We start from the raw sequence: 54474 nt of genomic DNA, 5'->3' as shown, positions 1-54474 counted from the left end.
ACAACCCATGAGTGACAAGACCCTTCAGCAGAAGCTGGATTCGGCCGGCAACGTCGTCGATTTCCTGCGCAACCAGCAGACCGGCCCCAACGCCTATCCCGGCGTCCCCGCCGAATACACCAACTGGCGCAACGAGCAGCGCGCCTGGTCCGAGACCGCGGTGCTGTTCAACCAGAGCTACCACATGGTCGAGCTCTACGTGCGCGGGCCCGACGCCATGGCGCTCCTCGAGTACACCGCCATCAACAGCTTCAAGAACTTCGCGGTCAACAAGGCCAAGCAGTACGTGCCGGTGACCCCGGAAGGCTACGTGATCGGCGATGTGATCCTGTTCTACCTCGCCGAGAACGAGTTCAGCCTGGTCGGCCGTGCACCGGCGATCGAGTGGGTCGAATTCCACGCACAGTATCCGAAGCCGGACGGCAGCAAGTGGAACGTGACCGTCGAGCGTGACGAGCGCACCGCGTTGCGCAGCGACGGCAAGCGCAAGAACTATCGCTTCCAGCTGCAGGGCCCGAATGCGATGAAGATCCTCGGGATCGCGATGGGGCAGACCCCGCCGGACCTCAAGTTCTTCAGCATGGCCCACATCGACATCGCCGGCAAGGACGTGATCGCGCTGCGCCACGGCATGGCCGGTCAGCCGGGCTACGAGCTGTTCGGGCCATGGGAAGACTATGCCGCCGTGCACGGCGCACTGGTTGAAGCCGGCAAGAACGATGGGCTCGCCCTCGTCGGCGGCCGCGCCTATTCGTCGAACACGCTCGAATCCGGCTGGCTGCCTTCGCCGCTGCCGGCGTTCTACACCGGCGACAGCCAGATGATGAAGGACTTCCGCCAGTGGGCCGGCGAGAACTCCTACGCCGGAAAGGCCTCGATCGGCGGCAGCTACGTGCCCGACAGCGTCGAGGGCTACTACCTCACGCCGTGGGACATCGGTTACGGCCACATCGTCAAGTTCGACCACGAGTTCGTTGGCCGTGAGGCGCTCGAGCGGATGGCGACCGAGACGCACAAGACCAAGGTCACCCTGGCGCTCGATCCCGAGGATGTCCTTCGCGTGACCAGCTCGCTCTACACCAAGGGCGATCGCGCCAAGTACATGGAGTTCCCGAGCGCGGTGTATTCGATGCACCCGTTCGATGAAGTCCGTGCCGACGGCAAGGTGATCGGCGTTTCGACCTGGATCGGCTACTCGTCCAACGAAGGCGCGATGCTGTCCCTGGCGATGATCGACCCGGCCTACGTCGAGTTCGGCAAGGAAGTGACGCTCGTCTGGGGCGAGCCCAACGGCGGTACCTCGAAGCCCACGGTCGAGCCCCACGTGCAGACCGAGATCAAGGCGATTGTCTCGCCGGTGCCGTACTCGTCGGTGGCCCGCAACGCCTACGCCGACAGCTGGCGCCAGACCGGCAAGGGCGTGTCCGAGCTGGTCAGCTAAGTTTTCGCGAGAGCGAAAGGAGCGAGGGCGGTCCCTTCGGGGGCCGCCCTTTTCTTTCGCGAGCGGGATTTTTGGAGTAGGTCCGGCGAATGGTCGCTCGACTGCTCCTCCTGCTCGCCCTGCTGCTGCCGGCCCCCGCCGCGGCGGATACTCTCGAAGGATCATGGGCGCTGCAAATGGGCGGAGCGGCGATCTTCCGCTTCGATCTCGCCAAGGATGCCGACGGCAAGTGGCACGGCACTTGGAGCAAGCCGAGCTCGTTCGCCAGCAACGGCAACAGCTTCTCTCACCTAAAGGGGCCGCCCAAGAAGGTCCCGTCGATGACCGCACTCGAAACGCCCGACGGGATCGAGCTGAGCTTCAACGATCCCCGTCCCGGAGCGGTGCCCGATATCTTCGATTTCAAGCCGATCGATTCCGATGCGGTCGAACTGGTCTACGTCGGCACCGACCTGGCGCCCTATACGCTCGACCGGGTCAAGGCCGAGGCGCCGCTGGGACCGTGGGATGCGGCCGCGACCTACTCGCGCGAGGCTCCGCCGAAGGAACCTGCCGTCGCGCCCGACAGGCCCGCCGAAGACCCGCCGGCGATCGAGCCCGGAACGTTCAGATTGAAGCCGGGCGCTCCGGTCGGGCGCTAGCGCGGGCTCAGAAGGTCTTCTTGAATCCGACGCGCAGCTGACGGGGTTCGACGATCCGGCTGTTGATCCCCTCGACGCCCCCGGACGGTTCGCCTGGCAGACGGGTGGCGTAATAGTAATCGATGTCGTCGGCGTGCGAGTTGAACACGTTGAGCAGGTCGGCGTAGACTTGGATCCCGTGGAAATGCGTGGGCGTCCACGCGGCGCGCAGATTGACCAGCTTGGTCGGCGTGCCGCGTTGCGAGTTGTCCCCGACCAGAGGGTGGGGCCCGAGGTAGCGCAGGCGCGCGGCCACGTTCCATTCGGGGAAGATCGCCGAGACGCCGAGTTCGCCGGAGCTTTCGAGCGCGCCCGGGATGAAGTTCTGCCCCGCCGGCACGCCGATGTAGCGCGAATGCGCACCGGTCCACACCGCGTCGATCGCCAGCCAGTCGTGCCATTTCCAGAAGCCGGTCAGCTCGTAACCGTGGCGGCGGCCAGGGTCGCTCGGCTCGACCGCGCCCGAATCCCCGACGTAGATCAGCTCGCTGCCGATAGTGCTCCACCAGTAGACGCCGGTCAGGATGAAGCCGCCGCGCTCTAAGCGGCCGCCCAGTTCCTTGAAGGTGCCGCGGACGAGTCCGGGCGCGGGGCTGATCGGGTTGGTCACCCCCCGCGCATCGTTCGAATGGAAGCCCTGACCCCAGTTCGCATAGAGGGCAATGCCGGGGACGAGCTCGTAGTTCACGCCGAGCTTGGGAGTGACGAGGTGGTCGTTGACGCTGCCGCCCCAGCTGGCGGGGGCGAGCGGCCGAGTTTTGAAGCCGTACCAGTCGCCGCGCAGCCCGCCGATCACCATCAGGCCCTGGAGCGGTTTCCAGACTGCTTCCGAATAGAGGCCGATGCTCCCTTCGTTGACCTTGAAGTTGTAGTCCGTTGAGCGGACGACGGCGTTCGTGCTGTGATCGAAGCCGACCGGATCGATATCGTCCTTGCGCATTTCGGTGCCGAAACGCCAGGTCAGCCTATCCGAGAGCGTAAATGTGTGCTCGATCCGCCCGCCGTAGGACCACAGCTTGTCGAACTGGCGGATCTCGTCGCCGTTGACCGGGTCGTCCAGGAAGAAAGTGAAGTTGGAGTACAGGTACCAGTTATAGTGCTGCGCCCAGGCGGTGACTCTCCAGCTGTCGGAATTGTAATTGACCGTGGCGATCTCGCGCTCGGTGCGTCCATGGAGGAACGGGTCGAGCGTGCCGTACCGATCCTTGAGCAGGGTGCCGACCGCGCGCTCGGGGATCTGCTCGGTCGGCTGCCAGCTATCGTAAAAGACGTTGAGCGAGGCCTGCAGCATGCCGTCACCAATCCCGACGGAATATTTCCCAAAGCCCGAATAGCCGCGGAACTTCTCCGGCAGCTGCCACGGCCCGTCGTTGAACTTGGCTTGCCCGGCGAGGACGAGGCTGCCTCCGCCCAGAGGCACGGAGCCGCCGGCGACGAAGCGCTGGTAGTTGTACATGCCCACCTCGGCGAGCGCGAACGGCTCCAGCTTGTCCTTGGTGGTGATCTGCGATGAACCGACGAAACCGAAATCGCCGACGTCGGCGCGGTACGGGCCCTTCTTGTAGTCCACTCGCTGGACGATCTCGGGAATCAGGCCGTTGACGTCGAGGTAGCCTTGGCCGTGGCCGTGGGTGCGGAAATTGATCGGCATGTCGTCGATGTAGAGCGCGAAGTCGGTCCCGTGGTCGAGGTTGAAGCCGCGGAGGAAATACTGGTTGGCCTTGCCGCCGCCTGAGTGCTGGGTGGCGATCAGGCCCGGAGTCGCTTCGAGCAGTTCGCCGGGCCGGAGCAACGGACGAACCTCGATGTCGGCGCCGGCTACACCGCCTTCGCTTGCTGCCCCCGCCGAGCCGATACGTTTCTCGCCCCGGCCGTAGACAACGATCTGCTGTCCGGTTGTCGATACATTGGTCGTCTTGTCGGCACTCTCGCCATCGTCGGCGACTGTTTCTGGCGCGCTTCCCTCGTCGGTGGCGGCCTCGTTCGTGGCCGGCTCCGCGGCTGCTTTGACCTCGGTCGCAAAAGCGCTCGCCGGATGGATGGCGCATAGCGCCACGCCGAGGAGATAGGAGGCACGACTATTCGTGCGCAAAAGCACATTGGGTTGCATTCAATTGGTCCTGAAAATTCGGCGAAATCGATTACTTCAGCGTCGGGTCGCCTCCGGCCTTGCGGATTTGGTCCACGAGCTTCTTCTGCGACGGATACCAGAATTCGAGATGACAGCTCTCGCAAACGCCATCGAGCTGGTTGATGATCGGCCCGGCCGCGGCGGCATCGTGCTTGTTGGCGGCCTTGGCGAGATCGGCCATGTCCTGCGCCAGCGAATTGGCGTAGTTGCGCAGGCCCTCAGGATCCTTGTCGACATTCGCTTGCACTGAAGCCGCGCTGTCGCCGCCGGGCACGCCCTCGTCGGCGATCTTCACGCCCGGCTTCACCACCACGATCGGGTCCTTGAGCGAGGCAAGGTCGAGCGCCGCCTGCTGCAGATCGACCGCCGCCGAGGCGAGCTTCTTCCAATCGTCGTCGCTCATGGTCGAGGAATCGAGTCCGGCGTCGCCCCCGACATGCGGATTGGTCAGATCCCAAAGAAAATCGCCGCGCTTGTCGACTTCGTCCTTCATGATCTCGTGCAGGGTCTTCTGCTGCGGCGGCGCCTCATGCTTCTTGCAGCCGGACGTCAGCAATAGCGCCGGCACCACGATCCAAAGCAATCTCATCTTACAATCTCCGGGCGAGGACCGCTCCTCGTTGCGTACCGCCCCTCAACCGGGCGGCGGGCATCTTGGCTTCCGGCGTCCCTCAGGTCGACGGGTCGACGCCGCTGTTCTTCTTGATGGAATTGATCAGCCCGCGCTGCGACGGATACCAGTACTTGACGTGGCAGCTCTCGCAGATGCCGTCGAGATCGTTGATCAACTGACCGGCGGTCGCCGCATCGTGCTTGTTCGCCGCCGCGGCGAGATCGGCCATGTGCTGGGCGAGCGCGTTGGCGAGGTCGCGCACGCCTTGCGGATCCTGGTCGACGTTGTGCTGCACCGATTTCGCGCTGTCGCCCCAATCGGCGTCTTCGAAGGCGATCTTCGTGCCGGGCTTCACGACGACTATCGGGTCGGGCAGCCCGGCGAGCTCGAGCGCAGCCTGCTGGAGATTGGTCGCGGCGCCGGCGAGCTGCTTCCAGTCCGCGTCGGTCATGCTGCCGCCGTTGAGGCCGGCATCCTCGGTCATATGCTTGTTGCCGACTGCCCACACGTCATCGCCGCGGGGGTCGACCTCGTCCTTCATGACCTCGTGAAGCGTTGCCTTCTTCGAGGGCTGCTCGGACTTCTTCGAACAGCCGGCGAGCAGCAGCGCCGGAACCGCTAGCCAGCAGAGGGCGGAACGCCAGCGCCGCGTCGGCGCCGCGTTGTTACGCGCTGTTGCGCATCGAAAAATCGCGCGATCCAAGGCACTCTCCCCATCCGGTCACCGACCGTTTCGTCCGCTGTCGGCCACTGCTCTCGCCAAGCCAAGTTAATTACGGTAATCCCTCGTAACAGCACGTTACAGGGTAAGCGCCGAGCATGGACGAGGGATCGCGGGCCAACTTTGCCGACGAAGTCGTTCGCGTTCGCGACAGCGGCCTCCTTGGGCATTCCGGGCGCTTGCGCGACTTGTTCGATTTTCTTGCCGAACGCGGGCCCGAAGGAGAGCCGGCGACCCAGGCGGATATTGCCGAAACGGTGTTCGGCCAGCGCCAGGCCGAGGCCGACGACGCCACCGCGCGGGTTTACATCCACCGGCTGCGCAAGCGGCTCGAGCAGTTCTACGCCGACCGCGACGACGGGAATGGACGGCTGGTCATCCCGGCCGGCGCCTATGCGCTGCGGTTCGAACGCGGCGACGCGAGCCTGCCGGTTCCGCTACCGCGCCGTCCCTCGCGCCGCTGGCTGGTTCCGGCGGCGGCGCTGCTCGCGCTGGTGGTGACGTTCTTCATCGGCCGCGACCTCGCGGGCGATGCCGGCGCGCCCGAGGTCAACGCCATCTGGCGTCCGTTTGTCGAGTCGAACCGGCCGATCCTCGTTGTCGTCGGCGACTACTACATCTTCGGGGAGATCGATCCGACCCATCCCGAGCGGAACCGGCTGATCCGCGATTTCGAAATCAATTCGCCGACCGATCTCGCGCGGGCGCAGGAGGCGAACCCCGCACGGTACGGTGCCAGCGAGGACATGGGCTTGAACTACCTTCCGGTGTCGAGCGCCAATGCCCTGCGCGCGCTCGCCCCCGTGCTCGCCCAGGCAAAGAAGCCGGCGAGCGTGATCGCGGCTTCGCAGTTGAGCAGCGATGCATTCCGCACCCACAACGTGATCTACGTCGGGCTGTTCAGCGGGATGGGCCTGCTGCAGGACGTCAACTTCGCCGATTCCCATTTCGCCATCGGCGAGACCTTCGACGAGCTGGTCGATATGGAATCCGGCCGCCGCTACACCAGCGGAGAGGCGCTCTCGCTGGCGACGCGGCGCTATTACCAGGACTACGGCTACGTCGCCCGCTTCCACCAACCCGGCGGCGCGCTGGTGGCGGTGCTGGCCGGGGAGCGCGACACCGGCCTGCGCGGAGTGGCGCCGCTGGCGGTGACCGGCAAGCTGCCCGACAAGCTGGCCGCGCTCGCCGCCGACGGCAAATCGTTCGAGGCGGTTTACCAGATCACCGGCCAGCAGGGCGCCGACCTCGGCGAGAAGCTGGTCGATGCGCGCGGCCGGCCGTAAGGCTATCAGGCGGTCTCGAGCAGCGCCGCGGTGCGTTCGAGCAGATCCATGATCCGCCGCCGCGTGGCCTCGTCGCAGCGCACCTTGGGGATCGCCACCGACAGCGCGCCGGCCGTCTCGCCGCCCATCGTCACCGCGCGGCCGATGCCGATGATGCCCAGGCTGAACTCCTCGTCGGTGAACGAGAAGCCGGACTGGCGAATGTGGGCGATTTCCTTGCGCAGGGCCTTCTCCGCGGTGACCGTCGAGGGCGTGAAACGGATGCGCTCGGTCTCGGCAAAATAGCGATCGAGCTCGGCGTCGGAAAGCTTGGCCAGCAGCGCCTTGCCGCTGGCGAGCGCGTGCATCGGCAGGCGATTGCCGGTCGGCACGGCGTAACGCAGCGCCTGCTCGCTCGATTCGGTCACCAGCGCCTCGACGTCCCAGCCCTCGCGAACGAAGAAGCTCGAGGTCTCGTTGAGCTGGACGCGCAGCGTGCGCACGAGCGGCGCGGCGCGGTCGGCAAGGGTGTAGGCCTCGGCGTGCAGCTGCAGCTTCTCGAGCCCGGGACCTGGCGAGTAGCGACGCCCTTCGCGCACGAGGTAATTGCGGTCGACCAGCGTCGCGAGGAGGTACGACAGGCTCGAAACCGGGATGCCGAGCGCAGTGGCGATCTCCTGCGCCACCAGGGGGCGCGGATGAGCGACGACATACTCGATGATGTCGAGCGTCCGCGTGGCCGACTTGACTTGACTCGATTGTGCCGGGTTGCTCGCCATGTCTCCCTATCCGATCCGCGCGTCGGCTATATCCGCCCCGGCACGCAAGGCGGCAAGCTTCTTCCAAGCCACCGCCGGGTCGATCTTGCCGTAGCCGGCGAAGGTGCCGAAGCCGCAGTCGCTGCTGGCGATCACGCGGTCCTTGCCGACAATGGCGGCAAAGCGCTCGATCCGCTGGGCGACCAGTTCGGGCGTTTCGAGATAGTTCGAGCAGGAATCCACCAGCCCCGGCGCGAGGATCTTGCCGGCCAGGTCGGCCGCTTTCCAGACGATCCATTCGTGCTCGTGGCGCGGGTTCGCCGCCTCGAACAGGATCGTCGCGGGCCGTGCCGCAAGGACGATGTCGATGATCTTCTCGAGCGCGATGTCGAAGTCGTGCGGGCCTTCGTAGTTGCCCCAGCAGACGTGCATGCGCAGCTTTTCGGGCGGAATGTTCGCGGTGGCCGCGTTGAGCGCCTCGACGTTGGCGCGGGCGACATGCAGGAACTCTTCGTCGCTGAGGTCCTGGTAGCCGGTGTGGCGGCTCATCGCGAGGTCGGGGCAATCGAGCTGGAGCTGGAAGCCGGCGTCGACGATCGCCTCGTACTCGGGCCGCATCGCCCCGACCAGATCGGCGAGATAGGCTTCATGGCTCGGGTAGAACTGGTTGGGCTGGAACGCGGTGATCAGGCCGGGGCTCGCCGAGTTCATGAACGCCTCGACGCCCTCGCCATGCTTCTCCAGCGCAGCCTTGAAGCGGCGGATGTCGTCGTGCAGCGGCTGGAGATTGACCAGCTCGACCTTGGCGATCGCGCTGGCGCGGGTGAACTCCTGCGCGCCCATGATGTGGCTGAGCTTCTTGGCCAGCTCGGGCACTTGCGCCAGGTCCTTCGCCGGCTTCCTCGGCGAGTGCCCGCCGAACCCCGAAAGGCGCTCGATCACATAGGTCGAATAGCCGACCTTGCCGAGCTCGCCGTCGCTGACGATCGAGACGCCGGCTTCGACCTGGCGCCGCACCGCCTCGTCGACGGCGGCCTGCACGACGCGGTCGAACTCCGCTGCGTCGTAAGCCTCACCCTTGTCGCGCGCGAGGAGGAGCGGGACCAGTTCCGGGCCGCGCGGCAGGCTGCCGACATGGGTGGTCTTGATCATCGGCGCGATATTTCAGATATGCGAAAATTACGCAAGAGCGAAAAGATGGACCCGCCCGCCCCGGGTGACACTTTACGGACCCTGTCACCCTGGTGTCGCCCTGGAAACCACGCATTTCCGCGCGACTGACAAGGTGACACTTTTCCATCCGAACGCGCGCCTGTTGCGCCGGCGAGATGTGTCTCGTGGTTCGCCGCGCGCAGGCGAGGATGTTGGATTCGGCCATCCCCAGCATAAGCCACAACCGGGGGCTTGTAGGACAGCACTTTTTTCACCCGGGTCAGACCAGCGCGCAGCCGACGCTTTCGATCTTGCCGTCCTTCAGGTGGTAATGAATGTACTGGCGCATCTCCTGCACCTCGCCTTTCGCGATCGGGAAGAATTGCTGCATTCCGCGCGCGTCGAGAATTTCCCGCGTCAGGTGGTCGATGGCCTCGATGCGCACCATGGCCTCCACGGCGGCCAGCTCGTCGCTGCCCGCGAAGCGTTCGACCGTGACCGTTTCCTTTACGTAGCGATGCATGAAGCCGTAGAACTCCTTGAGCTGGTCGCGGGTGGTGATCTCTATGCCGAAGAACGCCATCCGCGGGTTCTCGGCGTAGAAATCGAATACCGCGTTGTACTCGCGGGCGTTGAAGGCGGCGACGTAGCGGCCGTAATCGTCTCGGGTCATGCGAGCCCCTCCTTGCGCGCAATAGTAACGAGCGTTAGCAAGGCTGCAAGCGCCCGCTTGAGGGCTGAGGGAGAGCGGACTTGGCCGAGAGCGGCGACACTTTCGATTACATCGTCGTCGGCGCGGGCAGCGCCGGGTGCCCGGTCGCCGCGCGGCTGAGCGAGGACCCGGGCACCAGCGTGCTGCTGCTCGAGGCCGGCGGGAGCGACAACCACCCGTTCATCCGCATGCCTCTGGGCTTCCTGCGGGCGATGACCAAGCCGCAGTTCAACTGGACCTACATGACCGAACCCGAGCCCAATCTGGGCGGCCGGCGCATGCCGCTGCCGCGCGGGCGGGTGATGGGCGGGTCGGGCTCGATCAACGGCATGTTCGCGATGCGCGGGCATCCGGGCGACTACGACCAGTGGTCGCAGATGGGCGCGCGCGGCTGGTCGTTTGCCGACGTCCTGCCGTACTTCCGCCGGCTCGAGGATTCGTGGCGCGGCGACGGCACTTATCATGGGCAAGGCGGCCCTGTGCGGGTCAAGCCGATCGACCTGCCGGCGCTGCATCACGAACGCATGATGGAAACCGGCCGCAGGCTCGGCTTTCCGATCAGCGAAGACCTCGGCGGGGAGCAGGCCGAGGGGTTCGCCCGCGGCGAAATGACCGCCGACAAGCGCGGCCGCCGGGTCAGCGCGGCGACCGCCTATATCCGCCCGGCGATGGGGCGACGGAACCTCGACGTGCGCACGGGCGCGCTCGTCCGCCGCGTGGTGTTCGAAGGCAAGCGCTGCGTCGGCGTCGAGATCGAAGGCCCGAGCGGGCCGCAAGTGATCCGCGCCCGGCGCGAGGTGATCCTCTCGGGCGGGACCTACAACTCGCCGCACTTGCTGATGCTCTCGGGCATCGGCCCGGCGGCGCACCTCAAGCAACACGGCATCGAGGTGCTGCACGACAGCCCCGGGGTGGGGCGCAACTTGCAGGAGCATCCGACCGCCAGCCTCGAATGGAACGCGACGCAGCCGGTCACTTTCCTCAACGAGCTGCGCTGGGACAAGCTGCTGCTGAGCACCGTTCGCTGGGCGCTGCTGGGCACCGGTACCGCGACCTACCAGGTCAACAGCTGCAACGTGGTGATCAAGACCCGCCCGGAACTCGACCGGCCCGACATGCAGATCATGGTCAACCCGATCCGCTTCGACGCGCAGACCTGGTTCCCGGGGATCAAGAAGGGCCAGGATCACGTGTGGTGGGCGGGCGTCGTCCAGCTCCATCCCGAGAGCCGCGGCTGGGTCGAGCTCAAGAGCGCCGACCCGCGCGAGGTTGCGGCGGTGACGCTCAACGTGCTCGACACCGAGAACGACCGCCGCCAGCTGCGCGACGCGATCCGCCTGACCCGCAAGATCTACCGCACCGAGCCGTGGGGCGAGCTCGTCGGCCAGGAAAAGACGCCGGGCGAGCAGGTCGCCAGCGACGACGAGCTCGACGCTTACCTGCGCGACTGGTGCTACGTCGGCCAGCACCCGGTCGGCACCTGCGCGATGGGTCTCGGCGCCAAGTCGGTGGTCGACAGCGAATTGCGCGTGATCGGCGTCGAGGGGCTGCGCGTCGCCGATGCCTCGGTGATGCCGACCGTGCCCGGCGGCAACACGATGCTGCCGTCGATCATGGTCGGCGAGAAGGCTGCCGACCTGATTCGCGGCCAGAGCCTGCCGCCGGCCGAGCTTCCTCGAGGCGACGCAGCATGACAATCTGTCCTTCGAGACGCGTCTTCGGGACGCCGCCAGGCGGCTCCTCAGCCGCTCCTCAGGATGAGCGGTTCATTTTCCTCTCGCCCATCCTGAGGAGGGACTGAGCTTGTCGAAGGCCCGTCTCGAAGGACGCACGCCTGAGGAAGAGGCGAACCTGGCGCTGGTGCTCGAGATGTTCGAGCACGTGCTCAATCCGATGGACTCGGGCGCGGTCGACCGGTTCATTTCGCCCGGTTACATCCAGCACAACCAGATGGCCGAGCCGGGGCGCGAGGGTCTCAAGAAGTTCCTCGACACGATCAGGGCGCAGACTCCCCACGCGGTGCACGAGGTGAAGCGCGCCTTCGTCGACGGCGATCACGTCACCGTGCATTACCACGTGCGCCGCTGGCCGGGCGACAACGGCTGGGCGGTGATCGACATCTTCCGGCTCGAGAACGGCAGAATCGCCGAGCACTGGGACGTGATGCAGGACGTGGTTCCCGGCGGGCCGAACCCGCTTGGGCCGTTCTAGGGAATGACTATGCGCTTCGAAGACAAGATCGTCCTCGTGCTCGGCGGCAACAGCGGGATCGGGCTGGAAGCCGCCAAGGCGTTCGCCGCGGAGGGCGGCAAGGTCCACTTCACCGGCCGCAACCAGGCAACGATCGACGAGGCCCAGGCGGCGATCCCCGGCGGCACCGGTTACCGGTCGGACGTCGCCGATCCGGCTTCGACCGAAGAGGTCGTCGCGAAGATCGAGGCGGCCGACGGCCGCATCGACGTGCTCTACATCAACGCCGGCGTCGGCGGGTTCGCACCCTTGCGCGGCATCACCGAGGAAGCATGGGACCACGTCCATTCGATCAACCTGCGCGGCTGCGTCTTCGCGCTGCAGAAGGCGCTGAGAATCATGGGCCGCGGCGGTTCGATCGTGGTGACCGGCTCGATCGGGGCGCACGGCGCGCTCGAGGGCAACGGCGCCTATGCCGCGGCCAAGGCCGGGCTCTACATGGCGATGAAGGTCTTCGCCAAGGAGCTGGTCGGCGAAGGCATCCGCCTCAACGTCGTCAGCCCCGGGCCGATCGAGACGCCGCTGCTCCACCGCAATCCCGGCATGAGCGACGAGCAGGTCGCCGCGCTCAAGGAGATGATGATCGCCAACATTCCGATGCACCGCATGGGCCAGAGCGAGGACGTCGCCAAGGCCGTGCTGTTTCTCGCCAGCGACGACGCCAGCTTCATTACGGGCGCGAACTTGTTCGTCGACGGCGGCCTGATAGAGCTGCGCTGATGGACTTCAACGACACCACTCCGTTCGCCGCGCCGTTCTCCGAGCTCGACAACCCACGGCTGGAATTCGTCATGGAAGTGCGGCTGACCTTTCCCGAGGTCTTCACTATCGCGCCCCATCCCAACGGCGGCATGCGCAGCGCGGTGCTGGTCAGCGGCGGCACCTTCGAAGGGCCGAAGCTCAAGGGCCGGGCGATCCCCGGCTCGGGCGGCGACTACGCTTATTTCCGGCCCGACGACGTCGCGGTGTTCGACGCCCGCTACCTGCTCGAGGAGGAGGACGGAACCGTCATCCTGCTCAACAACAAAGGCTTCCTGTGGGGCCGCCGGCCCGACACGATGGCGCGGCTGCGCGACTGGGCGTTCAACAATGGCCCGCCGGTGCCGCACGAGGACTATTACCTGCGCGGCAACCCGACGTTCGAGTGCCCGGTCGGCAAGCACGACTGGCTGACCAAGCACGTCTTCATCGGCGTCGGCGAACGGCGCAGCGACGGCAACCTGCTGAAGTATTATGCGCTGGTGTGAGGCTCAGGCGAGGCCGAGCTTGTCTGCATAGAGCAGGCGCCCGCCCGAAAGCTGGGTGAGGGCGTAAGGGAAATCCTCGGGCGCCATCGCGAAGCAGCCGTTCGACCGCCCGAGCACCCCGTGGGTGGCGACGAAGCTCGGCGTGGCGTAGGCGGCCGAGTGCATCACGATCGCCCGGTCGAGCGCGTTGGAATTTTCCGCGTCGAGCCCGCCGAGGCGGATCGAAGTGCCGTACTTGCCCTTGTACCACTCGTACGAGATGTAGGCCCCGCGGCTGGTGGCGTTCGAACCGACTTCGTTCGAGAACCAGTGCAGCCAGCCGTCGTGCTCGGGGTCCGAGCCCAGCCCGTGCGCGACGAGGAAGGACCGCACGGTCCCGGCCTCGAGATTGGCGAGATGGAGCCGCGGCTGCGCCGAATGGGCGCCGAAGTCGGCGATCCCGGCGATGTCCTGTCGCCACAGCACGTTGCCGGCACGGGCGACCTCGCGGCGGGCGATGTCGAGGATCTGCGCGGAGCGGGTGCTGACGGTCAGCGGCTGGGCGGGCAGGCGCGCGGGCAATGCCAGCGCGCCGGTTGCGGCGGCCGCCGATGCGATGAACGTGCGCCTGTTGAGGGCTTCGGCCATGCTTCTTCCTATCGCACTTTTCTAACCGGGCGGTGAACGCGCAATGGCGATCCGTCGACGAGCCGTGGCTGGCTGGCGGCGAACCGAGCTAGAGAAGCCGGGAAATCGCCGCCTGACTCGCTGCGGTATAGGCTTCGCCGTGGCCGGGGCCGTTCGGGAAGTACTGGAAGGCGGCGTCTGCGGCGTCTCCCTTGGCGCTGTGACGGGCGTAGCGCGGCTTGGGCAGCCACACCGGCTCGGCCTCGTTGGCCACGATCAGGTTGCGCGCGCTCTCGGCCGTCGCCGTCTCGCCGAGCGCGGCCAGCTCGAATTGAAATGCGGTGACGAGTGCGCGGCCGGTCCCGCCGGCGGCCAAGCCGCTGAGCCCGCCGCAGCCGGCACGGTAACGCCAGCCGCGCGTGCCGCAAAGCACCGCAATGCGCCGCTCCGCTTGCCGTGCGGGCCCGCCGGGCGCCTCGCCAGCGGCCAGGCTGAAGCTGCGGTTGCTGGCGATCGCCGCCGCCACTTCGGGCAGTTCGCCGAGCGTCACCGTACGCGGATCGAGCGCGATCCAGTATTGCCCGGCTCGGCGGTCGAGCACCGTCAGCAACGCGGCCCAGGCGCCGCCGGGCGGAAGCGCTCCGCGGCGCACGGCCTGGTGCGGCACGATCTCGGGGTCGCCGCAGTGGTGCGCCAGGATCGCCCGGTCCTCGCCGGTCAGCGTGCCGTCGTCGACGATCGTGAACCGTGCTTTGCGCAAGCTGCGATGCAGCGACTTGAGCGCCACGAGATAGGGCAGCACCTCTGTGGTGCCGAGCAGCGAGACGATGCCCGGGCCGGCCGTGGCCTGCTCGAGCGGCGCGGTGTGCAGCACGCCCGCGATCGCCTCGGCATGGCGCGCGGCCTCGGGGCTGGCTCGCCAGCGCTGGGGCAGGAATCCGCTGATCGTCATCGCCGCCGAAACTAGCGGCGAGAGGTTAAGCGAATCTTGGCCGGAGTCGTCAGTTGGAAAGGGTCATCTTGTCGTCGGAAATGGCCACCTTGGGAACGTGGCTGAGAAACGACTGGCCGAGCAGCGAGACCGCGAGGCCCTCGGGCACGATGACCGCCTCGACGTTGTGGGCGTCGAAGTCGCCTATTGCGAGGTCGGGGATCGTCACCGGCACGCCCATCACCGGTCCGCTGGCGCCGCGGGCGACCGGGGCGAGCGCATTCGGATCCCAGTCCAGCCCCATGCCGCGCGCGTCGTCGCCGGTCAGCGCGATCATCGTCGCCCCGGTGTCGACCAGCATGCGGTAGTCGCTGCCGCCGACGTCGACCGTGGCGTAGAAATGGCCGTCGCTTTCGCGGTCGAGCACCATCTCGCCGCCCCATCCGGTGGCCGCGGCGAGATGCGCTTCGCTGCCGGCGTCGGCGTGGACCGGTTCGACGCTCGCTGCGGCATGCTCGCCGCGCGGGGCGAGAAAGGCGACCATCGCGCCGAGGGCGAGGACGGAGACGACAAAACCCTTCATGCCGCCAGGTTACGCCCGGCAGCTTAAGCGGGAGTAAAGCTACTCCGCCGCCTCCGCGACAGCCTCGGCGGCCTCGATCTCGGCGGCTTTCGCTTCGACCAGCTCGACGATGTGGTCGAGCATGTCGGCGTCCTGGACGTGATGGTCGGTGACCCCCGCGAGGTAGACCATGTGCTTGCCCGCGCCGCCGCCGGTGATGCCGATGTCGGTCTCGCGCGCCTCGCCGGGGCCGTTGACCACGCAGCCGAGCACCGAGAGAGAGAGCGGGGTCTTGATGTGGCTGAGCCGCGCTTCGAGCGCCTGGACGGTGCGAATCACGTCGAAGCCCTGGCGCGCGCAGCTCGGGCACGAGACCACCCGCACGCCGCGCGTGCGCAGGCCGAGCGCCTTCAATATCTCGAACCCGACGCGGACTTCCTCCTCGGGCTCGGCCGAGAGCGAGACGCGGATCGTGTCGCCGATCCCCGCCCACAGCAGGTTGCCCATGCCGATCGCGCTCTTGACCGTGCCGCCGATCAGCCCGCCGGCCTCGGTGATGCCGAGGTGCAGCGGACAATCGACCGCGTCGGCCAGGCTCATATAGGCGGCGACCGCGAGGAACACGTCGCTCGCCTTCACCGCCACCTTGAACTCGTGGAAGTCGCGGTCCTGCAACAGCTTGATGTGGTCGAGCGCGCTCTCGACCAGCGCCTCGGGGCAAGGCTCCCCGTATTTCTCGAGCAGGTCCTTCTCGAGGCTGCCGGCGTTGACCCCGATGCGGATCGCGCAGCCGTTGGCCTTGGCAGCCTCGACCACCTCGTTGACCCGCTCGGCAGAGCCGATGTTGCCCGGGTTGATGCGCAGGCACGCGGCGCCGGCGTCGGCCGCCTCGAGCGCGCGCTTGTAGTGGAAGTGAATGTCGGCGACGATCGGCACCCGCGCCGCGCGGACGATCTGTTTCAGCGCCGCGGTGCTTTCGACGTCGGGGCACGAGACGCGGATGATGTCCGCTCCGGCATCCTCGCAGCGGCGAATCTGGTCGATCGTCGCGCGCGCGTCGGACGTCGGCGTGTTGGTCATCGTCTGCACGGTGATAGGCGCGTCGCCGCCGACCGGCACGCTGCCGACCATGATCTGGCGGCTTTGACGCCGCACGATGTCGCGCCAGGGGCGAACAGAAGACATGGGCGCGCCTATAGGCTCGCCGAGATTAAGGGGCAATGACAGGCCGGGTTTGTCGCCAAATGGCTGACAGCGAGCTTCGGTGCCAATTTCATCACTCGCTTCTGGCCTTATTGAGCCGTTGCCGACGCGGCCTTTCCTATGACTCGGCCTCGTCGACGATCCGTTCAGAATCTTCCCTTGGTGCAGCTGTGACCCTCTCCGGCGCCGTTCGGGCCAGTGTGCGGGCGAGCCAATCGCGTACCGTCTCGGCGCTGGCCTCGCGGGCCCGCGCGGCGATGAACCCGTCGGGACGGACAAGCAGCGCGCCGCTGGGACCGATGCCGAAACGGTGCAGCGTTTGCTGTGGGAGCACGTAGTGCGCCAAGTCCTCGCCAGCGAGTTCAGGCCAATCCTTGAAGTCTGGGCCCGTCAGTAGCGCCATGCCGTCGGCGACAACGTCGACGGTCGTCTGGCCCGTGTCCAACGAGGCGTATGGCAGCCTACTTCCCGGAGCACCGCGCGTTTCCCGGGGATGCAGGCACGCCGGCTGGTTCTCGCGGCGTCCGTCGACCACCGCGCCGGAGCGGTAATACTGCCCCAGCTCCATCGTCAGCTCGTCGCGCTGCTCCGGGGTTGCGGGGGTGACCTCTTCGGGGGTGACCCGGCGCATGTAGCGGGTATACGCCTGCTCGACCGTCAGCAGGCCGACAGGACGGCGCTCGGCTTCGTAGCTGTCGAGCAGCGCTTCGCCGGCCTCGCCCTTGATCACCGCGGCGAGCTTCCACGCGAGGTTCGCCGCGTCCTGCACGCCGGTGTTGCCGCCGAAGCCGCCGGTCGGCGGGACCACGTGGGCGGCGTCGCCGGCCAGGAACACGCGCCCCGAGCGATAGGCGTCGGCGCAGACCGCCTCGGCCTTCCAGATGGCCACGTCCTCGATCTCGACCGCGATGTCGGGCACGCCGATGGCCGAACGGACGAGCGCGATGCAGCGTTCGACTGACACGTCGGCGGCCACGTCCTTGGCGCCCGGCAGCGACGGATCACCAAGCGTGTTGACCACGAGGAACCCGCGTTTGCCGTCGGCCTCGAAGCGGAAGAAGCCGCGCTGGTCGGGGTTGAGCACGTAGATCACGCCCATCGGGCGCCTTTCGAGCCACTGGCTGCAGTCGGCCTTGAAGTAGATGGAGATGCTGTCGCTGAGCCAGCCGGGACCGTTCACGCCGATCCCCAGCTTCTGGCGAATCGGGCTGCGGTTGCCGTCGGCGGCGATCATGTAGCGGGCGCGGATCGTGCGTGTCTCGCCGCTGTCGACATCGCGCACTTGCGCGGTGACGCCGGTCTCGTCCTGAGCGAAATCGACCAGTTCGCTGCGATAGTGCAGGTCCGCGCCGAGCTCGGCGGCACGGCGGTGGAGCAGCGGCTCGAGGCTCTGCTGCGTGATGAAGAACCGCCTGCACGGGCTGAACGATTCGAGCCCGAGGTTGATGCTCGGGACGAACAGCGCGAGCTCGCGCCCGGCGAGCGATTCGACGAGGTTGATGCCGCCGTCGGGGCCGAACTGTTTGTGGCTCGCCTCAAGGATGGCCGGCTCGAGCCCGATCCGGCGGTAGGCCTCCATCGTGCCGACGTGGAAGTATCCCGCCCGCGGATGGATCGAGGTCCCCGCGTGCTTTTCAACCACGTAGGCCGCGATACCCTGTTTCCCAAGAAACGCCGCCGCCGACAACCCGACCAGGCTGCCGCCGACGATCAGCACTTCGCATTCGACCCGCGGGCCGTTGGCATTCTCTGTCATAACGATCCTCTCGGACCTCATCCTAGTGCGATGGTTCGCAGGAGCAATGGCCGCCCGCTAGGAAATCGCCGTTCGCTGGGGCATAGGCGAGCTGTGGACGAGCACTTGCGCACTACCGACGAGCTCACTGCCGAAGGGCCGCTGCTGTTCGGCCGCGTGCTCGACGGCGAAGGCGGGGCGCGGACAATCGGCTGGGAGGCGGCCCAGCGCTGGCGTCGCGGGCTCGGCCACGAGGTCCTCTGGCTGCACTTCGACCGCACCGTGCCCGGCGTGCAGGCCTGGCTCGAGGCGCGCGGGATTCCCGAGCCGACTGCCGAACTGCTGACCAGCGACGAGACCCGCCCGCGGGCATTTCGCGAAGGCGACGCGCTGGTCGCGACCTTGCGCGGGGTCAACTTCAATCCCGGAGCAGAGCCGGAGGACATGGTTTCGATCCAGGTCTGGTCCGACGGGGCGCGGGTGTTCACCTTGCGGCGCCATTCGATGCAGACCACGCGCGAGGTCGCCGGTGACCTCGACAAGGGCCATGGCCCGCGTGACGCCGGCGGGCTGATCACCTTGCTCATCGAGCGGATGATCGTGCGGATGAACCACTCGATCGTCGACATGAACGAAGCGATCGACAAGCTCGAGCTGGCACCGGTCGATGCCGATCCTGCCGGAATGCTCGCCGAGATCACCGTCATCCGCCACAATTGTCTCGGCCTGCAGCGGCACATGGCGCCGCAGCACGACGCGCTCGAGGCGATCCGCCGCGAGGCCCCGAAATGGTTCGAGGACCACGACCGGCGCGAGATCGCCGAGGCGATCGACCGGCTGCGCCGCTACCTCGACGACATCGACATCAGCAAGGAAAGCGCGGTGGTCCTGCTCGACGAGCTGCGGGCGTTCACCGCCGCCCGCTCGCAGCGGACCAACTTCCTGCTCACCGTGGTCGCCTCGATCTTCCTGCCGCTGACCTTTCTCACCGGCCTGATCGGCATGAACGTGGTCGGCATTCCCTACGCCAACCACCCGTGGTCGTTCTGGGTCATCGTCGGCGTCTGCCTGGCTATCGCCCTCGCGCAAGTCCTGCTGTTCCGCCGCTGGAAGTGGCTGTGAGCATGGGCGGAAATCAGTCCTCGTAATCCCCGCCCGGCAGCTGCAGCTCGCCGGGGCCGTAGAGGTACGAAGGATCGAATTCGCAGAATTGGGCCAGCGCGGCGGGATCCGGGCACTGCAGCTTGCCGTGGCGAAAGGTCGCCCCGGTCTCGTCGCGCAAACGGCGCAAGGCGCGGCTCATGTGGACCGCGGTGGTCCCGCACATCGAGGCGAGCTGCGCCTGGGTCAGCGGCAACGAGAACCCGTTCGGGCCGCCGAGGCCGACCATGTCGAGCCGGCGGCAGATTTCGCAGAACACGTGGGCCACGCGCTGCGCCGCGTTGAGATCCTCGAGCTTGAGGATCCATTCGCGGTGGATCGCCGCGTCGAGCAGGGTGGCGAACCACAGCAGGCGCGCGAGGTGCGGCTGGCGGTCGATCACCTGGCGAATCCGGGCGTGCGAGACACGGCCGATTTTCGCCTCGCCGAGGGCGAGGATGTCGTGGTCGAGTCGCTTGAGCGCGAACGCCGGCAAGTCGACGAAGTCTCCGGGGACCTGCAGGCCGACGATGTGGGCGTGCCCCCGGCGCTCGATCACGCGGATGGCGAAACCTTCGACCAGGATCGTGCTGCTCGAGCATTCGGCCCCGCGGCGGGCGATCGGTTCGCCACCGGCAAGCTTGTGCTCGCTCTCGATCAGCTCCTCGACCACCTGCATTTCCTGATCGGCCATCGCGCTGCGCAAGCGCCCCCTCAGGAAACGCCCGGTGCGCGGGAAGCGCTGCAACTCACGCTGGAGATTGCTGGCCAAGGCGTCGAATCCCCTCTTACGCCGCAGGTACCGGCCCAAGGATGGTTAAGAACGGCGAGGGCCGCTGGAATATCAAGAGTTTGCGGCTTGTCCAGCTTTACGGTTAGCGTTACCGCCGTGATTAGAGCCGCAGCTCGAGCAGGAATTCCTCGTCGCGCTGGTTGCCGACCATGAAGCCGATGTCGGCGATCTTGGAAAATCCGTAGCGGGCGTAAAACCGCTGCGCGGCGTGGTTTTCGCTCCACACCGACAGCTGCACCGCGTCGCAGCCCAGCGCGCGCGCCTCTGATAGCGCCCACTCCATCAGCGCCGCGCCGGTGCCGTGCCCGGTCATACCGGGGGCGCAATAGAGCTGGTGCAGCGCGAGTGGACGAGATGCGTCCGATTCGGGGGCGAATTCACTCGGCCAGTGGATCAGGGCATAGCCGGCAATCACGCCATCGGCGTCGGCGAGGGCGATGCGCGTCCCCGGGTCGGCCATCTCCTGGCGGTACACGTCCGCCGTCCGGTGCTCGGCGAGAAACGCGTTCAGGTCCTCGGCGCGGTAGAGATGGCCGAAGGCGGCGACGAAGGCGTCGGTCGCCAGCGCGCTCAGCGCCTTGGCGTCCTCCTTGGTGGCGCGGCGCAGGACCACGCTCATGCCGGGTGCAGCACCCGGCTCATGCACAGGCTGAACTCGTCGCCGACGTAGTCGCCGAAGTCCTCGCACTCGGCGAAGCCGTGCTTGCGGTAGAGCGATTGCGCCGGAAGGTAGGCCTCGGGCCGCCCGGTCTCGAGGCCGAGCCAGGAGTAACCGCGCCGCTGCGCCTCGGCGACGAGACGGAGCAGGATCGCCTCGCCCGCGCCTTTGCCGCGATAGGCGGGTGTGGCGCGCATCGACTTGAGCTCGCCGCGGGCGGGGTCGATCTCGCGCAGCGCGCCGACAGCGGCCAGCTTTTCGCCGTCCCACGCCGAATAAAAGGTCACATCGGGCTGCCGCAGCCGCTCGACCGGCATGGCGTGGACTTTGCACGGCGGCGAGAGCGCGTGCATTTCGGCGAGGTGAAAGGCGAGCAGGTCGGTCACCTCGGCGCTTTCGAGATCGTCTTCGATGATGCGGTATTCCGGCATGGCGCGCTTGTGCTAGGGCGCGGGCATGCTGGCAAGATGGGTCGTTGCGGCAATCCTGACGGGGCTGTGCGCCCTCGCCCCGGCCCACGCGAAGGATTCGAATATCATGGCCGACAAACACTGGAGCCTCGCCATTCACGGCGGCGCGGGGGTGATCACCCGCGACCGGCTCGACGAAAAGCAGCGCGGCGGGATCGAGGCCGCGCTGGGCCAGGCGCTCGATGCCGGCTCGACAGTGCTCGCCGCGGGCGGCAGCGCGGTCGATGCGGTACAGGCGGTGGTCGAGGTGCTCGAGGACGATCCGCACTTCAACGCCGGGCGCGGCGCGGTGTTCACTTACGAAGGCAGCAACGAGCTCGACGCGGCGATCATGGACGGCAGCAACCGCGCCGCCGGGGCCGTCGCCGGGGTCACCCACATCCGCCACCCGGTCGCGCTCGCCCGCGCGGTCATGGCCGACAGCCCGCACGTGTTCCTGAGCGGCGCGGGGGCCGAGGAATTCGCCCGCGAGAAGGGCTTCGAGATGACCGATCCGGCATGGTTCGCCACCGAGTCGCGGCGCAAGGCGCTCGAGGAATTCAAGGCCCGCAAGGTCAGCTGGTTCGATATCGACCTCAAGTACGGCACCGTCGGTGCGGTGGCGCGCGATGCACAGGGCCACGTCGCCGCGGCGACCTCGACCGGTGGGCTGACCGGCAAGCGCTGGGGCCGGATCGGCGATTCGCCGGTGATCGGCGCGGGCACTTACGCGGACGACCGCACCTGCGCCGTCTCGGCCACCGGGGCGGGCGAATTCTTCGTCCGCGCCGGCGTCGCCCACACGATCTGCGACCGCGTGCGCTTCCTCCACGAGACCGTCCAGGAGGCGGCCGACGCGACGATCAAGGAAGTCGGCGAACTCGGCGGCGACGGCGGGGTAATCGTCGCCGGGCCGGACGGCACCACGGCGTTCTCGTTCAACACCCCGGGCATGTATCGCGGTCGGGCCGACAGCTCGGGCATGCACGAGATCGCCATATTCGGCGACGACTAGCTCAGCCCCGCTTCATCGCCTGGCGGTAGGTGCCGAGCATGCGCAGCTCCTTGCAGTGGAAGGCCAGCTCCTCGAGCGCGCGGTCGACCGCCGGGTCGCCGGGCGCACCGACGATGTCGGCGTAGAACATCGTCGCCGAAAAGCTCGCGCCCTTCTGGTAGCTTTCGAGCTTGGTCATGTTGACGCCGTTGGTGGCGAAGCCGCCGAGCGCCTTGTACAGCGCGGCAGGGATGTTCTTCACCTCGAACACGAAAGTGGTCATCGCCGGGGCGCCGCCGAGGCTCGCCGGGTCGAGCGGCTGGCGGGCGAGGACCACGAAGCGGGTGGTGTTGTCGCTCGCGTCCGCGACGTTCTCGGCCACCACCTTGAGGCCGTAGATATCGGCGGCGATCCGTGGGGCAATCGCGCAAACCTCCGGGTCGCCCTGTTCCTTGACGAACGCGGCGGCGCCGGCGGTGTCAGGATAAGTCAGCGGCACGATGCCGCGCTCGCGCAGCCAGTTACGGGTCTGGCCGAGCGCCTGGGGGTGCGAATAGGCGGCGGCGAACGGTCCGTCGCCGGTCGCCATCACCGCGTAGCGGATCGGCAGGAAATGCTCGCCGACGATCGACAGGCCGCTCTCGGGAAGCAGGAAATGGATGTCGGCGACGCGGCCGTGCTGCGAGTTCTCGATCGGGATGATCGCGCTGCCCGCGCGCTCCTGCTTCACCGCGTCGAGCGCGTCGTCGAAGCTGAAACACGGCAGCGGCAGACCGTCGGGCGCCCACTCCATCGCCGCCCGGTGGGAGTTCGCCCCGGGCGCCCCCTGGAACGCGACCGCGCGCGCCGGATACTTGGCCGCGGCGGCGACCATCTGCTCGACCAACGCGAGCGCCGGAGTGGGAAAGCTGTGCATCGGCGGCGCGGGTAACCGCATGGGGCCCAGGGGACAAGCGAATTGCCGTCTTGCGAACAGCGGACTCGCCCACTAGAGCGGCGCCGGAGTTCTCCCCCGAAGGCAGTAGTCTCACCCGATGACCGACCGTTTCAACACCATCGCCGGCTGGCTTCTCTTTTCCGGAATCGTCGCCCTCGGCCTTAACGCCGTGAGCGAGCGCGTGTTCGACGCGAACAAGCCCGAGCGGCCCGAGACGATGGGCTACCCGATCGAAGGCGTGGTCGAGGGTGGCGCCGAAGCCGGCCCCGATCTCGGCACCCTGCTGGCGGCCGCGGACCCGGCGGCGGGACAGAAGATCTTCGCCAAGTGCAGCAGCTGCCACACCATCGACCAGGGCGGTGCCAACGGCATCGGCCCGAACCTTTACGGCACGGTCGGCGAGCCGATCGGCATGGGCAAGGCCGGATTCGCGTTCTCGGGCGCGCTGTCGGGCCATGGCGGCAACTGGACTTACGAGAACTTGTTCGACTGGCTCAAGAGCCCGAACGCGTTCGCCTCCGGCACCAAGATGACCTTCGCCGGTCTATCGAGCCCCGAGGACCGCGCCAACGTCATCGCCTACCTCAAGGCCAACGGCGGCGGGCCCGACTATCCGGCGCCCGCGGCACCGGCAGCGGACAAGGCCGATGCGGCGGCGGCCACGGCGCCTGACGCGGGTCCTGGCGCGGCCGTCTCCGGCGCAGACGCGAATCCGGTCGAAGCGGCGGGTGCCGCCGGTCAGCCCGCGCCGGTTGCCGGCAAGGCGGCGGATTCGTTGGCCGACTCAGCGGCGCACTAACCGCCCCCCTTGAATCCCTGAGCGACGACGTACCACTCGGACGAGCCCTTGCGGCTCGCCGGGGGCTTGGCGTGCTTGACCGTGCGGAAGTGCTGCTTGAGCAGCGTGAGAAGCTCCGCGTCGGTGCCGCCCGCGAGGACCTTGGCGACGAAGGCGCCGCCGGGTGCGAGCGTCTCGACCGCAAAGTGCACCGCCGTCTCGACCAGCCCCATCGTCCGCAAGTGGTCGGTCTGCTTGTGGCCGACCGTGTTGGCGGCCATGTCCGACAGCACCAGGTCGGGCGCTCCGCCGAGCGCCTCGGCCAGTGCTGCCGGCGCCTGGTCGGCCATGAAATCCATTTGCAGGATCGTCACCCCCTCGAGCGGGTCGGTCGGCAACAAGTCGATGCCTACCACCGCCGCCTTGGGCGCGCGCTTGCGGACGACCTGACTCCACCCGCCCGGGGCGATGCCGAGGTCGACCACTCGCTCCACGCCCTTGAGCAAGCCGAAGCGCTCGTCGAGCTCGGCCAGCTTGTACGCTGCGCGGCTGCGGTAGCCTTCGGCCTTGGCCTGCTTGACGTAGGGATCGTTGAGCTGCCGCTCGAGCCAACGGGTCGAGGAGGCGGTCCGACCGCGGGCGGTCTTGACCCGTCGGCCGAGGTCCTTGCCGGGGCCGCTCACCCTTCTTCCCGCCCGCGCTTGAGGCTGGCGCGGGCCTGAGCGCCCTCGGCCTCTGCCGCCATCAGGCTGCGCAGGATGCCTTCGCGAATGCCGCGGTCGGCGACACCGAGGCGGGGGGCGGGCCACAAGTCGAGGATCGTCTCGAGGATCGCGCAACCGGCGACGACAAGGTCGGCGCGTTCCTGACCGATGCACGGCAAAGTGCGCCGGTCGGCCGGGCTCATCCCGGCGAGCCGCGAGGAAATCCCGCGCATCGATTCGGACGGGACGATCAGCCCGTCGACGGCCTTGCGGTCGTATTGCGGCAGCTCGAGGTGGACGCTGGCGAGCGTCGTGACGGTGCCGCTGGTGCCGAGCAGACGCAAGTCCGGTGCCTGGTGCTGCTTTACCCGTTCGGCGAATTCGGCGAAGCTTTCGGCAACCACACGCCGCATCTCGGCGTAGCGCGCTGCGCGCGTCGCTTCGTCGGCGTGTTCGTCCTCATGGCCGACGGTCTCGGTCAGCGAGACGACGCCCCAGGGCACGCTCTGCCAGTCGACGATCCGCGGCACCGGCCCGCCGGGCTCGATCAATACCAGCTCGGTGGAACCGCCGCCGATATCGAAGATCATCGCCGGGCCGATCCCGTCCTCGAGCAGGATGTGGCAGCCGAGAACCGCGAGGCGGGCTTCTTCCTGGGCCGAGATGATGTCGAGCGCGATGCCGGTCTCGCGGCGGACCCGTTCGATGAATTCGGCGCCGTTGCTCGCCCTTCGGCAGGCCTCGGTCGCCACCGAGCGGGCGAGGTGGACGTTGCGGCGGCGCAGCTTGTCGGCGCAAACCCGGAGGGCGCCGACCGCGCGGTCCATTGCCGCGTCGCTCAGACGCCCGGTCTGCGCGAGTCCCTCACCGAGACGAACGACGCGGCTGAAGGCGTCGATGACGACGAAATTCGCGCTCGCCGGGCGGGCGATCAGCAGGCGGCAGTTGTTGGTGCCGAGGTCGATCGCGGCATAGGCCTGGCGCTGGTGAGGGAAGTGCCGCCGCTCTGGCGCGTCGCCGGTGCCCGCCCGCGGCGCGTCGGGTGACTGTCCAACCTGCCCGGCCAATTCTTGCGACCGTTGCGGCGGTGAGTGATCCGCCATGAGAAATCCAGACTTTCAAGTTTCCACCCGCCTTGCGGCGGGGACCTGGGGTCAGGCTAGCGGAGCGGAAGGATGGGGGCAAGCACGCGGCTTCCACGGCGTGGAACCAGCGGGTTGACGCGCGCTGGACGCCAACCTAGATGCGCGCCCTTCGTTGCCCCGTCCTCTAACGGTAAGAGAGCGGACTCTGACTCCGTCAATCAAGGTTCGAATCCTTGCGGGGCATCCAATCTTCTTTCGCCCGGCGCCGGTCACCGACGCCGCGTCCGTGCGGAGGGCCCCCCATAACCGGCGGCCAGACTGCTCCACCTTGGAGCAACCTCCAGCCTTTTCCACAAATCGCAGTTGAACGCCGGGCGCGGAACGGTTAGCCTAGATTTTTACATGAGAAATCATGCGCTTCCCCTATCGGGAGGCGGAAGGGGGCATGGATGGGTCGCAAGGCGCGGGCGTTCCGCGAGCAGAAAATTCGCGATTCCGGCGGTTCGAGATGATGGCTTCGCGGTCGCCGGCCGAAGCGATGGCCGACGAATGCCGGGTCGAGTTCGCCGCCGCGTTCGAGGCCTTCGATCCCCGGCCCAAGATCGTCGTCGATTACGACCAGTGCGTGCTGTGGTGCTGCGACGATGCTCCGCGCTTGCTCGACGGGCCGATGCCGCTGTGCATCCGCAAGGGCAAGCTGATCGTCGACGACGATGAACTGAGGAGCGAGTTCGTCGAATTCCTTCACAACGTCGGTCCCGACGTCCAGCGCAAGCTGATCCGCGGCAAGGCCAAGCGCCACTGGGCCGTGCTGCGCGCCTGGAAGCCGGCGCACTGGGACCGCGCGGTCTGCGTGCTCGCCAGCCCGTCGCTGCCGCTGCGGGACATCGTTGCGTGCGGCCTCGCTGCCGAGCTCAAGCTGACCAATGCGGAGATCCGCGTGCTCAAGGAATTCGCCGAACTCAACTCGCCGAAGCAGATCGCACGCGACCTCGGCGTGTCGCTGAGCACGGTGCGCAGCCATCTGAAGCAAATTCACGCGAAAGCCTCGGTGACTACGTCGCTGCAATTGCTGCGCCTGACGCACACCTTTTGCTCGGGTTGAGCGAGGACGTGGATTGTCCCGAAACGGGACCGGCGAGGCGTAACACACGGATAATTCTTAGGTTCCCCAGTTGTGGGGATGCGAATCGGCGGCGCGAGTCATAATAATTCGTTAACTTTCGGAAGGTCCATGGGGTTGCCTTTGGGCGCCATTCCGAAGGGATCGTAATTCAATTTCGACCCGGGGGGGTCAATGACAAGGCAAGCCAAGACTTTCGCGCTGGGCGCGATCCTGCTCGCTTGCGCCGCTTACCCGGCGCCGGCGCAGGACATCACTTATCAGCCGGTCGACCCCAGCTTCGGGGGAAACCCGTTCAATTCGGCGCATCTGCTCGGCATCGCCAACGCGCAGAACAAGTACAAGGACCCGAACGCCTCGACTTCAAGCTCGCAGGCGGACATCTTCGCCCGCCAGCTGCAATCGCGGCTGCTTTCGGCGCTTTCGTCGCAGATCACCGATGCGATCTTCGGTGACAACCCGCAGCAGCACGGCACCATCAGCTTCGGCGGCCAGACGATCACCTTCGACCGCGGGCTCGAAAACGTGACCCTGACCATCACCGACGACGACACCGGTGAGGTCACCACCATCGTCGTGCCGACCTTTGTCGAAGTGAACTAGGGCGCGCCGATGTACTTCAAAGCTCTTCTCGCCTGTACCGCCGCCTGCGCCCTTTCCGGCTGCGCCACGGTGACGAACGCTGGCCGCACGCTGTTCCCCGAAACCACTTCCAAAGCCTACATCCCCGACAAGACCCAGACGCAGACGCTGCTCGAGGCGCTTCCCGCGCCCGATCGGCCGGTCGCGGTGGCGGTCTACGGCTTCTCCGACCAGACCGGGCAATTCAAGCCGAGCGAGCAGGGCCAGACGCTGTCGCGAGCGGTCTCGCAAGGCGGTGCCTCGATCCTGGTCAAGGCGCTGCAGGACGCCGGCAATCGCCAGTGGTTCACCATCGTCGAGCGCGAATCGCTTAAGAACCTGCTCAACGAGCGGCAGATCATCCGCGAAATGCGCGAGCGCTACCTCGGTGAGCAAGGCGTCAATCCGAAAGCGCTGCCGGCGCTGCTGTTCGCCGGGGTGCTGCTCGAAGGCGGCGTGGTCGGCTACGACACCAACACCGTCACCGGCGGCGTCGGCGCGGCGTTCCTCGGCATCGGCGGGCACACCGAATACCGTCAGGACACCGTCACCGTGTACTTGCGCGCGGTCTCGGTCCGCACCGGCGAGGTGTTGACCACGGTGACCGCCTCGAAGACCATCGCCAGCCAGGGCATCGGCGCCAACGCCTTCCGCTACGTGGCCTTCAAGGACTTGCTCCAGGCCGACGCCGGATACACCACCAACGAGCCCGACCAGGTTGCGCTCGAGCAAGCGATCGAGAAGGCCGTGTGGGAGCTGGTGCTCGACGGCGCCGAGCTGCGCTTGTGGAACTTCGCCAATCCCGCCGCCGCCCAGCCGCTGCTCCTGCAGTACCGGCGCGAGCGGGACGGCGAGCTCGACCGGACGCAAGTCGCCGAGGCGCTCAGGAACGCGCCGGCGACCGCGCCCTTGAAGATCAAGCGCACCGCCGCGGCCGATGTCGACGGCAAGGCGCTCGGGCCGCTGAAGGGCGGGCGCGAACGAGATTGATCGGCCCCGCCTGGGGCGATCGGACGGCGCGGGCAGGGGCCGGACCTGCCCGGGAAAACGCCGAAGTCTTCCGGTGGCATCGAGGGGGCGTTGCAGCGCCTCCGCGGGGTCGGTGCAAAAAGGCGCGCCGAGGTTGCAGCCCCGACGCGCCCGGATTGACGAAGTTGCTGTGAGACAACCAGGTCTGCCCGGCGCGGTGCGCCGGACAGGCATGGTTATGAAATTCCGGGAGGAGTTTGACAACCATGTTCCAGAACTTGCGCCCAAGGCCGTGCCATTGCGCGACGGCCGTGGCCGTTCCTTCTGAAGCTGAACTCCCCTCCGGATGCGGGATCGCGGCCGGCCTTCGGGCCGCGCCGGCGAACCCCAACGGCCGAAGCCCGCCAACGGGCCTCGCATACCGCGCCGCCGCGCAATTCCGCGCGCCGACGCCGGACACATCCAAGCAAGCAGAGGGAATACACTCATGAAAAGGATTCTTCTTACCTCGGCGTCCGTAGCGGCGCTGTTCGTCGCCGCGCCGGCCATGGCGCAGGACAACACGTCCAACGTCAGCCAGAGCGGCGACGCCCAGACGGCCACGGTCAACCAGACCGGCTCGAACGACGTGTCGAGCATCGATCAGCAGAACGCCAACAACACCGCGCTGGTCAACCAGAACGGCACCACCGGCGGCTCGTCGAGCATCAGCCAGACCGGCACCGGCAACACTGCTACCGTGCAGACGCAGGAAGACGACGGCAGCCTCTATCCGGGCGGACCGTCGGCCGAAGGGGGCAGCTATCCTCCGGGCGCGGCGCCGATCAGCGTGTCGAGCATCACCCAGGGCGGCAACGACAACGCCGCCACGGTGACGCAGAAGACCGCCACCTCGGCGCTCGCCAACACGTCGGGCATCAACCAGTCGGGCAACGGCAACACTGCCAGCGTGTCGCAATTCGACGACTTCCAGACCTCGTCGGTCGACCAGTCGAGCGACGGCAACATCGCCAACGTGACCCAGGGCCTCGATAACGGCGGCGACAATTCGTACGGCAACACCTCCACCGTCGCCCAGGCCGGCGGCGGCGGCAACACCGCCACCGTCTCACAGACCGGGATCTTCGGCATCAGCGGAGTCAGCCAGATCGGCAGCAATGGTACCGCCACGGTGACGCAGCACGATGCTTCGCAGAACCAGACCTCGTACGTGACGCAGGCGGGTGACGCCGACTCGGCGACCGTCGACCAGTCGGGCGACACGAACGACTCCAGCGTCGACCAGCAAGCCAACAACAATGCCGCCGTGGTCACTCAGAGCGGCAACAACAACGGCTCGGCGGTTACCCAGCTGGCGGCCAACAACGCGGCGCGCGTGACCCAGACCGGCAACGGCAACTCGTCGGGCATCTCGCAGAACTCGGCCGCCGGCAGCGGGGGCTACACTTCGACCGAACTCGGTGAGCCGATCCTCAACGATCCGAACTTCTCGAGCTATGTCGACGTGCAGCAGGTCGGTGACGTGCTGAGCTCGAGCGTGACCACCACCGGTGCCTCGAACTTCGCGTTCATCCAGCAGGGCGGCAGCAACAACGCTTCCGGCGTTCTTGCCTCCGGTACCAACACCGCAGCATTCGTCGAGCAGGCCGGTTCGGGCAACAGCTCGTCGATCAGCCAGTCGGGCGTGAACAACAACTACCCGACGACCTCGGAAGTGCCGTTCCCGGGTGGCAACAACATCAGCCTGGCAAGCGGTGTCCACCAGCTCGGTCATGACAACGTCTCGAGCCTGTCGCAGTCGGGCAACAACGACGTTGCCGACGTTTTCCAGTCGGGCGACGCCAACTACTCGGCAGTCGACCAGACCGGCAGCGGCAACAATGCCAATGTCGATCAGACCGGTGACGACAACGACTCGTACCTGACCCAGTCCGGCAACGGCAACACGGCGACCGTGCTGCAGTCGTCGAACGGCAACCTCTCCAACGTCCTGCAGAGCGGTTCGAACAGCACCGCCACCGTCACGCAGGGTTCGTGAGTGAAAGCGGCGGGGCGCCCTCGGGCGTCTCGCCGCCAGGCCTGCCCGGTCCGCTCCTCTTGGCGCGGGCCGGGTTGGTCCTCTTCAAGTGTTTGATGTAGGACAGAAAACATGCCTCTGCCGCTCTTCGCCCGCCGTGCGCTCGTCCTTGCCGGACTGTGCCTGCCGGCGTTAGCCGGCGCGGCCGAGACCTGTCCGGGAGATCCTTCCATGGCTAACCAGGATCGCGGCACGACGACCATCATCCGCGGCGGCACCGGGAACACCGCGACGATCGTCCGCGGCGATCCCGACGGAACGATCCGGCTCGATCAGCACGGCAACGACAACGCCGCGCTCGCGGTCCAGTCCGGTAGCGGCGAGAAGCTGGCGATTTCGCAGTCGGGCGCGACGGCGAGCGCCGAGGTGAAGCAGGACGGCGCGTGCAACGACGCCGAGTTGACGCAGGCCGGCAACGGCAACGCCGCCACCGTGCACCAGAGCGGCAGCGGCAATCGCGCCGTGGTCCGCCAGGGCCCGCAGCTGGAGAATTGATGATGAAACGACTGATTGCGAGCGCGATCCTGGCGACCGTCCTGAGCATCGCGGCAGCAGCCCCGGCCCAGGCGGACACAGGCAAGGACACGCCTGGCGGACCGTGCACCGACGGTCCAGGCGTCGGCACCGGCAATCCGTGCAACGGCAATCACGGCAATCCCAGCCCCGAAGGCAACGCCCGCGAAAAGGTCGACTACGATCGCCACCCGGACCCGTTTACCATCACGCGCCCGGGCAACGATCGCGGGGCCTTCATCACCCAGATCGGCAACGCCGGCCTGGCGACGATCTCGCAGACCGCGAACACGCAGTATGCACGGATCGATCAGCGCAGCGGCGACGGCAACCGCGCCGTGGTGAGCCAGTCGGGGGAGGGCGCACACTATGCGCTGGTCGCCCAGGACGGCGGCGGCAACCAGCTCGATCTCACCCAATCCGGCCTCGGACCCGAGGTGGCGCTTTTGCAGCAGGCGGGCAACGGCAACGTCATGCTGTTCGACCAGCAGGGCGAGAGCGTCAGCAGCGGCGTTGCCGCGACACAGCTCGGCGACAACAACGCCATGACGCTCGCGCAGTCGGGCGACAACAACCAGGCGCGACTGGTGCAGGAGGGCTCGGGCAATGCGATGACCGCCACGCAAACCGGCGGCAACAACCAGTTGTCGTGGACCCAGGTGGGCGACAACCATACCGATCTCGCCATCAGCCAGTCGGGCGGCGATGCCGTCGCGGTGACGCAAAGCTGGTGATGCGCGCGGCCGCCCTTGCCGCCATGACGTTGCTGGCGGGCGTTTCCGTGCCTCTCTTGGCGCAGGCGGCGAGCGATCCGGCCCGGCTGGACGAATTCGCGATCTCGCTCCCCGAGAACGATCGGTCGCACGTGGATCAACTCGCACCCGGGGAGGATTCGCCGCAAGGCTCGCCCCAGCCGCGCGACCGGGCGACAGCGGCGTCGCAGCCGTCGGTCCCGCGGACAGCTGCGCTGCGGCAGATCTCCCCTGAAGACAGAACGCCCCAGCAGCCCCAGCTGAGCAAAGTCGGGGCCTCTCCGGATGAAACCCAGGCGGCGGTCTCGTCGACCGCCGACAGCCGCCCGCAAGGGGTGGCGCGTCTCGGCGGGCACGATCGATGCGATCCGCAACTGGCCAGGGAAGAACTCGAGCGCTGCCGGCGAATCCTTGAGCTGCGGGCGCAGGAATTCAACGCGCCCGCGCCGCCGCAACTCAGCGCCGAGCAGCAATTGCTCGCCGAGCAGCGCTCCGAAGACGAGCAAGCCGGCCGCTCGCCGGCCACGCGGCTGCGGCTCGCTTCGCGCGACACGCCCGACGCCGATCTGCAAAGCAACCAGGAGCTGGCCGCGCTCTATCTCGACAGACAGCAGGCCGCAGCGGCCGACGGCGCCCCGCCCGAAGACCAGCAGGCCGCCACTGGGGACGCATCCCTGGCGCAGATTCTCCAGGGGCTGCAGGTGCAGACTGGTGGCACCCCGCCGAGGCCCTGATACGACCGAGCGCTTTTCTTCGCCGCCTCTAACGCCTAGGTCGGCTCGCAAGATGGACGAAGGAACAAGCGTGGATAAGGATAAGCCGGGCGACGACGACCGCGAGTTGACGGTACGCAAATTCTACCGTGCCGAACAGGAAGCGGGCTTCGCCGAACGGGCGCCGACCGATACACCGCAGACGCGCCACCCGGCGTATCGCCTCGCCTTCGCCGATACCGATTTCCTGCTCCGCGAAGAGCTGCGCCCGGTGCGCTTTCAGCTCGAGCTGCTGAAGCCGGAGATGCTGCTCGACGAGGCCGGGGTGGGCTCGACCCTGGTGATGTACGGCTCGGCGCGCATTCCGCCGCCCGGTGCGGTCGAAACCGCGCTCGCCGGAGCCAAGGACTTGCCCGAATCCGAGCGCAAGGTCGTCGAGAGCCTGGCCGCCAAAGCCAAATACTACGCCGAGGCCTACCGCCTCGCGCGGATGGTCAGCGAGAAGTCGATCGTCGAGCATGGTGAACGGCAATTCGTGATCTGCTCCGGCGGCGGCCCGTCGATCATGGAAGCGGCCAACCTCGGCGCGAGTGACGCCGGGGCGGAATCGATCGGCCTCAACATCGTCCTGCCGCACGAGCAGGCGCCGAACCCTTATGTCACCCCGTATCTGTCGTTCCACTTCCACTACTTCGCTCTGCGCAAGATGCATTTCCTGCTGCGCGCGCGAGCGGTGGCGGTGTTTCCGGGCGGGTTCGGCACCTTCGATGAGTTCTTCGAGACGCTGACGTTGATCCAGACCGGCAAGATGAAGCCGATCCCGATCCTGCTGTTCGGCCGCGAGTTCTGGGACCGCGTGGTCAACTTCGAGGCACTGTGCGAGGAAGGCACGATCGCGCGACGCGACCTCGAGCTGTTTCAGTGGTGCGAGACAGCCGAAGACGCGTGGAAGCACATCGCCAGGTTCTACAAGATCAAGGATTAGCGTACCGCGTGGTGGCCCATCGGGCCGTGCCCGGAACCGAAGCCGGGGGCGCCTTTGAGGGCAGCCTGAAGGAAATCGATCCCTGCTTTCACCGCACCATTCAAAGGAAAGCCGTTGCCGAGACCGACGGCGATAGCACTCGACAGCGTGCAGCCCGTCCCGTGCGTGTGTTGCGTATCGATACGCTCATGCTCGAAAGTCCACTCGTTCCAATGGCCCTCAGTCGAACGCGAAAATAAAACGTCGAAAATGAGACCGTCAGTAGAGGCCACACGGCCATCGGAATACCTGATTGTGCCCCCGGGCCAATGCCCGCCCTTGGCAAGGACCGCTTGCGCGCCGAGCCGATCCACGAGCTCCTCCGCGGCCTCGGCCATTTGCCACTCCTGACCGGCTGAAGTTCCCGATAACGCTTCAAGCTCGGGCAGGTTTGGTGTTGTGACTGTTGCCAGCTTCATGATGCGCTTGAACGCCTTTACGGTGGCCTCGTCCGCCAAGATCGCACCGCTCGTCGCAACCATGACAGGATCAAACACCACCGGCAGGTGAAGGCCCTCGAGCCTCTCGGCCACGCAATGTCCAATTTCCGGCGAGCCGAGCATGCCGATCTTGATCGCGTCTGCCCCGATGTCCGACAGACAGGCGTCGATCTGGGCTACAACCATGTCCGCCGACAGCACCTCCACCGCCTGAACGCCCACCGAATTCTGCGCCGTAACCGCGGTGATCGCGGTCATCGCGTAGCCGCCGAGCATGGTGATGGTTTTGATATCTGCCTGGATCCCCGCGCCACCCGAGCTGTCGGAGCCGGCGATGGCGAGGACGCGGGGCGGAGGGATCATCGCTTGAACCGGCGCTGGGTGCTCGGCGGGTGCTTGTCGTGATGCCGTTTCGCCCGCGTGGGGCGGTCGACCAGCTCGCCGCCGCAGTTCGGGCACACGTCGTCGAGCGCTTCGGCGCAAGGGGCGCAGAAGGTGCATTCGAAGCTGCAGATGAACGCGCCCGCCGCTTCGGCCGGAAGGTCCGCACCGCAGCGTTCGCAATCGGGGCGCATTTCGAGCATTATGCCGCCGCCTTCTTAACCGCGTCACAGATCGAATCGACCACCCGCTCGACCTCGCCGGCGTCGTCGCCTTCGGCCATCACGCGGATCTTCGGCTCGGTGCCGGACTTGCGGATCACCAGGCGGCCGCGTCCGTCGAGCGCCCGCTCGCCCTCGGCGATGGCGGCTTTGACGGCAGCGTCGGCCAGCGGATCGCCATCGGCGTAAACGACATTTTTCAGCAGTTGCGGGACCGGCTCGAACAAGTGCAGCAGGTCGCTTGCCTTCTTGCCTGAACGGACCAGTTCGGCGAGCACTTGCAGCGCCGCGATCGTCCCGTCGCCGGTTGTCGCATGGTCGAGCAGGATCATGTGCCCAGACTGCTCCCCGCCGACGTTGTAGCCGCCGGCGCGCATCGCCTCGAGCACGTATCGATCGCCGACGCCGGTGCGCACCAGGTTCAACCCGAGGCCATCGAGATACCGCTCGAGCCCGAGGTTGCTCATCACCGTGGCGACCACGCCGCCGCCCTTGAGCTGCCCCGCCTCGGCCATCCGGGTCGCGATCAGCGCCATCAGCTGGTCGCCGTCGACGGTCTCGCCGTTCTCGTCGACGACGATCAGCCGGTCGGCATCGCCGTCGAGGGCAAGTCCGATGTCGGCGCCTTCCTCGAGCACTTTGGCCTTGACCGTCTCGAGCGCGGTCGAGCCGACCTTGTCGTTGATGTTAAGGCCGTTGGGCTCGACGCCGACGGCGAAGATCTGCGCGCCGAGCTCCCAGATCGCGGTCGGGGCGACCTGGTAGGCGGCGCCGTTGGCGCAATCGATCACGACCTTGAGGCCGTCGAAGCGGACTTCGTCGCCGACCGAGTTCTTGACCGCGTGGATGTAGCGCCCGCGAGAATCCTCGATCCGCCGCGCGCGGCCGACATCGCCGCCGGTCGCCAGCGGAATCTTCGAGCTCATCAACGCCTCGATCGCCTCCTCGTCCTCGTCGCTGAGCTTGAGTCCGTCGGGCCCGAACAGCTTGATGCCATTGTCGGGAAAGGCGTTGTGGCTGGCCGAGATCATCACGCCCAGATCGGCGCGCATCTCGCGGGTGAGCATGGCGATCGCCGGAGTCGGCAGCGGCCCGGTGAGGATCACGTCCATCCCGACGCTGGTGAAGCCGGCGACCAGCGCGGTTTCCATCATGTAGCCCGACAGGCGCGTGTCCTTGCCGATGATCACCCGATGCTTGTGGTCGCCGCGCAGGAAGTGGCGGCCCGCGGCCTGGCCGACCTTCATCGCCAGCTCCGGCGTCAGCACGCCGTCGTTGGCGCGCCCGCGGATGCCGTCGGTGCCGAAATACCTGCGTGCCATGCGAACCCCTTGAGTGCCGCGTCGCTGTAACTTGCCACCGGCCGATTGCGATTTACAGAGCGCGGCACTAGCTGCGTTCCGGCGCGTTGGCAAAACGAACGACCCAGACAACAGGAAGGACGGACCGATGGCTTTCGAACTCATGCCGCTGCCTTATGACCCCGAGGCGCTTCAACCGGCGGTCAGCGCGAAGACGCTGGGCTTTCATCACGGCAAGCACCACAAGGCCTATATCGACAAGACCAATGCGGCTGTCGAAGGCACCGACAACGCCGGCAAGAGCCTCGAAGAAGTGATCGCCGGCGCGCGCGGTTCCAACCAGGGCCTGTTCAACAACTCGGCGCAAAGCTGGAACCACGGCTTCTACTGGAATTCGCTCGCTCCCAGCGGCGGCACGCCCACGGGCGAGCTTGCGAGCAAGATCGATGCGGCGTTCGGCTCGCTCGATGAGCTCAAGGCAAAGCTGGTCGAGCGCGGGGTGGGCCACTTCTCGAACGGCTGGGTGTGGCTGGCCGACAACGGCGGCACGCTGTCGCTCGAGGAGACCCACGACGGCGACACCCTGGCCGACAGCGGCAAGAACCCGCTGCTGACCATCGACCTGTGGGAGCACGCCTACTACCTCGACTACCAGAACGTGCGGCCGGATTACCTGAAAGCGGTCCTCGACAACCATCTCAACTGGGACTTCGCCGCCGAGAACCTCGAGCGTGGCTCGGCCTGGAAATACCCGAGCTGAGAAGAATCAGGCCGAAGGGGCCGGGGCTTCGGCCACGACTTCTTCGGCCGTTTCCAGCGGATTGGCCGCGAACAGCGGCTCGCCGAAGATGAAGCCGATCAGGTTGGGCTTGCCGAGGTGGTCGACCAGGGCGGTCAGCGTCAGCAGGATCGGCACTGACAGCAGCGCCCCGGTGACGCCCCAGATCCACGTGAAGTAGCTCAGTGCGAGCAGGATCAGCACCGGATTCATCGTGAAGCGGGCGCCGAGGATCGACGGCGTGACGACGTTCGACTCGATCGCGTGCAGGCCGAGGTAGCACAGCGCCGGTATCGCCCCGACCAGCGGCGAGGTGTTCGTGCCAATGCCGAACAGCGCCAGCAGGCCGATCATCGTCAGCGGGCCGATATACGGCATGAAGTTGAGCAGCGCGGCGAGCCCGCCCCACATGATCGGCGCGTCGAGGCCGAGGCCCCAGGCGCCGAGCGCGACGATCACGCCGATGCCGAAATTAATCAACCCGACAGTGAGAATGTAGGCGGCAACGCGATCCTGCACGTCGCGGATCACCCGTGCGACCTTGAGGCTCGCGCCGACATGCTGGCGGTCGAGCAGCAGCCGCCGGCGCACGCGCACGCGCGCCTCGATCATGAAGAACGCCATCAGGAAGGTGAGCAGCACCTCGAGAACGACCGTCGGCGTTGCGAAAGCGACCTGCTCGAGCATCGACGGGCTGGCCAGGACGACCTCGCGCCGCCCGCCGTTGCCCGTGAGGTTGGTCAACTGGTGATTGAGCTGCGTCACCCAGCGAAAATTGTGCTGCAGATGGCTGAAGTGCTCGCCGATGCGGTCGATCATCGCCGGCACTTCGTCGTACATGCCGACCGCCGGACGCAGCACCGCGGTGAGGGCGAGCACTACGATGGCGAGGAATACGAGCAGCGAAACCAGCGAGGCGAGGACGTTCGGCAGCCCGCCCTGGGCCAGCCGGTCGGCCAGCGGCGAGAGCACGATCGTCAGCATCATCGCGGTCACGACCGGCAGAAACACGACGGCGCCGATCGACAGCACGAACGGCAATGCCAGGAACAGCCCGATGGCGAGCAGCAGCACGAGCGCCGAGATCAGCCGCAGTTCCTGCGCGGCGAAGGTCAGCGCGCGCCGGCGCGGCGGTGGATCGGCCGGCACCGCGATGTCCGCAATCTGGTCGGTCCCGTCGCCCATGGCCTGACTGTGCCGCGCCGGCGGGCGGCGATCAAGCCGCCTCACGAGCTTAGCCCCTAGCGGGTCGCTACCGACCGGCCGTTGCCGGCGGCGACCTCGTCGAGCTCCTCGAGGATTGCCCGGTGCGCCTGCGGATCGGACAGCGAACGCTCGGGAATGTGGCCGTCCTCGATCATCGCCGTCAGCGCCGCACGGGCGCGGCCGACGCGGCTCTTGATCGTGCCGACGGCGCAGCCGCAGATGCTGGCCGCCTCCTCGTAGGAAAACCCGCCGGCGCCGACCAGCAGCAGCGCCTCGCGCCGTTCGGGTGGCAGCGTCAGCAGTGCGCGGTGCATGTCGGACAGGTGGATCGGCTCCTCCTGCCCGGCGGGCGCGGTGAGCACCCGTTCGGCGACCGTCTCGTCATAGTCGCCGCGAAAGCGATTGCGGCGCATGTCGGTGAGGTAGGCGTTGCGCAAGATCACGAAAGTCCAGGCACGCATCGAGGTGCCGGGTTCGAAGCGGTCTTGCGCCGCCCAGGCTTTGAGGAGCGTTTCCTGGACCAGGTCGTCGGCCATGTCCGGTCGGCCGCACAGGCCGCGGGCAAAGGCGCGCAAATGGGGAACGACGTCGGTCAGCTCGCGCTTGAAGGCGCGCTTTTCATCGGGGCTGCGCTTGGGCAGCTCTGGCCGGGGCATGACCTTGCTCATCAGTCGGCCGCATCTAGCTTGTTGAGCAGCTCGGTGAAGGCATCGGGCAGCGGCTCGTCGACGACCGAATCATACAGCCGCTTGAGCCCCGCGGTCCATTCGGGATCGCGAGGCTTGGCACCGTCTTTGGGCACTGTGCCCGTCTTGTTCTTCTTGCCACCTGCCATGAAATGCAATTTCAGCCCCCGTGTATATAGTAAACGCGATGCAGCATCAGGCAGGGAACCTGTTGCATAGCTGCATCGCATGAACACCCGTCAAAGGTTAGTGTGGAACGAAAGCGGTCGCGTCCGGTTCCCGCAATCGACCGCGGACGGTTGGTTAATCCAATTTAGATTGGCTAGATGACTCGCCAGGGGGCGCCGTGATCGCAACGTTGCCGGGCAAGGGACGGAAAATTGCAGATAATGGCAACTCCGCGTAGCAGGACCAAGCGCTGGCTTGTTCGCTATCCGCGCGGCGTTCCGGTGGCGATCTTCGTGCTGAGTGCGGCGATCACCGCGCTCAGCGTCTATGCGGTCGAGCGCGGCGAGAATCAGCGCGCCGAGGCGCAGCTGCACAGCCAGGCCGACGCTGTCGCTTCCGCGCTCGAGCGCCGGTCCAACGCCAGCAGCGCCTACCTGCGTGCCGGCGCAGCGCTGCTCGCCACGCTCGACGAGGTTCCGGCGTCGCTCTTCCGGCGGTTCGTATCGGAACTGCGGCTCGACGCCGATTACCGCGGCGCCGAGGGCATCGGCTGGGCGAAGATTGTCCCGCGCGGCCAGGCTGCCGGTGTCAATGCGCTGCTGGCGGCGCAGGCGCCCGGACGCGTCTCGCTCCACCCGGCGCTCGCTCCGGCTCAGCCCTATGCGGTGCCGGTAATCTTCCTGCAGCCCGATACCGAGCGCAATCGGCGAGCGCTCGGCTTCGACATGTTTTCCGACCCCATCCGCCGGGCGGCGATGCTTGATGCCGAGCGCAACGCACGGCCGACGGCGAGCGGCAGGGTGGTGCTCGAGCAGGAAGGTGACGGGACCGCCCCGGGCTTCCTGATCTATATGCCGGTGTTCGGTACCGACGCGCGCGGCCGTCATCTCAAAGGCTTCATTTACAGCCCATTCAACGCCGAGGACTTCCTCGCCTCGGCGCTTGAACTCGATCGGCCGGGGGTGTTCGGCATCAGGTTGTACGATCGCCAAGCGACGCCCGGCAACCTGCTGGCGGAGATCAGCCTCAAAGGCCGGCTTGGCGAGACTTATACACTACCGGTGACCATCGCCAATCATCCCTGGGTGCTCGAAATCGAGGCGCCGCAGCCGACGACGCTTTCGGGCCTTTCGATGCTGATTCTGGTGTTCGGCCTGCTCGTCGCCAGCCTGCTGATGCTGGTGGTGCGGATGCTGACCCAGCAAGCCACCGAGGACGAAGCGGCGCTACACTGGTTCGAAGAGCAGGCGTCGATCCGCAACTCGCTCACGCGCGAGCTCAACCATCGAGTCAAGAACACGCTGGCCAACGTCCTGTCGATTATTGCCCTGACCCGGCGAAGGGCGAAGAACCTCGACGAGTTTGTTACGGGGCTCGACGGCCGCATTCGCGCCCTTTCCGCAACGCACGACCTGCTGACTCAATCGGACTGGGGTACGACCCAGATTCGCGCGGTGGTGGACGCCGAGCTGGCACCCTACCGCCAAACCGAAGAACACCGGATCGCGATCTCGGGACCTGACATTTCGCTGGCCCCGAACGACGCGCTTTCCCTTGGCCTCGCGATCCACGAGCTCGCGACGAACGCCGCGAAATACGGCGCGCTGACGCGATCCGGCGGTGAGGTTTCGATCGACTGGCGGTTGACCCCGTCAGGCCGCGTGCGCCTCGAATGGAAGGAACGCGGCGGGCCGCCGGTGAAGGAGACACGCGGGCGCGGTTTCGGGACCGACCTGATCGAGAAGATCGTCGCCAACGAGCTCGACAGCCCGGTCCAACTCGATTTCGACCCGGAAGGCGTCACCTGCGTGCTGACGATCCCGGTGCGCGAGCCGACCGCCTTCGCGATGCGCGCCCCGCGGCGCGGCGATGCGCCGGGGACGTGATCGTTTCGGCCGCTGGCGGGATCAGCCCAGCGGGCGGCTGGAGCCGAAGAACAGCGCCTGGCTGATCGCCGCACGGACGGTCGACTCCTGGAACGGCTTGGTGATCAGGTAAGTCGGCTCGGGTCGGTTTCCGGTCAGCAGCCGCTCCGGATAGGCGGTGATGAAGATCACCGGCATGCTGTCCATCTCGAGGATGTCGTCGACCGCGTCGAGACCCGACGAACCGTCAGCCAGTTGGATGTCGGCGAGCACCAGGCCGGGCGTCTGTTCGGCGGCGATCTGCTGGGCCTGCGTGCGGGTGGCCGCGGTGCCGCAGATGTCATGTCCGAGCGAGCGGACGAGGTCTTCGAGCTGCATCGAGATCAGCGGCTCGTCCTCGATGATCAGCACGCTGGTGGTGTTCTCGCGGTCGATTTCCTCGATCGCTTCCTGCACCAGCTGGGAGATGTCGCTCTCGTCGACATCCATGATTTGCGCCGCCTCGGCCGGTGTGAAGTCCTCGACCGTGGTCAGCAGCAGCGCCTGGCGATTGAGCGGAGTGATCCGCTTGAGCTGGTCCTGCGCCGCGGTTTCATGCGCGCCGCGGCCGTCCGTTTCCTCGGCCACCTCCATGTACGCGCTCGACCAGAGCTTGTTGAAAGCCGCATAGAGCGGCACCCGCCCGCCCTTCAGCGATTGGGCAAGATCGTCGTCGGCCAGCGCGGCTTCGAGCGTCGCCTTGACGAAGGCGTCGCCGGTCGATTGCGAGCCGGTGAGCGCGCGGGCGTAACGACGGAGGAATGGAAGATGTGCGGCAACTTCGGCGCCGATGGACATAGTACCCCTTCCCGAAAAGTCAGGCGTGTTAGAAACGCGCTCGATGGCCGCGGGTTCCACGGCCGCTTCGAGCGCTTGCATGGCCCCGCTGGTAGCGAGAAGCAGCCGCTTTAGCGATGCCCCGCGGGCCAAAAATTTTTTTCTGGCCGCGGGAACCGGCGCCCGTCCCGGACATTATCGCTATGTCACCGCCGAGACCCCCCCTCCCGTCCAAGCGGCCGGTGATACGATCCCGAAAGGCCTCCGCGCAATAGGCGCGGAGGCCTTTTTCTTTTGCAATCAAACGATTGAGCGCAGTCATTTGAGCGATTCGCCAAAGGGTTCAGCCGATCGCGCCGCGCCACCTGGCAAACAGGCCGCGCCGTTCCTCACCCATGAGCGCGGCGACAAGTTCGGTCGGATCGTAGGGCTTTTCGAACACCGGCCCCATTTCCGCGATTTCTTCCGGAATGTCCTGCGGCGCTCCCGTCGAGAAGATGATCCGCGGGCGGCGCGTGCCGAGCATGTCGACGAGTTCGGCGACGGCCCAGCCGTCATCGCGATCGGCAAGGTGGACGTCGATGACGATCGCGTCGGCGGGACCCTTCTCGAGCGCGGCCATCGTGCTTTCCATGCTCGGGCAGACGGCCACTTCCCCAGCGCCCGCCGCAAGCAGCGCATCCTCGAGGGCGAGCGCCAGGACCGGGTCGTCTTCGACTATCAGCACCCGGGCCAGTGCCGGATTGCCCTTCGCAGCTGACTTCTCGTTCATTGAAGAAAGTCCGGGACGCCGGCCGCGGGACTGCGCCGTCGCGAGCAAAAAACGTGGCGCGGGCGGTCGCGGTTCCCGCGCCTCGCGGCGCTCAAAGCGTCTTTTCGTAAATCACGTATTCCTTGTTGACGCGACTGCCGATTGCATCGGCGATCGCGATCATCCCCTTGTTGTCTTCGAGGATCCAGCCGATCTCGCCGCGCGTCGCGCCGTAGTTCTTGACCGCGCTGCGGCGGATGTATTCGATCATCATGAAGGCGAGTTGGCTGGCGAGGCGCGAGTTCTGGAACTCCTTCTTCACCCCCATCAGCGGCACGCGCATGGTGTTGCACTTGGGATTGCGCAGCCACAGCAACATCTTGACCCATCCGAACGGCAGCAGCTTGCCCCCGATCTCCTTGATCGGCTCGTTGGCGTTAGCCCAGGTAAGCATGAAGGCGACGGGCTTGCCGTCGAGTTCGGCCACCATGTTGAGATCCTCGCGGATCAACGGAGTCATCTTCTTGCCGCCGTATTCGGCTTCCTTGTCGGTGAACGGCACAAAGCCCCAGTTGTCCGACCACGCATCGTTCAGAATATCGATGACGATCGCGGCCTCGCGCGCGAAATGCTTGACCTCGACCGGACGAATCCTGATCCGCGGATTGTTTTCACCGGCGGCGACGATCCGCTGGATGAGCGGCGGGAACTCGCTGGTGATGTCGAGCTCGTAAGTGAACAGCTTCTTGGCGGGCGTATAGCCGGCGCCCTCGATCCATCCCTGATAGGCCGGATTGTGGTGCCCCATCATCACCGTCGGCGGATGATCGTGGCCCCTGACCAGCAAACCCGGCTCTTCCCAGACCGACATGCTGATCGGCGCCAGCACGCGGGACATGCCTTGTCCGCGCAGCCAGTCCTCGGCGGTCGCGATCAGGGCCTGAGCGGTTTCCTTGTCGGCAGCCTCGAGCAGGCCCCACTGGCCGGTACCGGGCCCGAAGCCCTTCTCGGCCGGCTGGGTTAGTGCCAGTTCGTCGATGTGGGCCGAGATGCGCCCGACCACCTGGTCGCCGCGGCGGGCGAGGAAGAATTGATGCCGGGCATGCTCGAAGAAGGGATTCTTCCCCGGGGTGAGCAGCTCGACGAGCTCGCTGCGCAGCTGCGGCACGAAATTGGGGTCGCCCTGGTTCAGCCGGTAATGGACGTCGACGAAGGCGTTGAGGTCGCGCTTGCCGGACACGGGGGCAACACTTACTTTGCTGGCGGACATGATCATCCCGGCGTTGTTCAGACGCGGTTAGCCCTGCGTGCGCTTGTTGCGCGATGTCAAGGCGAGGCTTACGAGCCAGGGCCATCGAAACGCACCGCCGGTGAAACTTGGAAAACTGATTTAGATGACCGCGATGCAATCACTGGACCCGGCCGCGCCGGACGTGCTGGCCGAACGGCGCGTCCATGCGGCGATCGCTGACGACAAGGCGATGTTGCGCGCCGCGGCCGAGCTAACGCGTGACATCGGCGCGGCGAGAGCGGGCATTTACTGGCCGGACATGCTCGGTTCGGCGGCAATCGGTTACGCCGCGCTTGCCGGCGCGATCCTGGCGCACGGCACCTGGCTGGCGCTCGCTTGCGGCCTGGTCGCGGTGCTGGCGCTCTATCGCGCGCTCCTGTTCATCCATGAGATTTCGCATCTCCATCGCAATGCGCTGCCGGGCTTCCGCACCGCCTGGAACGTGCTGGTGGGCGTTCCGCTGCTGACCCCATCGTTCATGTACGAAGGCGTGCACACGCTCCACCATGCGCGCACTCGCTACGGCACCGTCGACGATCCCGAGTACCTTCCGCTGGCCTTGATGAAGCCGTGGTCGCTGCCCGCGTTCGTCCTCATCGCCCTGCTAGCCCCGCCCGCACTGGTCTTGCGCTTCGCCATCCTCTCGCCGCTCGGCGCCGTCTTTCCGAAATTGCGGACTTTCGTGTGGGAGCGGTTTTCCGCGCTGGCGATCAATCCGGGGTTCCGGCGTCGCCCGGCCGACGAAGAAATGAAGCGCCGCTTCTTCTGGCAGGAGGTCGGGGCGAGTGCCTGGGCGATGGCGCTGGTGGTGAGCGTTTTCGTGTTTGGCTGGCACCCGCTGCTGGTCGCGCTGGCGGTCTTTTCGCTGGTCGCGCTGTTCAACCAGCTGCGCACGCTCGTGGCGCATTTGTGGGAGAACGAAGGCGAGGCGATGACGGTGACCGCGCAATACCTCGATTCCGTCAATGTGCCGCCGCCGGCGCCGCTGTCGGCGCTGTGGGCTCCCGTGGGACTGCGTTATCACGCGCTGCACCACCTGATGCCGAGCGTGCCCTATCATTCGCTCGGCGAGGCGCACCGCCGCCTGCGGGTCCATCTCGAGCCCGGCACGACTTTCTGGCAGGCGAACCACAAGGGCATGGCTCTGCTGCTGGTGCGCATCGCCCGCAGCACGATGATCCCTCGCTGACCGCACAGCGGCCCCCGCGCTCGTCGCGCGGAGGCCGCCAGGGTTCGCATCGGGGGATGCTTACTGAGTCGTGGTGGTCGTGCTGGTGGTCGTCCCACCGGCACCCGTGGTGGTATCCGTGGTCGTCGTCGTGGCGGTTGCGCCTTCGTCGACGGTGACGGTGTCCGCCGGAGCCGGCGTCGCATAGGTTTCGGTCGTCGCCACGGTGGTGTCGGTCGACGTGGCGGTGTCGTCGGCGTCGTTATCGCCGCAGGCGCTTAGGCCCAGCACGGCGGTCCCGGCCAGCGCGGCGAGGAAAAGCTTCTTCATTCCAGTACTCCTTCCATCGGGGCGTTGAGCGCGAGAACGCGCGCGGCTGTCGGCCCCCTTTCGCCGCAGCCACCGGCGAAAAAGACGCGCAGTCGCCCGGCCGGTTCCCGAAAAAGGCAAAAATGAGGCGAACCGAGTGCCGCTGCCGAGCGGCGCTGCGCCCGCTATTCTTCGGTACGAATCAACACCGTTTCGCCGACCAGCAGGAACAGCAGGAACGGTGCCCACGCCGCGAGCAGCGGCGGATAACCACCGAAGCTGCCCATGGCGAGCGCAGCGTTGTCGACCACGAAATAGGCGAAGCCGAGCGCCATCCCGATGACCGCACGAGCGAGCAGAAAGCCCGAGCGGGCAAGCCCGAAGCCGGCGACGGCGCCGAGCAACGGCATCAGGAACGCCGATAGCGGCCCGGAAATCTTGTGCCACCACTTGCCCTTGAGCTCGGCGGTGCGGCGGCCTTCCTTGTCGAGCGCCTTGATCGACCGCGACAGCTGCGGCAGCGGTTCGGAGTCGGCGGAGACCTTGCCAAGCGCCACCTGGTCCGGGCTCAGGTTGCGGGCGACTACCATCGGCGCGGCCGAGCGACTGGCCTCGGCGGTGCGCACGTCGAAGATCGTCGGAGCGGCGAGCCGCCAGCCGGGATTGGCCCAGGTGGCGCTGTCGCTGCGCAGCTCCCGCTGGATCATGCCCTTTGGATCGCGCTCGTAGAAAGTGACATTGCGCATCGTCGTATCCGGGCCCGAACCGCTTGCCGTCGCCGCCGCGAGAATATCATCGCCCGCCGCCAGGTAGAGATTGCTGCGCACGCCGCTGTCGCGCGGGATGGGACCGTAATCGACTGCCTGCCAGGCCGACAGCGTGGCGGTGGCGCGGGTCACCACGCGCTCGTTGAAGGCGAACGAGGTCAGCGAGACGATACCTGCGGCGAGCAGCAGCGGCGCGAGGATCTGGTGCGCCGAGAGTCCCGCGGCTTTCATCGCCACCACTTCGCTGTTCTGGTTGAACGTGGCGAGCGTGATGATCGTCGCCAGCAGTACCGAGTAGGGCAGGAAGCGCGCAATCAGCTGCGGCACGCGCAGTCCGACATAGCGCAGCAGCTCGCCCTCGCCGTTGCCGGGATAGGCGAGGATATCGGCGGTGGTGGTGAGCAGGTCGAGCATCATCAGCACCAGCACGAGCATCACCAGCACCGCCAGGATACGGCTGACGAACGTCCTCGCGAGGTACCAGGTCAGCGTCCGCGAGGGGAAGAAATCAAACAGCATCGGCGGCCCCCGCAGCGATGATCCCGCGCGCACGGTCGCGCCGCTGCCACAAGCGCTTCACTTGCTTGGCCAGCCGGGCGTAGGCGGTTTCCAGCGCACCGATCGCCTGGCCGCCGGGAACGTAGGCGACGCGGTAGAACATCCAAACGATGAGCAAGCTGAACAACGCGAATGGGCCCCACAGGGCGAGGTACGGGCTGACCTGGCCGAGTTCGGCGATCGATTGCCCGTACTGATTGACCTTGTGGTAGGCGACCACCAGCACGATCGAGACGAACACGCCGAGCGCCGAAGTCGAGCGCTTGGGCGGGATCGCCAGCGCCACCGCAAGCAACGGCAGCAGCAGCATCATGACTACCTCGACCATCCGGTAATTGAAATTGGCCTGGCTGCCGGTGCGCTCGGCCTTCGGGGTGGTGTCGTTCCAGCCCAGCTTGAGCAACTCGGGCAGGACGTATTCGCGGCTCTCGTTGCCGCGTTTCCGGAAGCGTTCGATGGCTGGCAGGTCGACCGGCAGGTCGTGTTGCGAGAAACTCAGCACCCGCGGCGCCTGCTTGGGGGTATCCTGCACGATCGTGCCGTTGATCAGGCGCAGGATGATGGTGTTGCGGTTTTCCTGGCTGGCGAGAAAGCGGCCCTCGCTGGCCGAGATCGCCAGCACCTGGCCCTTCTTGTCGGCGACGCGGGCGAAGATGCCCATCAGGCGCCGGCCGTCGTCCTCGCTCTTCTCGATGCGCAGCGCCATGCGGTCCTTGAGCGTGGTGAACTCGCCGACCTTGATCGACGCCCCGAGCGCGCCCGAGCGTAGCTCGTATTGCTGCTGCTCGTAAGCGTAGCGCGCGAGCGGTTGGAGATATCCGACGATAGCCAGGTTCACCGCCACCAGCACAAGCGCGATGAGATAGGGCACGCGCAGCAGGCGCACGTAGCTGAGGCCGACCGCGCGCATTACGTCGAGCTCGCTCGAGGTGGCGAGCTTGCGGAAGGCGAGCAGCACGCCGAGCAGTAACCCGAGCGGCACCGCCAGCCCGGCATATTCGGGGAACAGGTTGACGAGCATGCTGAACACCACCCCGACCGGTCCGCCCTCGGTCGAGACGAACTCGAACAGCTTGAGCATCTTGTCGAGGATCAGCAGCGAGGCGGCGATCAGGAACACCGCGAACATCGGCATCAGCACGAGGCGGAGGATGTAGCGATCGGTGGCAGTGAGGAATTTCAAGCGGGGTGTCGCGATCGATCGGCTGGGGAAGTCGAGCCTATAGTCCCGCATTCCGCGTTGGTCATGCCCGAATGCGCGAACTGGTGTTCGTTCAGGCCTTTTCGAGCGTGCACTGCAGCGGGTGCTGATTCTGGCGGGCGAAGTCCATCACCTGGTTCACCTTGGTCTCGGCGACTTCGTAGGGAAACACTCCGCACACCCCGACGCCCTTCTGGTGGACGTGAAGCATGACCCTGGTCGCCTGCTCGAGATCCATGCGGAAGAACCGCTTGAGGCACATCACGACGAATTCCATCGGCGTGTAGTCGTCGTTGAGCATAAGCACCTTGTACTGGCTCGGCTTCTTGGGCTTGGCGCGAGTGCGGGTCGCAAGGCCGACCTGGCCCTGCCCGTCGCGCACGCCGATTCCCGAATCGTCGTCCTCGCCCGCGGCGAACGGCGGGGTGGAGAGAGGATCGGGTAAGGCGTGAGTCCAGGTCATCGAACGCAGAATATCGTATCGCGCGGTCCCGCCGCAAGGTTGTCGCTCATGCAAACGGTTAACGCTCATCTGATTTCCCGGAATCGAAACGGGCCGGACGGAGTGAATCCGTCCGGCCCGTTCCTATGCCGGCAATGGGAGAGGAGAGATGCCGGCGGGAGTGCGAAAGGCCTCAGGCGGCCTTGGAAATCTTCTCGGCCGCGAGGCTGATGCGGCCCGAAATCGGCGCGAAGGCCTCGGTCGCGAGCTTGCTCACGGCGTCGGTGTTCTTCGAGCTGTAAGCGACCAGCGCGTCGAAGTTGCGACGGGCGAGCTTGGCTTGCAGCTGGAACAGCTCGGCCGGGCTCTTCACCGCGGCGAGTTCCTTGATGTCGGCGGTCATCGTCTCGAAAGCCGACTTGGCTTCCTCGGCATAGGTCTTGCCGAGGTCCTGGACGCCGGCGGCGTAGACCTTGGTGCTCTCGACGACGGCTTCGACGTTGCCCTTGGCGAACTCGGTCGCCTCGGCGGCCAACGCGGCGCTCTTGTCGAACGCGGCCTTGGCCTTGCTCTGCGCGTCGCTGATCACGTCGGTGAACGGCTTGGTGAAATCGGCGGTTTTGGCGGTAGCCATGATCTTTTCCTTCAATTCGGTAACTGTGAAACGGGGTGCACTCGCCGCGAGCGCCTTGGGCTTGGGAGCCGGGAGGCGGCGCGGCTTCGAAATCTTCCTGCTAACCTTGGCAACCGGCTTCTTGCTGGCCGGCTTGCTCGCTTTCCTGGCCGTGACCTTGCGGGCGGCGGGCTTGGACTTCGGCGCCTTCGCCGAAGCTGCGCCCCTCGCGGGTTGGTCGATCGCGACGGGCGCAGCCTCGACTTCGGCAATCTCGGACTTCACCGGCTTGGCCGCGGCCGCAGCGGCGGCGTAGGCCTGTTCGGCGCTTTTCACGGCGTTGTCGGGAGACTCGGCCATTGTCCTCGTACCTCGGTCTTGTTGCAGTGCACAAAATAACCCTCGCAAGTGCGAAGTCAAGGAGAAAATGGTGCAGTGCAACAAAAGCGCGTCAGCGCATCGCGACGTAGCGCCCGGGGGCGTCCTCGATCACCGAATCACCGCGTCCGCCCGGCTTGCGCTTCCCGCCGGCCTTGACCCGCGCGCCGTCGATCGATTCGAGCCATGCCAGCCAATCGGTCCACCAGCTCCCGGGGTGTTCCTCGGCCTTTGCTAGAAAGGCTTCCAACGAGTCCGCCAGCGAGTCGTTGGTCCAGTACTGGTATTTGCGCGCCGAGGGAGGGTTGACCACGCCGGCGATGTGCCCGCTGCCGGCGAGGACGAAGCGCATCGGCCCGGCAAGTTGCCCGGTCAGCCGCCACACGCTTTCGGGCGGAGCGATATGGTCCTCGCGCCCGGCCTGGATGTAGCTCGGCGTTTCGACCAGGTGCAGGTCGATCGGCGTACCGTCCGCCTGAAGTGCGTCGGGCTGGACCAGCTTGTTGTCGCGGTAGAGGTCGCGCAGGTAGCTCTCGTGCCACTTGGCCGGCAGGTTGGTCACGTCGCCGTTCCAGTACAGCAGGTCGAACGCCGGGTAGTCCTCGCCGAGCAGGTAGTAGTTGACCACGTAGTTCCAGATCAGGTCGGAGCCGCGCAGCATGTTGAACGTCGCCGCCATGTAGCGGCCGTCGAGGAAACCGCCCTGGCTCGCCTGGCGAATCAGCTCGAGCTGGGTGTCGTCGACGAAAAGCTTGAGGTCGCCGGCGCGCTCGAAATCGACTTGCGCGGTGAGGAAGGTGGCGCTCCGCACCTTGTCGGCCTCGCGGCGCCGGGCGAGGATCGCCAATGTGGCGGCGAGGGTGGTCCCGGCAACGCAGTAGCCGACCGCATGGACCGACGGCACCTTCAGCCGCTCGCGGATGTGATCGATCGCGTCGATTTCGGCGCGGACGTAGTCGTCCCAGGTCACGTCGGCGAGGCTTGCGTCGGCCGAGCGCCAGCTGACCATGAAGACCGTCAGGCCTTGGTCGACCGCCCACTTCACGAAGCTCTTCTTCGGGTTGAGATCGAGGATGTAGAAGCGGTTGATCCACGGCGGGAAGATCACCAGCGGTGTCTCCAGCACTTCGTCCGTTGCCGGCGAATACTGGATCAATTGGTAGAGCGGCGTCTCGTGGACCACCTTGCCCGGCGTGCAGGCGATGTTCTCGCCGAGCTTGAACGCGCTCGCGTCGGTATGCGTCAGCTGGCCCTTTTCGAGATCGGCGGTGAGCCGTTCGATGCCGCGGATCAGGTTGGCGCCGTGGGTCTCGAGCGTACGCTCGAGCACCACCGGGTTGGTCAGCGGGAAGTTCGCCGGGCTCATCGCGTCGAGCACGCTCTTGAGCGCGAAGCGCAGCTGCTCGCGCTCTTGCTCGCTGACCCCTTTCACGTCGTCGACCATCTCGCTCAGGCGCTCGGCGAACAGCAAATAGGTCTGGTGGATTAGCGCGAAGACCGGCTGCTCGCGCCAGGCCGGATCGGCGAAGCGGCGGTCCTTGCGCGGGAGGTCGGGCTCGGCCTTCGGTGGCGCGGCTGTGGTCTCGCCATGGGGGCCGACGCCGTATTGCTCGAGGATGTGCTGCCACAGCTCCATTCCCTCCTGCCATAGCTGCTGCTGGCGCTCGGGATCGAGCAGGGGGATCTGCTTGTACCAGGCCTGCATCAGCCCCATCCATTGCGCGGGGTCGGCGAGGAAGGGCGTCGGCGGCTCGGGCAGCTTGTCCTGGGCGTGGAACTCCGACCACATCGCCTGCAGGCGCTGCGCTGCCTCGCCCCATTCGGCGAGTGCGGCTTCGCTCGGCATGCTGGCGGTGACCATCTGCCGCGCCGCTTCGCTCTGCGCGCGCAGCATTTCGGTGAACAGGTCGGCGGTCTCGGTCTCGCTCATGCGCGCAACTTAGTGGCGCGGATTTACAGTTGCGAGCAATCAATTGCGCGATAGGGGCGATTCCGCCACAATCGGCGGTGACGCGGCAATCAGGCCGCGTGCCAAATGCAAGCTGAGGTCATGGATACCGAGTTCTACCGCATCAAGCGCCTGCCGCCCTATGTCATCGCCGAAGTCAACGCGATGCGGCACGCAGCACGCCAGGCGGGCAGGGACATCATCGACCTCGGCATGGGCAATCCGGACCTGCCGCCGCCGCAGCACGTGATCGACAAGCTGTGCGAGGTGGCGAGCAAGCCCGACGCCCACGGCTACTCGCAATCGAAGGGCATTCCAGGGCTGCGCAAGGCGCAGGCGAATTACTACGGCCGCCGTTTCGGCGTCGAGCTCGATCCCGAACGCGAGGTGGTCGTGACGATGGGCTCGAAGGAAGGGCTCGCCAGCCTCGCCACGGCGATCACCGCGCCTGGCGACGTGGTCCTGGCGCCCAATCCGAGCTATCCGATCCACACCTTCGGCTTCATGGTCGCCGGTGCGACGATCCGGGCTGTGCCGACGACGCCGGATGCGGAGTACTGGGAATCGCTCGACCGGGCGATGAAGTTCACCGTTCCGCGGCCGAGTGTGCTGGTGGTCAATTTCCCGTCGAATCCCACCGCCGAGGTGGTTGATTTGGCTTTCTACGAAAAGCTCGTCGCCTGGGCGAAAGAGAACAAGATTTGGGTCATTTCCGACCTGGCCTACTCGGAGCTCTACTTCGACGGCAAGCCGACCCCCTCGATCCTCCAGGTGCCCGGCGCGAAGGATGTCGCGGTCGAGTTCACCAGCCTCTCCAAGACCTTCTCGATGGCCGGCTGGCGGATCGGCTTCTGTGTCGGCAATCGCGACCTGATCTCGGCGCTGACGCGGGTGAAGTCGTACCTCGATTACGGCGCGTTCACGCCGATCCAGGCCGCCGCGTGCGCCGCGCTCAACGGCCCGCAGGACATCGTCGACCGCAACCGCGAGCTGTACCAGAAGCGCCGCGACGTGATGGTCGAGGCCTTTGGCCGCGCCGGATGGGACATTCCGCCGCCGCCGGCCTCGATGTTCGCCTGGGTGCCGCTCCCGCCTTCGCTCAAGCACATGGGCAGCCTCGAGTTCGCCAAGCAGCTGCTGACCCACGCCGAAGTGGCCGTCGCTCCGGGAGTCGGCTTCGGCGAGCAGGGCGAAGGCTTCGTGCGCATCGCCATGGTCGAGAACGAGCAGCGCTTGCGCCAGGCGGCGCGCAACGTGAAGCGCTACCTCCAGCAGATGGGCGTCAACACCACCGCCGCCTGAACTTGGGTTAGCGGCCCGCCTGTCCCCGGGGGCCGCCTTGGGTCCAGATCGGGCTATTCGGCGCTTGCGCACGCCACGTTAACCTGTTGCGGTGTCTGGTCCGGGATGGGCGCACGGAGGGTGGTCGTGACAACCTTTGGATGGGTCGCGGGGATGCGCGATCCGCCATGGCAGTGGGATTTGCGGCGGCTGGGCTGGAGCCTTTGCGGCGGGCGCGGCGGATTGCGAGCCGAATGTCGCCACGTGCTCCTCGCCGATGCTCGCGAGCTCTCGCACGCTGAGAGGGAAGGCATGGCCGAGGCCGACCGGCCGGCCTGGCGCCTGCTGATGCTCGGCATCGAGGAGCCTGCCGAACGTGCCGCGCTGCTGACGCTTGGCTGTGCCGAGGCGCTCCCGGCGACGGTCGGGCTGCGCGAGCTCGAAGCGCGCGCCCACCGGGTCGACGAGATGTTCGGCATGCTGCCGCGCTGGCGCAGCCTCGGGCCGCTGACGCTCGATCTGTTCCACCGCGACGCCCGCCGCGGCGGGCGCTGGCTGGCGCTGCACCCGCGCGAGTTCGGGGTGCTCTGGCGGCTGGCCGATAACGCCGGCCAGCGCGTGACCCGCGTCCAGCTGCTGCGCGATGTCTGGCGGCTCAATCACGAGCCCGAGACCAACAGCGTCGAGGTCCATATCTCGCGGCTGCGCAGCAAGCTGGCGGAGTTCGGTTGCGAGGGACTCGTCGCGACCGACCCGCGTGGCGGCTATCGTCTTTACGCCGACCGGATGTTCCTCCTCGACGATGCGGTTGCCGAAGAGGACGCGCTCGACGCCTATCTGCGCCGGAATGCCCTGTGGCAGGCGGAGGCGGAGCTCGAGGACGGATAAGCGCTGGCGCGATACGGAACAGCGCGTTACCTCTCGGACAAAGACAACAAGCGAGAGGATGACCATGGCCGGCGAAGCGGAATCCCGCATGCTCGACGTAACCGCGTTCTTCGAGAACGCCGGTGTGACCCGGTTCCACGTCTGGCTGCTGGTGATCTCCTCGTTCGTCACCCTGTTCGACGGGCTCGACTTTTCGCTGATCTCCTTCACGTTGCCGTACTTGCGCGACGAGCTGCACCTGACGGACGCGATGATGGGCCTCGTCACATCGGCGGCGTTTCTCGGTCAGATGATCGGCTCGCTCGCCGGGTCGTACATCGCCGATCTCTACGGCCGCCGTCCGGTGATCATCTGGTGCACGCTTCTCGGCGCCGCGTTCACCTTCGTGACCGGGTTCGCCGCCAGCGCCGAGATGATCATCGGCCTACGCTTCCTCGGTGGGCTGGCGATCGGCGGGCTGCTCGCGCCGGCCTGGTCGCTCAATATCGAGTGCATGCCTTCGGGCAAGAAGGCGACCGCGGTGACGATCATCATGCTTGGCTTCAGCATCGGCGGCGCCGCGGCGGGACAGGTGACCAACCTGCTCGCGCCAGACTACGGTTGGCAATGGGTGTTCTTCGCCTGCGGCGCCGGGACGATGGCGTTGGCGCTGATCCTGCTCTTCACGCTGCCTGAATCCGCCCGCTGGATGGTCGCCAAGGGCAAGCCGGCGCCGCTGATCAGCAAAGCGCTCAGCCGTTTCGATCCCGCCGCGGCCGACATCCCCTACACCGGCTTCACCCTGCCCGACGAGCGCAAGACCCGGGGCGAATCCCCCTGGGCCAAGACGGCGGACCTGTTCCGCGGCGCGCTCGCGTTCATCACCCCGGTGATCTGGTTCACCTACTTCTTCTCGTCGTTCGCGATCTATATGCGGGTCAGCTTCAGCGTCATCTTTCTCGAAATGCTCGGCGTCGATCGAATCGAGGGGACGAACATCGGTTCGGCCGGCGGGCTCATCGGTGCGGTCGGCGGGGTACTGCTGCTGGCCGTCACGGAAAAGCGCGGTCCGCTGTGGATCGCGCTCGCGCCGCTGCTCGGCGTTCCGGCGATGCTGGCGGTCGGCTGGGGTCTCACCGGCGGCCCCTGGTTCATCCCGATCATCGTCTTCGGAACGATCATGGTCGGCATCGGCCACGCGGCGGTGATTTCGATGACGACCATCTACTACCCGAGCGCGATCCGCTCGACCGGCGGCGGCTGGGCCAGCTTCGTCGCCAAGTTCGCCGCCGTCGCTGCGCCCATCGTCGGCGCGGCGTGGTTCATCCATGACCGCGACGCGGTGCTGAACGGCTATTCTTTCACCGGCTACTGCCTCGCCGGCGTGGCCATCGGCGTGGTGGCGCTCGCGGTCTACGCCAAGCGGCTCCACGCCGAGCGCGCGCTCGAAGCCGCGACCGCCTGAGGAGCTCACAATGACCCTGCGCAGCCTCGCCGCGAATTCCCGCAGCCGCCGCGCCAACTGGCGCGCGCTCGGCCTCAGCCTGGAGGACATGGAGAAGCCGAAGATCGCCGTGGTCAACTCGTCGAGCGAGCTGGCGATCTGCTATGCTCACCTCGACGGCATCGCCAGGATCGTGAAGGAAGAAATCCGCGCCGCCGGCGGCGTGCCGTTCGAGGTGCGCAGCGCCGCGCCGAGCG

General features: G+C 66.7%; 57 protein-coding genes and 1 tRNA gene. 26 read left to right on the top strand and 32 right to left on the bottom strand.

The window, feature by feature from the left end; genetic code table 11:
• Window positions 1–7: 7 nt before the first annotated feature.
• Together desA and G7B69_RS11380 are read left to right on the top strand one after the other, a co-directional pair.
• A complete protein-coding gene (desA, locus tag G7B69_RS11385; protein WP_166179311.1) occupies window positions 8–1441 on the top strand; it encodes a syringate O-demethylase in 1434 nt (477 codons plus the stop codon).
• A gap of 89 nt (window positions 1442–1530) precedes the next feature.
• A complete protein-coding gene (locus G7B69_RS11380; RefSeq protein ID WP_166179309.1) occupies window positions 1531–2082 on the top strand; it encodes a hypothetical protein in 552 nt (183 codons plus the stop codon).
• Between the two features lie 7 nt (window positions 2083–2089).
• On the opposite strand, the gene G7B69_RS11375 is transcribed toward G7B69_RS11380, so the two are convergent.
• The 3 genes from G7B69_RS11375 to G7B69_RS11365 form a co-directional block, all read right to left on the bottom strand.
• Window positions 2090–4231 carry a TonB-dependent receptor gene (locus G7B69_RS11375; RefSeq protein WP_166179307.1) on the bottom strand — a complete coding sequence of 714 codons (2142 nt, stop codon included), beginning with the start codon at window positions 4229–4231 and terminating at the stop codon, window positions 2090–2092.
• A gap of 31 nt (window positions 4232–4262) precedes the next feature.
• A complete protein-coding gene (locus G7B69_RS11370; RefSeq protein ID WP_166179305.1) occupies window positions 4263–4841 on the bottom strand; it encodes a cytochrome c in 579 nt (192 codons plus the stop codon).
• A gap of 82 nt (window positions 4842–4923) precedes the next feature.
• The gene (locus G7B69_RS11365; RefSeq protein ID WP_166179302.1) at window positions 4924–5568 is read right to left on the bottom strand and encodes a cytochrome c; all 645 of its coding nucleotides are present in this window, start codon (window positions 5566–5568) and stop codon (window positions 4924–4926) included.
• 116 nt (window positions 5569–5684) lie between these two features.
• Between G7B69_RS11365 and G7B69_RS11360 the strand changes: the two genes are divergently transcribed.
• Entirely contained in the window at window positions 5685–6872 is a 1188-nt protein-coding gene (locus tag G7B69_RS11360) for a helix-turn-helix domain-containing protein (protein ID WP_166179300.1), read from the top strand.
• Window positions 6873–6877: 5 nt separating this feature from the next.
• Here G7B69_RS11360 and G7B69_RS11355 read toward each other — a convergent pair whose 3' ends face one another.
• The 3 genes from G7B69_RS11355 to G7B69_RS11345 form a co-directional block, all read right to left on the bottom strand.
• A complete protein-coding gene (locus G7B69_RS11355; RefSeq protein ID WP_166179298.1) occupies window positions 6878–7630 on the bottom strand; it encodes an IclR family transcriptional regulator in 753 nt (250 codons plus the stop codon).
• Window positions 7631–7636: 6 nt separating this feature from the next.
• Window positions 7637–8761: a cobalamin-independent methionine synthase II family protein gene (locus G7B69_RS11350; RefSeq protein WP_166179296.1), complete on the bottom strand. Its 1125-nt coding sequence runs from the start codon at window positions 8759–8761 to the stop codon at window positions 7637–7639.
• 280 nt (window positions 8762–9041) lie between these two features.
• Window positions 9042–9434, bottom strand: a complete 393-nt coding sequence (locus G7B69_RS11345; RefSeq protein ID WP_166179294.1) for a nuclear transport factor 2 family protein — start codon at window positions 9432–9434, stop codon at window positions 9042–9044.
• 80 nt (window positions 9435–9514) lie between these two features.
• Between G7B69_RS11345 and G7B69_RS11340 the strand changes: the two genes are divergently transcribed.
• The 4 genes from G7B69_RS11340 (at window position 9515) to G7B69_RS11325 (ending at window position 12970) form a co-directional block, all read left to right on the top strand.
• Entirely contained in the window at window positions 9515–11167 is a 1653-nt protein-coding gene (locus tag G7B69_RS11340) for a GMC family oxidoreductase (RefSeq protein WP_166179292.1), read from the top strand.
• Window positions 11168–11276: 109 nt separating this feature from the next.
• Complete coding sequence (locus G7B69_RS11335; RefSeq protein ID WP_243415145.1) at window positions 11277–11684, top strand: nuclear transport factor 2 family protein; 408 nt, start codon at window positions 11277–11279, stop codon at window positions 11682–11684.
• A 3-nt stretch (window positions 11685–11687) separates the two neighbouring features.
• Complete coding sequence (locus tag G7B69_RS11330) at window positions 11688–12443, top strand: SDR family oxidoreductase (protein ID WP_243415144.1); 756 nt, start codon at window positions 11688–11690, stop codon at window positions 12441–12443.
• Window positions 12443–12970 carry a DUF3237 domain-containing protein gene (locus G7B69_RS11325; RefSeq protein ID WP_166179290.1) on the top strand — a complete coding sequence of 176 codons (528 nt, stop codon included), beginning with the start codon at window positions 12443–12445 and terminating at the stop codon, window positions 12968–12970. The genes G7B69_RS11330 and G7B69_RS11325 overlap by 1 nt, the downstream gene beginning before the upstream one ends.
• A 3-nt stretch (window positions 12971–12973) precedes the next feature.
• Here G7B69_RS11325 and G7B69_RS11320 read toward each other — a convergent pair whose 3' ends face one another.
• The 5 genes from G7B69_RS11320 to G7B69_RS11300 all read right to left on the bottom strand — a co-directional run bounded on the left by G7B69_RS11320 (window position 12974) and on the right by G7B69_RS11300 (window position 18028).
• Complete coding sequence (locus G7B69_RS11320) at window positions 12974–13597, bottom strand: murein L,D-transpeptidase catalytic domain-containing protein (protein WP_166179288.1); 624 nt, start codon at window positions 13595–13597, stop codon at window positions 12974–12976.
• 88 nt (window positions 13598–13685) lie between these two features.
• A complete protein-coding gene (locus G7B69_RS11315; protein ID WP_166179286.1) occupies window positions 13686–14528 on the bottom strand; it encodes a hypothetical protein in 843 nt (280 codons plus the stop codon).
• A 49-nt stretch (window positions 14529–14577) separates the two neighbouring features.
• Window positions 14578–15090 carry a retropepsin-like aspartic protease family protein gene (locus G7B69_RS11310; protein WP_166179284.1) on the bottom strand — a complete coding sequence of 171 codons (513 nt, stop codon included), beginning with the start codon at window positions 15088–15090 and terminating at the stop codon, window positions 14578–14580.
• A gap of 39 nt (window positions 15091–15129) precedes the next feature.
• On the bottom strand, window positions 15130–16254 hold the full coding sequence (gene ispG / locus G7B69_RS11305) for a flavodoxin-dependent (E)-4-hydroxy-3-methylbut-2-enyl-diphosphate synthase (protein ID WP_166179282.1): 1125 nt from the start codon (window positions 16252–16254) through the stop codon (window positions 15130–15132).
• 136 nt (window positions 16255–16390) lie between these two features.
• Window positions 16391–18028 (bottom strand): FAD-dependent monooxygenase, encoded by a 1638-nt coding sequence (locus tag G7B69_RS11300; RefSeq protein ID WP_166179280.1) that lies wholly within the window; start codon window positions 18026–18028, stop codon window positions 16391–16393.
• A 93-nt stretch (window positions 18029–18121) separates the two neighbouring features.
• Between G7B69_RS11300 and G7B69_RS11295 the strand changes: the two genes are divergently transcribed.
• Window positions 18122–19129 (top strand): zinc transporter ZntB, encoded by a 1008-nt coding sequence (locus G7B69_RS11295; protein ID WP_243415143.1) that lies wholly within the window; start codon window positions 18122–18124, stop codon window positions 19127–19129.
• Between the two features lie 13 nt (window positions 19130–19142).
• On the opposite strand, the gene G7B69_RS11290 is transcribed toward G7B69_RS11295, so the two are convergent.
• From G7B69_RS11290 to G7B69_RS11280, 3 genes are all read right to left on the bottom strand, one after another.
• Complete coding sequence (locus tag G7B69_RS11290; protein ID WP_243415142.1) at window positions 19143–19919, bottom strand: Crp/Fnr family transcriptional regulator; 777 nt, start codon at window positions 19917–19919, stop codon at window positions 19143–19145.
• Between the two features lie 121 nt (window positions 19920–20040).
• Complete coding sequence (locus tag G7B69_RS11285; protein WP_341479185.1) at window positions 20041–20559, bottom strand: GNAT family N-acetyltransferase; 519 nt, start codon at window positions 20557–20559, stop codon at window positions 20041–20043.
• Window positions 20556–21029, bottom strand: coding sequence for a GNAT family N-acetyltransferase (locus tag G7B69_RS11280; protein WP_166179276.1), 474 nt, complete (start codon window positions 21027–21029; stop codon window positions 20556–20558). Before G7B69_RS11280 ends, G7B69_RS11285 begins: the two co-directional genes overlap by 4 nt.
• Before the next feature lie 106 nt (window positions 21030–21135).
• On the opposite strand from G7B69_RS11280, the gene G7B69_RS11275 reads away from it, so the two are divergent.
• Window positions 21136–22062, top strand: a complete 927-nt coding sequence (locus G7B69_RS11275; RefSeq protein ID WP_166179497.1) for an isoaspartyl peptidase/L-asparaginase family protein — start codon at window positions 21136–21138, stop codon at window positions 22060–22062.
• Window position 22063: 1 nt separating this feature from the next.
• On the opposite strand, the gene G7B69_RS11270 is transcribed toward G7B69_RS11275, so the two are convergent.
• The gene (locus tag G7B69_RS11270) at window positions 22064–22957 is read right to left on the bottom strand and encodes a prephenate dehydratase (RefSeq protein WP_166179495.1); all 894 of its coding nucleotides are present in this window, start codon (window positions 22955–22957) and stop codon (window positions 22064–22066) included.
• Between the two features lie 118 nt (window positions 22958–23075).
• On the opposite strand from G7B69_RS11270, the gene G7B69_RS11265 reads away from it, so the two are divergent.
• The gene (locus tag G7B69_RS11265; RefSeq protein ID WP_166179274.1) at window positions 23076–23777 is read left to right on the top strand and encodes a c-type cytochrome; all 702 of its coding nucleotides are present in this window, start codon (window positions 23076–23078) and stop codon (window positions 23775–23777) included.
• On the opposite strand, the gene G7B69_RS11260 is transcribed toward G7B69_RS11265, so the two are convergent.
• Window positions 23774–24439, bottom strand: coding sequence for an RlmE family RNA methyltransferase (locus G7B69_RS11260; protein ID WP_166179272.1), 666 nt, complete (start codon window positions 24437–24439; stop codon window positions 23774–23776). The two genes, G7B69_RS11265 and G7B69_RS11260, sit on opposite strands and share 4 nt — an antisense overlap.
• Window positions 24436–25563 (bottom strand): Ppx/GppA phosphatase family protein, encoded by a 1128-nt coding sequence (locus G7B69_RS11255; protein WP_166179270.1) that lies wholly within the window; start codon window positions 25561–25563, stop codon window positions 24436–24438. Before G7B69_RS11255 ends, G7B69_RS11260 begins: the two co-directional genes overlap by 4 nt.
• A 155-nt stretch (window positions 25564–25718) precedes the next feature.
• Here G7B69_RS11255 and G7B69_RS11250 point away from each other — a divergent pair.
• From G7B69_RS11250 to G7B69_RS11210, 9 genes are all read left to right on the top strand, one after another.
• Window positions 25719–25792 (top strand) — tRNA-Gln (locus G7B69_RS11250).
• A gap of 261 nt (window positions 25793–26053) precedes the next feature.
• Window positions 26054–26650: a response regulator transcription factor gene (locus tag G7B69_RS11245; RefSeq protein WP_166179268.1), complete on the top strand. Its 597-nt coding sequence runs from the start codon at window positions 26054–26056 to the stop codon at window positions 26648–26650.
• Window positions 26651–26842: 192 nt separating this feature from the next.
• The gene (locus tag G7B69_RS11240) at window positions 26843–27271 is read left to right on the top strand and encodes a curli production assembly/transport component CsgF (RefSeq protein WP_166179266.1); all 429 of its coding nucleotides are present in this window, start codon (window positions 26843–26845) and stop codon (window positions 27269–27271) included.
• A gap of 9 nt (window positions 27272–27280) precedes the next feature.
• Entirely contained in the window at window positions 27281–28279 is a 999-nt protein-coding gene (locus G7B69_RS11235) for a CsgG/HfaB family protein (protein ID WP_166179264.1), read from the top strand.
• A gap of 466 nt (window positions 28280–28745) precedes the next feature.
• Window positions 28746–30296: a beta strand repeat-containing protein gene (locus G7B69_RS11230; protein WP_166179262.1), complete on the top strand. Its 1551-nt coding sequence runs from the start codon at window positions 28746–28748 to the stop codon at window positions 30294–30296.
• A 111-nt stretch (window positions 30297–30407) separates the two neighbouring features.
• Complete coding sequence (locus G7B69_RS11225; protein ID WP_166179492.1) at window positions 30408–30830, top strand: hypothetical protein; 423 nt, start codon at window positions 30408–30410, stop codon at window positions 30828–30830.
• Window positions 30831–30832: 2 nt separating this feature from the next.
• A complete protein-coding gene (locus G7B69_RS11220; RefSeq protein WP_166179260.1) occupies window positions 30833–31582 on the top strand; it encodes a hypothetical protein in 750 nt (249 codons plus the stop codon).
• Entirely contained in the window at window positions 31582–32334 is a 753-nt protein-coding gene (locus G7B69_RS11215; RefSeq protein ID WP_166179258.1) for a hypothetical protein, read from the top strand. The genes G7B69_RS11220 and G7B69_RS11215 overlap by 1 nt, the downstream gene beginning before the upstream one ends.
• Window positions 32335–32404: 70 nt before the next feature.
• Window positions 32405–33298, top strand: coding sequence for an LOG family protein (locus G7B69_RS11210; RefSeq protein WP_243415141.1), 894 nt, complete (start codon window positions 32405–32407; stop codon window positions 33296–33298).
• On the opposite strand, the gene thiD is transcribed toward G7B69_RS11210, so the two are convergent.
• The 3 genes from thiD to glmM are packed head-to-tail and all read right to left on the bottom strand — an operon-like array spanning window position 33295 to window position 35701.
• Window positions 33295–34140: a bifunctional hydroxymethylpyrimidine kinase/phosphomethylpyrimidine kinase gene (gene thiD / locus G7B69_RS11205; protein WP_166179254.1), complete on the bottom strand. Its 846-nt coding sequence runs from the start codon at window positions 34138–34140 to the stop codon at window positions 33295–33297. The genes G7B69_RS11210 and thiD overlap by 4 nt on opposite strands.
• Window positions 34137–34361, bottom strand: a complete 225-nt coding sequence (locus G7B69_RS11200; protein ID WP_166179252.1) for a DUF1272 domain-containing protein — start codon at window positions 34359–34361, stop codon at window positions 34137–34139. Before G7B69_RS11200 ends, thiD begins: the two co-directional genes overlap by 4 nt.
• Entirely contained in the window at window positions 34361–35701 is a 1341-nt protein-coding gene (gene glmM / locus G7B69_RS11195; RefSeq protein WP_166179250.1) for a phosphoglucosamine mutase, read from the bottom strand. The genes G7B69_RS11200 and glmM overlap by 1 nt, the downstream gene beginning before the upstream one ends.
• Before the next feature lie 127 nt (window positions 35702–35828).
• Between glmM and G7B69_RS11190 the strand changes: the two genes are divergently transcribed.
• Window positions 35829–36440, top strand: coding sequence for a superoxide dismutase (locus G7B69_RS11190; RefSeq protein WP_166179248.1), 612 nt, complete (start codon window positions 35829–35831; stop codon window positions 36438–36440).
• Between the two features lie 6 nt (window positions 36441–36446).
• Here G7B69_RS11190 and G7B69_RS11185 read toward each other — a convergent pair whose 3' ends face one another.
• The 3 genes from G7B69_RS11185 to G7B69_RS11175 are packed head-to-tail and all read right to left on the bottom strand — an operon-like array spanning window position 36447 to window position 38466.
• Window positions 36447–37643, bottom strand: coding sequence for an AI-2E family transporter (locus tag G7B69_RS11185; RefSeq protein ID WP_166179246.1), 1197 nt, complete (start codon window positions 37641–37643; stop codon window positions 36447–36449).
• A gap of 56 nt (window positions 37644–37699) precedes the next feature.
• Entirely contained in the window at window positions 37700–38332 is a 633-nt protein-coding gene (locus G7B69_RS11180; protein WP_243415140.1) for a sigma-70 family RNA polymerase sigma factor, read from the bottom strand.
• Entirely contained in the window at window positions 38332–38466 is a 135-nt protein-coding gene (locus G7B69_RS11175) for a NepR family anti-sigma factor (RefSeq protein WP_243415139.1), read from the bottom strand. Before G7B69_RS11175 ends, G7B69_RS11180 begins: the two co-directional genes overlap by 1 nt.
• A gap of 273 nt (window positions 38467–38739) precedes the next feature.
• Between G7B69_RS11175 and G7B69_RS11170 the strand changes: the two genes are divergently transcribed.
• Window positions 38740–40404: a CHASE domain-containing protein gene (locus G7B69_RS11170; RefSeq protein ID WP_166179242.1), complete on the top strand. Its 1665-nt coding sequence runs from the start codon at window positions 38740–38742 to the stop codon at window positions 40402–40404.
• Between the two features lie 21 nt (window positions 40405–40425).
• Here the strand turns inward: G7B69_RS11170 and G7B69_RS11165 are convergent, their stop codons facing one another.
• From G7B69_RS11165 to G7B69_RS11155, 3 genes are all read right to left on the bottom strand, one after another.
• Window positions 40426–41220, bottom strand: coding sequence for a response regulator (locus G7B69_RS11165; protein ID WP_166179240.1), 795 nt, complete (start codon window positions 41218–41220; stop codon window positions 40426–40428).
• Window positions 41221–41542: 322 nt separating this feature from the next.
• A complete protein-coding gene (locus G7B69_RS11160) occupies window positions 41543–41971 on the bottom strand; it encodes a response regulator (protein WP_166179238.1) in 429 nt (142 codons plus the stop codon).
• 91 nt (window positions 41972–42062) lie between these two features.
• Window positions 42063–43220, bottom strand: coding sequence for an N-acetyltransferase (locus G7B69_RS11155; protein ID WP_166179236.1), 1158 nt, complete (start codon window positions 43218–43220; stop codon window positions 42063–42065).
• 124 nt (window positions 43221–43344) lie between these two features.
• Here G7B69_RS11155 and G7B69_RS11150 point away from each other — a divergent pair, with 124 nt between their 5' ends.
• Window positions 43345–44430, top strand: coding sequence for a fatty acid desaturase family protein (locus G7B69_RS11150; RefSeq protein ID WP_166179234.1), 1086 nt, complete (start codon window positions 43345–43347; stop codon window positions 44428–44430).
• Window positions 44431–44490: 60 nt separating this feature from the next.
• Here G7B69_RS11150 and G7B69_RS11145 read toward each other — a convergent pair whose 3' ends face one another.
• From G7B69_RS11145 to G7B69_RS11120, 6 genes are all read right to left on the bottom strand, one after another.
• Window positions 44491–44739: a hypothetical protein gene (locus G7B69_RS11145; protein ID WP_166179232.1), complete on the bottom strand. Its 249-nt coding sequence runs from the start codon at window positions 44737–44739 to the stop codon at window positions 44491–44493.
• Window positions 44740–44903: 164 nt separating this feature from the next.
• Window positions 44904–46004: an LPS export ABC transporter permease LptG gene (lptG, locus tag G7B69_RS11140; RefSeq protein WP_166179230.1), complete on the bottom strand. Its 1101-nt coding sequence runs from the start codon at window positions 46002–46004 to the stop codon at window positions 44904–44906.
• Window positions 45994–47226, bottom strand: coding sequence for an LptF/LptG family permease (locus G7B69_RS11135; protein ID WP_166179228.1), 1233 nt, complete (start codon window positions 47224–47226; stop codon window positions 45994–45996). Before G7B69_RS11135 ends, lptG begins: the two co-directional genes overlap by 11 nt.
• A gap of 91 nt (window positions 47227–47317) precedes the next feature.
• Window positions 47318–47707: an ATP-dependent Clp protease adapter ClpS gene (gene clpS / locus G7B69_RS11130; RefSeq protein ID WP_243415138.1), complete on the bottom strand. Its 390-nt coding sequence runs from the start codon at window positions 47705–47707 to the stop codon at window positions 47318–47320.
• A gap of 172 nt (window positions 47708–47879) precedes the next feature.
• On the bottom strand, window positions 47880–48659 hold the full coding sequence (locus tag G7B69_RS11125) for a phasin family protein (protein ID WP_166179226.1): 780 nt from the start codon (window positions 48657–48659) through the stop codon (window positions 47880–47882).
• 91 nt (window positions 48660–48750) lie between these two features.
• Entirely contained in the window at window positions 48751–50607 is a 1857-nt protein-coding gene (locus tag G7B69_RS11120) for a PHA/PHB synthase family protein (RefSeq protein WP_243415137.1), read from the bottom strand.
• A 120-nt stretch (window positions 50608–50727) separates the two neighbouring features.
• Between G7B69_RS11120 and G7B69_RS11115 the strand changes: the two genes are divergently transcribed.
• From G7B69_RS11115 to G7B69_RS11100, 4 genes are all read left to right on the top strand, one after another.
• Window positions 50728–51927, top strand: coding sequence for an LL-diaminopimelate aminotransferase (locus tag G7B69_RS11115; RefSeq protein WP_166179484.1), 1200 nt, complete (start codon window positions 50728–50730; stop codon window positions 51925–51927).
• A gap of 126 nt (window positions 51928–52053) precedes the next feature.
• The gene (locus tag G7B69_RS16840) at window positions 52054–52794 is read left to right on the top strand and encodes a winged helix-turn-helix transcriptional regulator (protein ID WP_243415136.1); all 741 of its coding nucleotides are present in this window, start codon (window positions 52054–52056) and stop codon (window positions 52792–52794) included.
• Window positions 52795–52858: 64 nt separating this feature from the next.
• A complete protein-coding gene (locus G7B69_RS11105) occupies window positions 52859–54238 on the top strand; it encodes an MFS transporter (protein WP_166179224.1) in 1380 nt (459 codons plus the stop codon).
• A gap of 10 nt (window positions 54239–54248) precedes the next feature.
• Window positions 54249–54474, top strand: a 226-nt coding sequence (locus tag G7B69_RS11100) for a dihydroxy-acid dehydratase domain-containing protein (protein ID WP_243415135.1), incomplete at its 3' end; no start/stop codon positions are given.

Origin of the sequence: Croceibacterium segetis (assembly GCF_011320115.1) — a bacterium.
GTDB lineage: Bacteria > Pseudomonadota > Alphaproteobacteria > Sphingomonadales > Sphingomonadaceae > Croceibacterium_B > Croceibacterium_B segetis.
The sequence above is the reverse complement of the archived record's forward strand: the minus strand, read 5'-3'. Positions and strand labels throughout refer to the sequence as shown.

Excerpts from the sequence above, each read along its gene's own strand:
- G7B69_RS11270 (WP_166179495.1), bottom strand. The coding sequence starts at position 22,957 with ATGCACAGCTTTCCCACTCCGGCGCTCGCGTTGGTCGAGCAGATGGTC.
- G7B69_RS11350 (WP_166179296.1), bottom strand. The coding sequence starts at position 8,761 with ATGATCAAGACCACCCATGTCGGCAGCCTGCCGCGCGGCCCGGAACTG.
- G7B69_RS11320 (WP_166179288.1), bottom strand. The coding sequence starts at position 13,597 with ATGGCCGAAGCCCTCAACAGGCGCACGTTCATCGCATCGGCGGCCGCC.
- G7B69_RS11160 (WP_166179238.1), bottom strand. The coding sequence starts at position 41,971 with ATGAACGAGAAGTCAGCTGCGAAGGGCAATCCGGCACTGGCCCGGGTG.
- lptG (WP_166179230.1), bottom strand. The coding sequence starts at position 46,004 with ATGCTGTTTGATTTCTTCCCCTCGCGGACGCTGACCTGGTACCTCGCG.
- G7B69_RS11380 (WP_166179309.1), top strand. The coding sequence starts at position 1,531 with ATGGTCGCTCGACTGCTCCTCCTGCTCGCCCTGCTGCTGCCGGCCCCC.
- G7B69_RS11235 (WP_166179264.1), top strand. The coding sequence starts at position 27,281 with ATGTACTTCAAAGCTCTTCTCGCCTGTACCGCCGCCTGCGCCCTTTCC.
- G7B69_RS11370 (WP_166179305.1), bottom strand. The coding sequence starts at position 4,841 with ATGAGATTGCTTTGGATCGTGGTGCCGGCGCTATTGCTGACGTCCGGC.
- G7B69_RS11240 (WP_166179266.1), top strand. The coding sequence starts at position 26,843 with ATGACAAGGCAAGCCAAGACTTTCGCGCTGGGCGCGATCCTGCTCGCT.
- G7B69_RS11325 (WP_166179290.1), top strand. The coding sequence starts at position 12,443 with ATGGACTTCAACGACACCACTCCGTTCGCCGCGCCGTTCTCCGAGCTC.
- G7B69_RS11115 (WP_166179484.1), top strand. The coding sequence starts at position 50,728 with ATGGATACCGAGTTCTACCGCATCAAGCGCCTGCCGCCCTATGTCATC.
- G7B69_RS11275 (WP_166179497.1), top strand. The coding sequence starts at position 21,136 with ATGGCCGACAAACACTGGAGCCTCGCCATTCACGGCGGCGCGGGGGTG.
- G7B69_RS11215 (WP_166179258.1), top strand. The coding sequence starts at position 31,582 with ATGCGCGCGGCCGCCCTTGCCGCCATGACGTTGCTGGCGGGCGTTTCC.
- G7B69_RS11120 (WP_243415137.1), bottom strand. The coding sequence starts at position 50,607 with ATGAGCGAGACCGAGACCGCCGACCTGTTCACCGAAATGCTGCGCGCG.
- clpS (WP_243415138.1), bottom strand. The coding sequence starts at position 47,707 with ATGACCTGGACTCACGCCTTACCCGATCCTCTCTCCACCCCGCCGTTC.
- G7B69_RS11360 (WP_166179300.1), top strand. The coding sequence starts at position 5,685 with ATGGACGAGGGATCGCGGGCCAACTTTGCCGACGAAGTCGTTCGCGTT.
- G7B69_RS11330 (WP_243415144.1), top strand. The coding sequence starts at position 11,688 with ATGACTATGCGCTTCGAAGACAAGATCGTCCTCGTGCTCGGCGGCAAC.
- G7B69_RS11190 (WP_166179248.1), top strand. The coding sequence starts at position 35,829 with ATGGCTTTCGAACTCATGCCGCTGCCTTATGACCCCGAGGCGCTTCAA.
- G7B69_RS11200 (WP_166179252.1), bottom strand. The coding sequence starts at position 34,361 with ATGCTCGAAATGCGCCCCGATTGCGAACGCTGCGGTGCGGACCTTCCG.
- G7B69_RS11170 (WP_166179242.1), top strand. The coding sequence starts at position 38,740 with ATGGCAACTCCGCGTAGCAGGACCAAGCGCTGGCTTGTTCGCTATCCG.
- G7B69_RS11285 (WP_341479185.1), bottom strand. The coding sequence starts at position 20,559 with ATGAGCGTGGTCCTGCGCCGCGCCACCAAGGAGGACGCCAAGGCGCTG.
- G7B69_RS11125 (WP_166179226.1), bottom strand. The coding sequence starts at position 48,659 with ATGGCCGAGTCTCCCGACAACGCCGTGAAAAGCGCCGAACAGGCCTAC.
- G7B69_RS11345 (WP_166179294.1), bottom strand. The coding sequence starts at position 9,434 with ATGACCCGAGACGATTACGGCCGCTACGTCGCCGCCTTCAACGCCCGC.
- G7B69_RS11180 (WP_243415140.1), bottom strand. The coding sequence starts at position 38,332 with ATGAGCAAGGTCATGCCCCGGCCAGAGCTGCCCAAGCGCAGCCCCGAT.
- G7B69_RS11150 (WP_166179234.1), top strand. The coding sequence starts at position 43,345 with ATGACCGCGATGCAATCACTGGACCCGGCCGCGCCGGACGTGCTGGCC.
- G7B69_RS11280 (WP_166179276.1), bottom strand. The coding sequence starts at position 21,029 with ATGCCGGAATACCGCATCATCGAAGACGATCTCGAAAGCGCCGAGGTG.
- G7B69_RS11300 (WP_166179280.1), bottom strand. The coding sequence starts at position 18,028 with ATGACAGAGAATGCCAACGGCCCGCGGGTCGAATGCGAAGTGCTGATC.
- G7B69_RS11355 (WP_166179298.1), bottom strand. The coding sequence starts at position 7,630 with ATGGCGAGCAACCCGGCACAATCGAGTCAAGTCAAGTCGGCCACGCGG.
- G7B69_RS11265 (WP_166179274.1), top strand. The coding sequence starts at position 23,076 with ATGACCGACCGTTTCAACACCATCGCCGGCTGGCTTCTCTTTTCCGGA.
- glmM (WP_166179250.1), bottom strand. The coding sequence starts at position 35,701 with ATGGCACGCAGGTATTTCGGCACCGACGGCATCCGCGGGCGCGCCAAC.
- G7B69_RS11165 (WP_166179240.1), bottom strand. The coding sequence starts at position 41,220 with ATGTCCATCGGCGCCGAAGTTGCCGCACATCTTCCATTCCTCCGTCGT.
- G7B69_RS11225 (WP_166179492.1), top strand. The coding sequence starts at position 30,408 with ATGCCTCTGCCGCTCTTCGCCCGCCGTGCGCTCGTCCTTGCCGGACTG.
- G7B69_RS11375 (WP_166179307.1), bottom strand. The coding sequence starts at position 4,231 with ATGCAACCCAATGTGCTTTTGCGCACGAATAGTCGTGCCTCCTATCTC.
- G7B69_RS11105 (WP_166179224.1), top strand. The coding sequence starts at position 52,859 with ATGGCCGGCGAAGCGGAATCCCGCATGCTCGACGTAACCGCGTTCTTC.
- G7B69_RS11245 (WP_166179268.1), top strand. The coding sequence starts at position 26,054 with ATGATGGCTTCGCGGTCGCCGGCCGAAGCGATGGCCGACGAATGCCGG.
- desA (WP_166179311.1), top strand. The coding sequence starts at position 8 with ATGAGTGACAAGACCCTTCAGCAGAAGCTGGATTCGGCCGGCAACGTC.
- G7B69_RS11220 (WP_166179260.1), top strand. The coding sequence starts at position 30,833 with ATGAAACGACTGATTGCGAGCGCGATCCTGGCGACCGTCCTGAGCATC.
- G7B69_RS11155 (WP_166179236.1), bottom strand. The coding sequence starts at position 43,220 with ATGTCCGCCAGCAAAGTAAGTGTTGCCCCCGTGTCCGGCAAGCGCGAC.
- G7B69_RS11310 (WP_166179284.1), bottom strand. The coding sequence starts at position 15,090 with ATGAAGGGTTTTGTCGTCTCCGTCCTCGCCCTCGGCGCGATGGTCGCC.
- thiD (WP_166179254.1), bottom strand. The coding sequence starts at position 34,140 with ATGATCCCTCCGCCCCGCGTCCTCGCCATCGCCGGCTCCGACAGCTCG.
- G7B69_RS11145 (WP_166179232.1), bottom strand. The coding sequence starts at position 44,739 with ATGAAGAAGCTTTTCCTCGCCGCGCTGGCCGGGACCGCCGTGCTGGGC.
- ispG (WP_166179282.1), bottom strand. The coding sequence starts at position 16,254 with ATGTCTTCTGTTCGCCCCTGGCGCGACATCGTGCGGCGTCAAAGCCGC.
- G7B69_RS11185 (WP_166179246.1), bottom strand. The coding sequence starts at position 37,643 with ATGGGCGACGGGACCGACCAGATTGCGGACATCGCGGTGCCGGCCGAT.
- G7B69_RS11255 (WP_166179270.1), bottom strand. The coding sequence starts at position 25,563 with ATGGCGGATCACTCACCGCCGCAACGGTCGCAAGAATTGGCCGGGCAG.
- G7B69_RS11315 (WP_166179286.1), bottom strand. The coding sequence starts at position 14,528 with ATGACGATCAGCGGATTCCTGCCCCAGCGCTGGCGAGCCAGCCCCGAG.
- G7B69_RS11230 (WP_166179262.1), top strand. The coding sequence starts at position 28,746 with ATGAAAAGGATTCTTCTTACCTCGGCGTCCGTAGCGGCGCTGTTCGTC.